This is a genomic window from Pseudomonas sp. HS6-2, assembly GCF_049325675.2.
GTDB classification, from domain to species: Bacteria; Pseudomonadota; Gammaproteobacteria; order Pseudomonadales; family Pseudomonadaceae; genus Aquipseudomonas; species Aquipseudomonas putida_N.
The window spans coordinates 1,693,512-1,751,182 of record NZ_CM143906.1 but is presented as its reverse complement, the minus strand read 5'-3'; the positions used below and the strand labels follow the sequence as shown (position 1 = coordinate 1,751,182).

Below are 57,671 nucleotides of genomic sequence, written 5' to 3'. Positions count from 1 at the left end.
TTGAAGCCAGAAACCAGTGGCATTCTTCTTGCTTCAGCCGAGTTTCGCGTCAATACAGGGTGGCTTTCAATCTCACCCCCGGGAATTCTCGAACCACCGTCTCAGCGACTGCGCTAGCAGACGCCCACCTTGGAAGCGTCACCATGCGTACTGCTAACTTAATCATCGACTGGCCTTGGGCATTCACATGAGCGACCTGATGCAGCTATCCACATCCTGCGACGACTCGGCAGCGAGCCGATGTGACTCGACACCACTGTTTTCAGTGATTATCACCACCTTCAACAGGCCCAACCTGCTAGCCGACGCGCTCAACAGCCTTTCCCGGCAGACATTTGCTGACTTCGAAGCGCTTCTGGTGAATGACAAGGGCTGCCCGGTCGAATCGTCGCTGGTCGAGCTGCCATTCCCCATCATGTATATACGCCAGGCGCATAATCGCGGGCCTGCAGCGGCTCGAAACACAGCCCATCGCCTGGCCCAAGGTCAATACATTGTTTATCTGGATGATGACGACCTGTTCCTACCAAACCATCTCGAAACGCTTGCGCAGGCCATTGAACAACATCCCGACGAGATCATTTACAGCGATGCCATCTTCATCATCGAAGAGCTTGTCGACGGCAAACGAGTCGAGCGGCATCGGGAGCAGCGCTACACGCATGGTGAGTATTCCAGAGACCGGCTGCTTACCAACAACTACATACCGGTAAATACCTTCGCATTTCCTCGTCGACTGCTGGCACTGTTCGACGGGTTTGACGAAAACCTCAAGGGCCTGGAAGACTGGGACTTCCTGATGCACCTCACTCGGCACGCCAACTTTCGCCATATCCCTCGGGAAACGGTCGAAGTTCGGATGCGAAGCGCCAAGATTGATGCCACGCGCCGATCCGAGTCAGTGAAAAACTTCTACCCCGCGCTCTATCGACAGCTTTATGACCGCCACCCGGTCCAGGACAATGACACCGTCCACCGAGGCAGAGCGGCCATGCTCCGCCATCTCGATACAACCTTCACCCCTGGCCAGCACCTGGCAGGCTGGCTGGAACGCCGCACATTTACGCCTGCACAGCGTGAACTGGCCAGTGCTCACCTGGCTGCCCACCCGCCAGCACCTAGCTTCGCGATTGCCGTGATCGACCTGGAGGGCGACCTGATCAAGCTGGCAGTGACACTGGAGTCGCTGCAACTCGCCAAGGCCCAATATCCTCACGTAATCGCTCTGGTCATGTCGACATCGAGTGCCGTAGCCGAGCGCTATCACGACATCGCCGTGCAGGTAACCCGCGAAAACTGGCTTGAGACACTCAACCAATCAATCGCCGAGGCGGATTTCGACTGGCTGGGCCTGATCCACGCTGGCGATGAGATCATCGCTAGCGGACTACTGCTCAGCGGCCTGGAATTGTTGAATGCCCCGGACTGCCGCGCACTGTACTTCGACCTCATCTATCGCCAGGCGGATGGCAGCCAGGGCCCCGGCCTCAGACCCGACTTCAACCTGGACTACCTGCTGAGCCTCCCGTCGGTAATGGGCCGCCACTGGCTCTTCAGGCGAGGCGCGCTGATAGAAACGGGTGGCTTCGATTCCCAGTGCAGTGAAAACCCTGAGTTCGAGCTGGTATTACGGTTGATTACTGCCGCAGGACTCCAGGGACTAGGCCATATCCCCGAAGTACTTCTGAAAACGGACTCGCCACCCATTCGAGAGCTGGCCGGTGAAAAACACGCCATTCTTCAGCACTTGTCCTCACGCGGGTATGAACACGCTAACGCCAGGTTCGAGCACAATGGCCAGTACCGCATAAGCTATGGCCATACCTCGCAACCGCTAGTGTCGATCCTGGTGCTTGCGGGTGACGACCTCGGCCATTTGCAACGCTGTATAGACAGCGTCCTGGAAAAGACCCGATACAGTCACTTCGAGCTTCTGCTGATCCGCGATAACCCGGAGGCAAGGGATATCAGCGCATGGCTGCGCGCACTTGAAGACCTCGCAGAAGCCAGGCTCCTGGTCATCAATCCACCGTCCACGATGACGGCGCCCGCCGCGCTCGATTACGCCGCAGGTCACGCCAACGGTAGCTACCTGTTGCTGCTTTCCCCTGAAACAGTGGTCATAAAGGAAGACTGGCTTGACGAACTGTTGAATCATGCCCAACGCCCGGAAGTCGGTGCCGTAGGCCCCAAGTTGGTATCGCCTGAAGGCGCTGTGGTGCAGGCTGGCCTGATTCTTGGTCTAAATGGTGTGGCCGGACCTGCATTCGCAGGTGAGTTCATGGACTCGCCGGGATACTTGCAACGCTTGCAGGTGGATCAAAACTATAGTGCGCTCAGCAAAGACTGCCTGATGATCGCCCGCGAAACACTCGACCAGATCAATGGCATCGACCCGGGACAATTAACTCGCTACTTTGATGTCGATCTGTGCTTGAGGATTAGGGATGCCGGCTATCTTAATGTGTGGGCCTCCAATGCATTACTGCTTTCGACGGCGAATCGGAAAGCGCCGCCTGACGCTGATGATGACATTGCCATGTACCAGAAATGGCTACCTACTCTCGCCCGCGACCCTGCCTACAATCCAAACCTATCACTCGCAAGTGCCGGGGGCTTCGGCCTGGCCGACAACGCGCTGTCCTGGCGCCCGCTATCATCATGGAAGCCTCTTCCAACCGTTCTCGCATACCCCCTGGACAACACTGAAAATCGTCATTTGCGCGTGACCGAGCCAATGCTGGCCATGACGTCAAGCGGCCTCATCGAAGGTGTTACATCCCAAGTGTTCCTGCAACCTTGCGAGCTGGAAAGGCTTCGCCCGGACAGCATTATCGTCCAATACGGTCCCGCCAATGCGTCGCTGGACGCACTGCAGCAAATCAATCATCTTTCATATTCATATAAAATCCTGGACCTTGGAGACCATCCTGCGCTCGGCCTTACTCACGCCGAAAGTGACTTGCAAACCTTCATTCGCTACGTCCACCGCGCACTACCCTTCGCCGACCGAATACTGGTAGCCACCGAAAGTTTCGCTGACGCGATAGGGAGCACCGATACCGAGCTCATCATTGTGCCCAGTCGTTTGCCTGGCGACTTATGGGGTGCATTGGCAAGCACCCGTGATGCAGGCCAACGCCCTCGTATCGGATGGGCAGGCGACGCACGCTCAGCGACCGATCTACGCATCGTGTCGGATGTGATCAAGGCGCTTGCGCAGGAAGTGGAGTGGGTCATCATGGGCGCGTGCCCTGCCGAGTTGCGCCGCTATGTACATGAGATTCACGATGAACCGAACTTGCAGCAGCGCCCCCAGAAGCTTGCGCAATTAAACCTGGATTTGGCACTTGCGCCGCGGGCGGACAATCCGGCCAACCTTTGCAGAAGTAATCTGCAAGTATTGGAATATGGTGCCTGCGGCTACCCAGTGATCCGCAGCAAGCTGGATACATTGAGCGACAACCTTCCCACAACCCCTGCCGTCAATAACAGCGAGGCATGGATCAATGCCATACGAATGCACTTGAACGACAAAGTTGCATCCGCACAGCTGGGCCAATACCTGCAAGCTATCGTTCGGAGCGAATGGCTATTGAAGGGGCACATTTTAGAAGCGTGGAAGAAGGCCTGGTTGCCTGCGTAAAAAACCTATCCCCTGCGGCACTCTCATCAAACTGCTGCAGGGGCCTTCAATTCGACCGCCCCCTGTTCGACGCGGGTCAATCCGCCAGCCAGCCCCACTCCCAGCGCTTCAGGTTTTCACCACGCAAGACATAGTCACGCATCACGGCAGCGTGCAACTCATCACCCATACGGTAGCTCGCTGCTGGATCGGCCAAGTGCGACCGAATGGCTTCGACCCATTCTTCAGTGCTATTGCTGTAAACGCGAGTGCAAGGCAGTGATCCCCGGTAAGCCTCGGTATCAGTGCAGATCACCGGGTAACCACACGCGCCATACTCCAGCAGACGCAGGTTGCTCTTGCAGTCGTTGAAAATATGGAATTCCAGCGGCGCCAAGGCTAGGTCGAGGTTCAAGCTCGCAAGCTTCGCCGGGTAGTCGGCCAAATTAACCAGCGGATGGAATTCATGTATGTACGGCCGTAACTCATCAGGGCACATGCCGAAGAACACCCAATGAACTTCATTCGCGAGCTGCCGAACAGTTTCGGCTATGATTTCCAGATCACCACTGTGGCTGGTGCCCCCCCCCCACCCTACCCTTGGTTTCGGCCCAATCGCCCTTTTGCTCTGAAGGCCGCTCCAGACCTGCGCGTTGAGCATGTTTGGCACAACCCGGAAATCACTATGCATCGATGCCAAGGCATCGGCCAGCGCCTGGGTGGTAACCACGACCCGATCGCAGAGGCCGATGGCCCGGCGCAGATGCTTCTCTATGTCCGCCGGCTTGTTGCGGGCATGCTTGTTTTTTTTCGGTGCTTTCAGCACATAGTCGTCGATTTCATAGATGCGCCGCGCATCGGAATACTTGGCTAGGCGCTCGATGTCCCGAACGCCTTCTTCGTTATGCCGCAGTTGCACCACAATGATATCGGGGTTCATGCGTTCGAGCTGGATGGTCCCTGGCACCTCATAGGAAACGCGTCCGACAACACGCCCGGCAGCCTCAAGGTTATAGAAAGGCTCAATCACTCTGTATCCGCCTACAGCCGAAGCATTGACCGGCAAGGCAAGAACCGACGGAAGCGTCCGTGCACAGAAGGGATCCCAGCTGCCTTGCGAGCTAGGGTCGAGGCTGAAGTTTATGCGCCCAAGCCCGAGGTTGGGATTGTAGGCAGGATCGCGGACAATCAGTGATCGCCAACGCTCGAAGAATTCCGACTGCTGCGCAAGCGGCGCATTGGCATGCGGCTCAGCGCCGACAGCCCCGATAGCCCGCAGGCACGCGTGCGGCGTCCAGACGACCAGATACCCTTGAGTTCTGGAGCGTAAACACAGATCAACTTCGCCCAGGCCGCTGGAGAATTGCGCAACATCCAAACCGCCCAGAGATTCGAAAACAGACTTGCGCACCATCAGGCAATCACCCGCCACCGCCGTCCAGTTCTGAACAACCTGCAGCCGTTGCAGGTAGCCACGACTCTGGCCATCGTCGCCCGCACAAACCAGCCCCACTCCACCGCTGCCACCCAATACCAATCCAGCGTGCACAACTCGCTCATGAACGTCCAATACCTTGGCACCCACGATTGCCACTTCCGGACGCTGAGCATGATTGAGCATTTCACCCAACCACTGACCCTCGCAGACTTGCAGGCCTGCCGACAGCATCAGCAGGTATTCGCCCCGCGCGACAGCGAATGCCTCGTTGACCATAGACGCGACACCAGGATCGCCGGCAAGACGTAGCACTCGAAGCATCGCCCCACCGACCTCCTCCATCGCCTGAAGCCAGCTTTCCAAGTCTGGCTCCAGATCGCCAGACGCGACCAGAAGCAACTCGTAGCGAGGATAGGCTGTGAGCTCCATCACAGACATGACGCAGCGCTGAAGCACATCCAGGCACTGATTGCAGGGCACCACAAGCGTGACCAGAGGCTGATCGGCATGCTGGTAATCGATTCGGTTGAGCAGGGCCAACTCATCGTGGCGCACCCGATGATTGATACCCAGGCGATGAAGGTGCTCGCTGGCAACGCGTTCACTCTGCGCGATGACCGCATCCTTCGATAGCCACTGAGCAAACCCGAAACTGGAGTGCACCTGAATTTCCGCAACATGCTCCACGACCTGCGGGCCCTTGTTTTCAACCAGGCGCCAAAGCAGATCATGTGGGGCAAGATCGGCGAAACGGGCGTCCAGACCACCAGCCGCGATCATTTCGGCACGATCGAAGGCCAACGTGCGCCCCGTGTAGGGATAGCTGCGCATCAGATCGATGTTGAAGTCGGGTTTGAATATCGGCTCAATCGGCTCGCCATCGACCCATGAGTCTTCATCGCTGTATATACAGGCAAGTCCTGGCAACACGGCGATACGCTCTGCCAAAAGCAACAAGTTCGAATCTACAAGCCTGTCACCTGCCTGCAGAAGATAAACCCAGTCGCAATCGTCCAACGCCAAAACGACCTGATTGAGTTGTGTGACCCAGTCAGCTGCCAGCTCATACCGAGTTACACCCGGCCATTCGGAGCACTCGGCACTGGACAGGACTACACAATGCTGCGCGCAGTAGTGCTGCACCTGAATGCTGCGCAAGGTATGGCCCAGTTCATCCACATTGCCATCGGGATCCAGCACCAGAACGCCGATCCTGGGCACGCTCGCACACGTCTCCAACGTGCGAGGAAGCAGCTGTATCTGGGCTGCACTAAGCTGACGCTCGGCGATCCATTCCCGATAGAGGTCCGCATAACTTTCACTGGCGCTTCCAATGCGACGTTCCATGGTGTTCTGCCAGTTGCCCACCACCAACACCAGATTGATTTCCTTCCACTCACTCGACCCTTCGGATACGCCAGCCAATTGCCTGTAGCGCACCCAGCCTTGTGCTGGCGCTGCCTCGCCCCCGCGTACCTTCAGCATTTGCCGCAGCCAACCCCATTCCAGACCGACCGTGGCCTGCACGGCTGGCTGCTTACTCAGGCGCTCGGCGTGCAAGCGCTCGATGAGCAATACATCACTGATCAGGACCAGATGCCCAGCCCGCATCAGACAGCAGAAAAGGGCCAGGTCCAGTATTGCCACAAATCCCAGATCACCCTGAGCCAACACGCCGAGCAAACTGAGTGCCTGGTCTCGTCGCATCAAAGCTGAAGACAAGTTGCCTAAAAAATTGGCTGGATGATCGTTGAGCACCGACAACACATCGCTGCCGTTGAATATGCAATCAGAATTGACGAAGCGCGCGTTAGCCAGACGCATGGGAAGCACATAGTTATTTTCGTCGGCAAACATGCGCTGAGCGAGCACCAAGCCGACATCCGAATGCTCTGCCAATATCTGAGCCTGACGTGCCACGCACAGCGGCATAAGTCGATCATCGTCGCAAAGGACCTTCACCCATTCGCCATCTGCTGCCTGCACGGCCTTTAGCACGTTACTAACAAAACCCAGGCAATGCGGGTTGCGAATATAGCGCACCGACCTTCCGCTCTGCTCCTGCACCGACTGAACGATCCCTTCGATCTCGTCACCTTCGCTGTCGTCGCACACGATCACTTCGAGATTCTCGTAGGTTTGCCCCACTGCACTTTGCAGCGCCATGGCGAAGAAGCGAGGATTGAAAGCAGGTATGACAATACTGACGAGAGGTTGTGCGTTCACATTTGGGCCTTGGGGGGAGGTACCACGCCAGATCGGGCGCTCTGGCGTGGTAAGGCAGAAGAAGAGGTTGAAGCAGAAGGGAAGCTCAGATGTAGTTGACCAGCGACAACCCGGCAACCTTGGCGTATGCCTGCAACGAAGCTTGCAACATGTTGGTCTGCATCTGCAGACGCAGCATCACTTCAGCCGGGTCGCTTTCACGAATCGAGCTCTGTGTCTTGGCGTTCTCGGTACTCAGCGCCTCGTTGGTCTCCGACTGAACGTCCAACGCCTGGCCGCGACCACCAATGGCACTGACCGACGACGATACCTGATTGATCGCGCTGATGATGTTCCCCCCGGCCGAATCCAGCGCAGCCAGGAAGTTCTGCCGGGCGACCGGATCGTTGTCCTGCGGCGTGCTCAACGCTGTACGAAGCTTGCTGATGGTGTCCAGCGGGTTTTGGGTCTGATGGGTATCGACCTTGACCGCAAACGAATCACCCGCACTGGGCGCCCCCGACAGCTCGAAACTAACACCGGCCGCAGTCGCGGTAGTGCCATTCGCCCCGCCGAGTGCGCCAGACGCCACAGGACGGCTATTGGCAGTGACCGGCGTTGCGTACAGCTCGAACGTGCTGGCGCTGGTGAACTTGAGCACAGCACCACCTGAAGGGAATGCCGCCTGGTAGGCCGCCTGGTCGGTGATCGTCGCGCCTGTGACCTGCTCCGACGAGGTGTTGCCAGGGCTGCGGGTGCCCGACACTTCATCCGCCCTGGAGCTCAAGGTAAACGTATGCCCGGCAATCACAGCATCTTCATTGCCCTTGTCGCCATCCTTGAAGGTGATGTCCAGACGCAGCTCGACACCCCGGAAGCTGATCGTGCTGTTGTCAGAATTGGGATCGAACTTGCCACCCTGGCTGGCCTCGAGCGTCACATCATTGCCGCTGGCATCCAGGATCTTGTACTCGGTGCTGCTGGTGAATTCGATGCTGTACGGCTCCCCGCTGCGGAAGCGGTCGTTGTAGGTCGAACTGCCCGATACCTGGCCATTGGACAGGCTGACGCGACCATCGTCGACAGGGGGTGCCGTCATACTGGTCTGACTGCGGCTGGTATTAAGCGCCTGCTCGAACGCATCGTAGCCGGTTTCATTCGCGGCCAGGCTCAGCATGTCACCCACCTGCAGGTTCAACTTGCCCTGGTCGCCCTGATAACTGTATGTGCCATCGGCGTTACGCACATAGGGCTGAGTATCGCCCTTGGAGCCCGAGAACAGGTACTTGCCGTTCTCGTCCTTGCTGTTCATCAGCGAGAACAGCTGGTCTTCGAGCGACGCCAGCTCATCGGCGTTGGCCTTGCGATCGGAGTCGGTGAATGCACCGTTGCCAGAACTCACCGCCAGCTCATTGACCCGCTGCAAAATATTGCCGATAGAGTTCAAGGTGCTTTCGGCAGTGCCCAGCGCATTACGCACATTCACAGTATTGGTGCTGTACTGCCTCAGCATGTTCTGCTGCTGCTCCAGCTGCAACAACCGCGCCGCCCCTACCGGGTCATCCTTGGCCGAGCGCACACGAATACCATCACTGGCCTCCTGCTGTGTCTGCACGGTCTTGGCAAAGTTGCTCTGATAGTTGGCGCTGTTGGTGTTATAGAACTGCGAAGTAGAGATGCGTACGCTCACGATCTACGGCTCCTTAAAGACTGTTGATCAGGGTGGCGAAGGTTTCCTGGGCCGCCTTGATGATCTGCGACGACGCGGTGTAGTACTGCTGGAACTTGATCAGGTTGCCGGTCTCTTCGTCGATCGAGACACCTGACACGCCGTTACGCGCATCCAGCGCCGAGGTGTGCAGGGCGGTGGTGGCGTCGCTGTCCATCTGCGCCTGGCCGGCCTTGCCGCCGACGTTGGACACAAGCTTGGCGTAGGCGTCGGTGAAGCTGATGCCCTTGCCGTCAGCACCCACCTCGACCGTGGACTTGGTCTGCAGGTCGATCACCGACTGGCTGTTGCGGTTGTCTGCCGAGCCCGCGCCGGTCAGCGCGACGGTGTAGCTGTCGCCATTCTTCGGCGCGCCGGAGACGCTCATCTCGAAGGTGAAACTGCTGCCCAGCGAGTTGCCGCTGCCATCAACCATCGGCACCGACAGTTGCAGCTTGTTCTCCTGGCCGGGGATGATCGTGCCACTGCCGATGTTGTTGCCCTTGGCGTCGTACATGGTGTACGCCTGCGGCGAACTGCCGTCGTCACCGAACACCAGCTTGACCGGGGTCGAGTACTTCAGGCCGGTCTGCAGCTGCGAGCGCTGGGTGGCATCGTAGATGTCCATCTCGGAGGTCAGCGTCGGCTGGGTGATCACGCCTGTGCCTTTGTTGCCCGAACCGCTGGTGGCGGTCAGCGGCGCGGCCAGCGCCAGGCGCTTGGGGTCGGTCAACACGGTGTCGATATTCGCCGCGGCATTGCGTGTCGGGGTGATCTTGAAGCTGTCACCGGCGCTCAGGGCACCGCCGTTGAGCGACAGGGTGAAACCGTCGATCACTGGCGCCGGGTCGTCGTCGAGGCTGTAGGTACCCATGTCGGTGCCATCAGGCAGCTTGCGCACGGTGTACTGCTTGTCGCTGTTGAAGGTCACCTGGTAATCGCTGGTGGTCAGCTTGCCGGAGTCCTTGATAGTCACATCGAGGTTGCCGGAGCCTGCACTGTTGCCGGTCTTGGCGACACTGCGCTGGGCGATGGCCGCGGCGCTGTTGATATCGCCGAACAGGGTGGCACCGAAGTCACCGTTCTTGTCGATACCCTGGGCCAGCTGGCTGTTGATGGCATCGGCCACCACCAGGGCCACGCGGCCAAGCTCGTTGAGCGCCGGGTCGAGGGTTTCCTTGCGGTAGCGGATCAAGCCGCCCAGTTCACCACCGGTGGTGCTGTTGGTGATGTCCATCTTGGTCGAGCCGCGATTGAGGACCAGGCTCATGCGGGTCGGGTCGGTGGCGCTCGGCTCCACGCCGATGGTCTGGGTAGTGTTGCCCAGCACCAGGGCCTGGCCGTTCTTCAGGTAGATGTCGTAGTTGCCGTTCTTCTGCTCGACCACGTCGGCACCGATCAGCGACGACAACTCGCGCACCGCGCCATCGCGCTGGTCGAGCAGGTCGTTGGGCTGGCCGTTGACAGCGGTCATCTTGGAGATCTGGCCGTTGAGGTCGGCAATCGACTTGGTCAGCGCGTTGACCTTGTCGGCAATCGACGCCATGTTGGCGTTGATATCACTGTTCTGCTGGTTGAGCTGCGCCGACAGGGTATTGAAACGCTTGGCCAGGGACTGGGCGCTGGTCAGCAGCAGCTGGCGCGAGGCGTCCTCGGTCGGCTTGGCGGCAGCATCCTGCATGGCGCTGAAGAAGCTCTGCAGCGCGGCGGTGATGCCGGTGTCGCTGCTCGACAGGGCAGTGTCCAGCGGGGTGATCTGATTCAGGTACGAGGTGGCGTCGCTGCTCAGCGAGGTGGTGGTACGCAGCTGGTTCTCGAGGAACGCGTTGTACACCCGGCGCACGTCAGCCAGGGTGGTACCGGAGCCGATGAACACCTGGCCGACCTGCTGGCCGCCCTTGGTCTTCTGCACGTTCTGCTGGCGCGAGTAGCTCTCGACATCGGCGTTGGCGATGTTGTTACCGAGGGTGTACATCCCCGACTGCGCGGCGCCAAGCCCCGACATGCCAATATTGATCAGACTCGCCATGGTTCCATACCCTTAAAGTTTCGTTGTGGTACCGAGCATTGCGTAGCTCTCGTACGACTTCATCTGTCTTGCGATCTGCGAGATCTTGCTGGCGTAGTTCGGGTCGGTGGCGTACCCGGCCTTTTGCAGTTCCCGCACGAATTGTTCTGGGTTATCGGCCGACTTCACCGCATCTTGATAGCGCGAATTGCTCTGCAGCAGGCTTACCAGGTCGTGGAAACTGTCCTGGTACGAATCGTAGGAACGGAACGCCGCCGTCTCCTTGACGAACTGGCCGTCGCGGAATTCGCTGGTGATCGCCCGCGCCGAATCGCCTTCCCAATTACTGCTGGCCTTGATGCCGAACAGGTTGTGGCTGCTGCTGCCGTCACTGTTGCGCATGACCGATTTGCCCCAGCCGGTTTCCAGGGCGGCCTGGGCCACCAGGTAACGCGGATCGACACCAATGCGCTTGGCGGCCTGCTCGGCCATCGGCAGCATGGTGGCGACGAATTCGTCGCTGTCGGCAAAGGCCTTCTTCGGCGCCAGCGGCGGCTGCGCCACCGCGCGGCCAGTGATGCGCAGGCCGTTGTCCGGGATGGCGATGGCCTTGGCCAGCTGTTGCCCGTCACGGGCCGGCACGGCGGCGGTATTGGTGGCCGCAGCCGGGCTGGTGGCCGAAGGCACGATGCCGGCCAGCAGGCGGTCAGTGAGCTTGCCCGGCAGCGCCAGGCGCCGCGAGTTGAGCGCGGCGACGTCGTTGCGCGTGGCCGTGGTTTGCGTCGCCTGCACCGGGTCGGCCACCTTGTTGCCCCACAGCGTCGGCGCGCTGCCATCGACACGCGGAAACGGGCTGGTGTTGACCGGGGTGCTCTTGTTCTTTGAGAGCTGGCGCACCAGCACGTCCTGCAGGCCGATACCGCCACCCTCGCGGGACATGCTCACGGCCAGCTGCTGGTCGTACATGTCGCGGTACTGCTTGACCGTCTCGCTGTTCATCGGGTTGTCATCGGCCAGCACGTCGCTGGCCTTGCGCGAGGCCTTGAGCATCTCGCTGATGAACAGCGACTCGAACTCCTGAGCCACCTTGCGCACGTTGGCGTCGCTGTCGCGGTCACCGTGCTTGAGCGAGCTCAGGCGGTTGAGGTCGGTATAGGCACCGCTGTCAGCGTGACTGGAGACCAGGCTTTTCGAATTCATCCGCTGCGTCCTCAGATCACGATCAGGTCGGCCTGCAAGGCGCCGGCCTGTTTCAGTGCTTCGAGGATGGCCATCAGGTCGCCGGGCGCCGCGCCCACCTGGTTCACCGCGCGGACGATCTCATCCAGCGTGGTGCCCGGGCCGAACTTGAACATCGGCTTGGCTTCCTGCTCGGCGTTGACCCGCGACCGCGGAACCACCGCCGTCTGGCCATTGGAGAACGGCCCCGGCTGGCTGACGATGGGGTCTTCGGTAATGGTCACGGTCAAGCTGCCGTGGGTCACCGCCGCTGGCGAGACCTTGACGTTCTGACCGATGACGATGGTACCGGTACGCGAGTTGATGATGACCTTGGCGACGGCCTGGCCCGGGTCGATCTCGAGGTTCTCGAGAATCGACAGGTAGTCGACCCGCTGGCTCGGGTCCATCGGCGCGGTGACCCGCACCGAGCCACCGTCCACGGCCTGGGCCACGCCAGGGCCGAGTAGATCATTGACCTTGTCGACGATGCGCTTGGCGGTGGTGAAGTCCGGGCGATTGAGGTTCAGTGTCAGGCTGTTGCCCTGGTTGAAGCCGCTCGGCACGGCACGCTCGACCGAGGCGCCGCCAGGAATACGGCCGGCCGACGGAACGTTGACGGTGATCTTCGAGCCGTCACGGCCTTCGGCATCGAAGCCGCCGACCACCAGGTTGCCCTGGGCGATGGCGTAGACGTTGCCGTCGATACCCTTGAGCGGGGTCATCAGCAGGCTGCCGCCGCGCAGGCTTTTCGAGTTGCCGATCGATGAAACGGTGATGTCCACCACCTGGCCCGGCTTGGCGAACGCCGGCAGGTCGGCATGCACCGAGACCGCGGCGACGTTCTTCAACTGCACGTTGCCGGAGCCTGGCGGCACCTTGATGCCGAACTGCGACAGCATGTTGTTGAAGGTCTGCAGGGTGAATGGCGTCTGGGTGGTCTGGTCACCCGTACCATTGAGCCCGACCACCAGGCCATAGCCGATCAACTGGTTGGAACGCACGCCGGAGATGCTGGCAATGTCCTTGAGGCGCTCGGCGTGGGCACCGAACGCGCAGGACAGGAGCAGGGTCGCGGCTATCAGCTGCCTAAGGTTGAACATGTTCATCCGTACTCAGAAGGGCCAAAGCGGGCTCATGAAGAAGCGGTCCAGCCAACCCGGCTGGCTGGCGTCGGCGAACGAGCCGGTGCCCGAATAGGTGATGCGCGCATCGGCCACGCGGGTGGACGGCACGGTGTTGTCGGTGGCGATGTCGTCAGCACGGATCAGGCCGGCGATACGCACCAGCTCTTCACCGGTGTTCAGGGTCATCCACTTTTCGCCGCGCACGGCGATGATGCCGTTGGGCAGCACTTCGGCCACGGTGACGGTGATAGAGCCGGTCAGGGTGTTGCCCTGGGTGGCCTTGCTGTCGCCCTTGGTGGTGCGGTCACCGCTGTAACCCGCTTCCAGCGACAGGTCGCCGCTGCCGAACGGGTTGTTGGTGTTGGGGGTGGAGCCGAACAGCGAGGTCAGGCCGATGTCGGCCTTGCTGTTCTTCTGGATCTGGGAACCTGCGTTCTTGCTTGCCGACGTGCGTTCGTTGAGGGTGATGGTGATGATGTCACCCACGCGGAACGCTTTGCGGTCGGTGTACAGGCCCTGCTCGAAACCAGCCTGGTAGATCGAACCGTTGTTGGCTGCCGCCGGAAGCGGGGTGCGCGGCAGAACCGGCGCGTAATACGGGTCGTTCGGCTTGGGCGTCGGCGCGACGCAACCTGCCAACACAACCGCCCCCCCCAGGGCGAACACAGACAACAGACGCTTCATGACACTTACCTCACGGTGTAACGGGAGTAGAACCTGCACTAGGGCTTTAGAGCTGTTGAGTCACGAACGACAGCATCTGGTCGGCGGTGGAGATGACCTTGGAGTTCATCTCATAGGCGCGCTGGGTGGTGATCATGTTCACCAGCTCTTCCACGGTGCTGACGTTGGAGTTTTCCAGGGTCTGCTGCAGGGTGGTGCCGAAGCCGTTCAGGCCTGGGGTACCGACCTGTGGCGCGCCACTGGCGGCGGTTTCCAGGAACAGGTTGTCACCGATCGCCTGCAGGCCGGCCGGGTTGATGAAGTCAGCGGTCTGCAGGTTGCCGATAACCTGTGCTGCCGGGTTGCCGGCGGTGGTGATCGACACGGTGCCGTCCTGGCCGACGGTGAAGGTCTGGGCGTCGTTCGGCACCACGATCGCCGGCTCCAGGGCAAAGCCTTGGGCGGTGACGATCTGGCCATCGGAGTTCAGGTGGAAGGTACCGTCACGGGTGTACGAGACCGTGCCGTCCGGCTGCAGCACCTGGAAGAAGCCACGGCCGTTAACCGCCATGTCCAGCGGGTTTTCGGTGGTCTGCAGGCTGCCGGTCTGGAAGTTCTTCTGGGTGCCGACAATACGCACACCGGTACCGACCTGCAGGCCCGACGGCAGCTCGCTGTCCTGGGTCGACTGCGCGCCTGGCTGACGCTTGATCTGGTACAGCAGATCGGCGAACTCGGCACGATCACGCTTGAAGCCGGTGGTCGAGACGTTGGCCAGGTTGTTGGAAATGACGGTCAGGTTGGTGTCCTGGGCGGACAGGCCGGTTTTAGCGACCCAAAGAGCCGGAAGCATCAGTATTCTCCTCGTGCGCCTGTTTTACGGCACCCGTTCAAAGTTGGTTAGCCGATTTGCAAAACACGCGCCATGGCTTCATCGCCTTCCTTGGCCGCGTTCATCATTTTCACGTGCAGCTCGAACTGGCGGGACAGCGCCAGCACCGAAGTCATTTCTTCCACGGCGTTGACGTTGCTGCCTTCGAGGAAGCCCGACACCACCCGCACATTGACGTCAGCGGGAGCCGGCTGGCCGTTCTGGGTGTGGATCAGCCCGTCCAGGCCCTTGGTCATACTCTTGATGTCCGGGTTGACCAGCTTGATGCGGTCGACCTCGGCCATCACTCGCGGGTCTTCACCCATCGAGCGAATGCTGATGGTGCCGTCGGCACCGACTTCGACTTTCTGCTCTGGCGGAATGGCGATCGGGCCACCGTTGCCGATCACCGGCATGCCATTGCCGGCGCGCAGCACGCCGAGGGCGTCGATGTTCAGGCTGCCGGTGCGCACGTAGGCTTCGCTGCCATCCGGCGCCTGCACGGCGATGAAGCCCTGCCCGCTCACGGCCACGTCCAGCTCACGCCCGGTCTCGACCATCGGCCCTTCGCTGAAGTCGGTGGCCGGGCGTTCGGTCATGGCAAACGCCCGTGACGGAAAGCTGTCACCAAACACCGGCATCGAGCGCGCCTGTTCCAGGTCGCGCTGGAACCCGTTGGTGGAAACGTTCGCCAGGTTGTTGGCGTGGGCCTTCTGCGCCAGCGCGTTCTGGCTGGCGCCGGTCATGGCCACGTAAAGCATCTTGTCCACAGTCATCCTCCGCTGCACTGACGATCGTTTGCCGCTCGCCGTTGCTGTGCAGGCTCTAAAGCAAGTTCCGAACCAACTTTTCGAATTCATGAAAAAGCCCGTGAATACGGGCTTTTTCGGGGTTTCGCGATTGGGATGCCGCCGGTTATCCGGCGCCGGGTTGCCGATGGCGGCAATCCTGTACCGGCCTCATCAAGGCTCGCGGCAACCGCCATTGGTGAATGGACCAGCGAATTTCTTCCAGCCCTCACCCGGAGGCCATTGCGAGCACACCAGGCGGCCATCCACCTGGCTCTCCCAGCGCCACCAGGGCGCGGTGCCGGCGTGGGCCTGGTACAGGCAGAAAGCGGCAATCAACGTGACAACCAGCCTTTTCATCACCCCTCCTGCAAATGCGACTGACCCCTTCACAGGAAAGGGGTCAGTCCACGCATGCTCAGCCAGCAACCATCAGGTCATCTGAATGATGGTCTGCATGATGGTGCTTTCGGTAGAGATGGTCTTGGCGTTCGCCTGGTAGTTGCTCTGCGCCTTGATCAGCTCGACCAGCTCTTGCGTCAGGTTGACGTTGGAGTTTTCCAGCGAGTTGGACTCGACGCTGCCCAGGGTACCGGTCTTCGGCGTATCGATACCCGGAATGCCCGAGGAGTAGGTCTCGGTCCAGCGGGTGCCACCGATCTGCTGCAGGCCTTGATCGTTGGCGAAGCTGGCCAGGGCTACCTGGCCAATGGCACGCGACTGCTGGTTGCTGAAGCTGGCGAACATCACGCCAGTGGAGTCGATGCTCAGGCTCGACAGGATGCCGGTGGCATAACCGTCCTGGGACTGCGACATGCGCGCGGTCTCAGTGTTGTACGAGGTGGTGCTGTTCATCGACAGCTTCATGCCGTCGGTGTTCTCCGCCGAACCGTTGGAGGCCCAGTTGCCTGCAGCGTCCTTGGCGGCCGGGACCCAGCCCTTGAGGGTGAAGGTATTGTTGGTCACCGCCCATTCGGCGTTGGCCGGAGCACCCGGCGGAATGCTGGCCGGGTCGGTAGCCATGGACGCCACGCTACCGTCGGTATTGAAGGTCATGGTCGCTTGCAGCGGCGCCGTGGAAGTCGGGTCCATCGGGTTGCGACCATCTACCAGGGTGTACATCGTCCACTGGTTGGTGTCGGTCTTGCGGTAGAACTGCTCCATGGTGTGCTCGTTACCCTGACTGTCGTAGACCTTGGTCGGGAACGACTTGGTATACGTGGTATCGTCTGTCGGGTCGAACACGATGTCACCGGCAACCGGCGGCGTCGACGGCAGCGGGATCGACGCGGCCGAGGAGTTCAGGTTGATGCCCTGGTCGATCAGGCTGGTGGCCTTTGGCTGCAGCGCCGAGGTGTCGATCTGCAGATCGGTCAGCACACCTTTCTTGATGTTGCCGCTGCTGTCGGCAGCATAGCCCTGCAGGCGCAGGCCATCGGAGGTGACGACATAGTTGTCCTTGCTGGTCTGGAAGGCACCGGCACGGGTGTAGACCATCGAGCCGTTGTCGGACAGCACGAAGTAACCCTGACCCTGGATCCCCATGTCCAGCACGTTGCCGGTGTTGTTCACGTCACCCTGGGTGAACTGCTGGGAAACTGCGGCCAGGCGCACACCGTTGCCGACCTGGTTCTTGCCCACGCCCAGGCGGTTGGCGCCGGCGTAGACGTCGGCGAACTCGGCGCGCGACGACTTGAAACCGGTGGTGTTGACGTTGGCAATGTTGTTGCCGGTAACGTCCAGCTGCTTGTTGGCTGCGTACAGACCGCTAAGGCCGATATTGAAAGACATGCTGTTGCTCCTTGTGCCGTTCTGGCCTTAGATACCGATGGTTTGTACGTCGGACAGGGAAACCTTGCCGACCCCGGCGAGGTTGAGCACCATCTCGCCCGTGGTGTTGAAGCTGACGCTGGTGACCTTGGCCGGCAGCAGGGTGTTCATCTGCACCGACTTGCCATCCACGGTGGTGCTGGCAGTGAAGGTGTAGGTGCCTGGGTCGACCTTGGCACCGCTCGAGTTGGTGCCATCCCAGATGAAGTCGGCATAGCCGGCTTTCTGCTCGCCCACCTCGATGGTCTTGACGGTGTTGCCGTCCTTGTCCTTGACAGTGATCTTCGCCCCGTCGATGGCCTGCGGCACGACGAACTGGCCATTGAAGCTGTCGGCGGTGTCGACCACAGCCTTGTCGTTCTGCACGATCACCGAGCGGCCGACCAGCGACGACGCCTGCAGTGCCTGGGACGAGGCCATGGCACTGGTAATGTTGGTGACCGACTCATTCAGCGAGGTGATGCCCTCAAGGCTGCTGAACTGCGCCAACTGGGCCACGAACTCGCCGTTGTCCTGCGGGTCGAGTGGGTTCTGGTGCTGCATCTGGGTAACCAGCAGCTGCAGGAACGCATCTTTGCCCAGCGAGCTGTTGCCGGTCTGGGACGCGGTATCGGTGGTGGTCTTCTTGGTAGTGCCAGTGCTGACACCGGACGCCGCGAGGACGTCGTTGAGATTGACACCGGTAGTGGAGGTATCGATGGCCATGGTCCGGCTTCCTTATCACTGACCCAGGGTCAGAACTTTCTGCATCATGTTCTTGGCGGTGTTCATCAGCTCGGCGTTGGTCTGGAACGCACGGCTGGCGGAGATCATGTCAGCCATCTCCTCGACCACGTTTACGTTCGGGTAGTAGACGTAGCCGTCCTTGTTCGCCGCCGGGTGATTCGGCTCGTAGCGCGCCTCCAGATTGCTCTGGTCTTCGACGATGCCCTTGACCTGCACGCCCTGCCCCGCCTCGCCCTGGTCCTCGAACAGCGACTGGCTGACACCGCTCTGCGCGTTCTGGAAGGTGGTGGCGAACACCGGGTGGCGCGCACGGTAGGTCTGGTCGATGCTCGACGACACGGTTTCGGCGTTGGCGATGTTCGAGGCAACGGTGTTGAGGCGGGTGTTCTGCGCGCTCATGCCGCTGCCGGCAATGTTGAAAACACTGGAAAGGGACATGAATTACTCTCCGCGCAGGGCCGAAACCAGCCCTTTGAATTTACTGTTGAGCAAGGTGAAGCTGGCCTGGAAGCCGATGGCGTTTTCCGTATAGTTCGATTGCTCGATCTGGGCGTCCACGGTGTTCTGGTCGATCGACGGCTGGGTGGGCACGCGGTACTGCAGCGAGTCGTCAGCCATCGCCAGGCCTTCGGCCTCGATGTGGCGGCTATTGGTACGGTCCATGGCGAAGCGGCCGCTTTGCTGCTTCTGGCTCTCGGCGGCGAGCACCGAAGAGAAGTCCATGTCACGCGCCTTGTAGTTGGGCGTGTCGGCGTTGGCGATGTTGTTGGCCAGCACTTCGGCGCGCTGGGCGCGGAAGCCCAGTGCCTTTTCGTGAATGCCAAGCGCCTTGTCGAAACTGATGCTCATGTCGGGAAAACCTTCGAAGGTTGGCCGGAATATCGTTGAGCAAGGTATAGCAAGGGCTGTGCCACATTCTCGAAACCCCGGAAATGCTGGGGCGTAGCACCGAAGGCTGATGGCGCGATGCCAGAAAAGCGGCAAAGTGCTTCCGCCTGGCGAAGCGAAAGCGGCAATTGCAGGGTGGCAAAAGCGGCAAAACAAAAAATTGACGTCAGTATTTTCCTGACCTGGCCCTTTCTTGCCGGGAGATTGGGTGAGGGCTGCCAGGTGCTTGTCTCGTGTTCTGAGTTGATGCACAGATCGAGCGCCGCCCGCGCGGCGCATCGCGAGCTTTGCTCGCTCCTACGTTTGTTTCGGGACAGTAATGCCTGTGACGGGCGCGCGCGACCGCCTTGTTGGTACGACGCGATATCGCGTCATGCGCCAAGGCTACGCGCGCAAATCCCACAGAAATAATTGGCCCGAAACAAACGTAGGAGCGAGCAAAGCTCGCGATGCGCCGCGCGGGCGGCGCTCGATCTCACCGACGCTAAAAAATGCTGTGGCGAGCGCTCAAAAAAAGGCCGGCAACTTTCGCTGCCGGCCCTATTCGGTCACTTGGCCTGGTAGATGATCCCCGGGCTGCACTGGACCATCTGATAGTGGTCCGGCAACCCGTTCAGCGCCTCCGAGGCACCGAGGAACAGGTAGCCCCCGGGCTTCAGGGTGCTGTGGATACGCAGCAGGATGTCCTTCTTCACCTGTGCCGAGAAGTAGATCAGCACATTGCGGCAGAACACGATGTCGAACTTGCCCAGGCTCGCATAGCTGTCGAGCAGGTTGAACGACCGGAACTCGACACGGCTGCGGATCGCCGGCTTGACCGCCCAGCGCCCCGGCGCCTTGGTGTCGAAGTAACGCTGCAGGCGCTCCTGGGACAGGCCACGGGCAATCGCCAGGCTGTCGTACTCACCGGTCTTGCAGTTGGTCAGCATCGAGCCGGACAGGTCGGTGGCAACGATCTGCGCGCCCATCTTCAACTGGCCCAGGTTGCTGCGCTCGAACTCATCGATGGCCATCGAGATCGAGTACGGCTCCTGGCCCGACGAACAGGCTGCCGACCACATGCGCAGGCGCTGCCCGGGGTTGTTCCTGATGAACTCGGGAATGACCTTGTTCTTCAGCACTTCGAACGGGTAGGTATCGCGAAACCACAGGGTCTCGTTGGTGGTCATCGCATCCACCACCTGTTCGCGCAGGCCGCCCCGCGGCTGGGTCTGGATGCGCTGCACCAGCTCGCCCAGGCTCTTGATGCCCTGCTGTTCCATCAGCTTGTTGAGACGGCTGGAAACCAGGTACTGCTTATTCTCGCCCAGCAGGATGCCACAGGCTTTTTCCAGGAAGACCCTGAACTGTTCGAACTCCAAATTACCCGTAGACACTACTGCCGCCTCTTTTCAATCACTGGTGCCGGGAGCATGCCCCCGGCTGCTTCAATGCGCTGCCTTGATCCGGTCGACCACGCGCTGGGCCAGGTCGTCCGGCTTGAACTTGGCCAGGAAGTCATCGGCCCCGACCTTCTTGACCATCGCCTGGTTGAACACTCCGGACAACGAAGTATGCAGGCAGATGTGCAATTTTTGCATACGCGGGTCGCTGCGGATCTCTGCGGTAAGCGTATAGCCGTCCATTTCCGGCATTTCAATGTCGGAAATCATCATCAGGAACTCTTCCTCCGGCTTCTTGCCCTCGTCGACCAGCTTGCGCAGGTAGTCCAGGGCCTGTCGGCCATCGTTGAGCGCCACAACGTCCACACCTACCGTCTGCAGGCAGCGGCTGACCTGCTTGCGCGCTACCGACGAATCGTCGACAGTCAGCACCCGCAGCAGCGTGGCCTTGTCCTGCACCTCGGCATCGACCACGCCGGCAGACACCGACTCGGACGACGGCGCCACTTCGGCCAGCACCTTCTCCACGTCGATGATCTCGACCATACGGTTGTCGACCCGGGTGACGGCGGTCAGGTAGTGGTCGCGACCCGTGCCCTTGGGTGGCGGATGAATCTCTTCCCAGTTCATGTTGACGATGCGCTCGACCGAGTGCACCAGAAAGCCCTGAGTCTTGGTGTTGTACTCGGTGATGATCACGAAACTGTTACGCGTTTCTTCCTGCAACCCCGGCAGCCCGGTCGCCATCGACAGGTCGAGGATCGGGATGGTCGCCCCGCGAATGTTGGCCACGCCTCGCACCACCGGGTGCGACTTGGGCAGCACGGTCAGCTCCGGGCACTGCAGCACTTCGCGAACCTTGAACACGTTGATGCCGTAAAGCTGCGCCCCGTTGAGACGGAACAGCAGCAACTCCAGGCGATTCTGCCCAACCAGCTGCGTGCGCTGGTTGACTGAATCCATTACCCCCGCCATGCCTGACTCCTTATGCGATCTGCCTTTTTGGTGCCACGTAGTCACCAAGTCGGCACGGGCTTTGCTTTTTTGAGCGCCATGTACACGAAAACGACAAATTTCCGACGACTGACGCACCTGCTGAGCGGCACGCTCGCCGTGCTGTGCCTGCTGGCACCCGGCGTTCGCACGCTGGCGGACGCGGTTACCTTGCCTGAACAGCTTATCGGTGTCACCCAAGGGTTTCTTGAATTCAGTGTCGAGGACTACCTGGCCACCACCCAGACCCCTGGGCGCTACGAAATCCAGGTCAACCCGCTCGACCCACGCCTGCGCATGCCGCTGTGCAGCCAGCAGTTGGACGCCTCGCTGGAGAGCCCGGCGCAGCCGCTGGGCCGGGTGACCGTACGGGTGCGCTGTGACGGTAGCGCACCGTGGACCATCTTCGTGCCGGCAACGGTGAAGCTGTTCCGCGACGTGGTGGTGGTGACCCGCCCGCTCAAGCGCGACAACGTCGTTGGCGAAAATGACGTGGCCCTGCGCGAGCGCGACGTCGGTACGCTGACCCAGGGCTTCCTTACCGACCTCGACCAAGCGGTGGGCATGAAGATGGTACGACCGACGGTGCTCGACCAGGTGCTCACGGCACAGCACCTGGAGCAAGCCGAGGTGGTGCGCAAGGGCGACCATGTGGTGATCACCGCACGCAGCGGCCCCTTGAGCGTGCGCATGCCGGGCGAAGCCTTGGCCAAGGGCGGCCAGGGCGAGCAGATCCGCGTGCGCAACCTCAATTCGCAGCGAGTGGTCAAGGCCCGGGTCACTGGCCCCGGTCAGGTTGAGGTCGCCATGTAGATTGCGCTGGCGGTGTGCAACTGCTTTTCCTAAACTGTGCCAGAAACGGGTTCGCGAGCTTGCTGACAGGCGGCTAAGCATTTGTGCCTAAAGTTTCTTTCGGGTTGGCCGAAAACAAGGCAAGCGTCCAAATACCCAGAGGTTTCTGATCATGGTCATCGACTTCAGTCGTTTGAATAACTCTCCGTCCATCACGGGCGGCGTTCGTGGCAACGCCACGCCCGGCAACGCCGAAAAAACCGGCGAAACCCAAGAAGTGCCAAAAAGCGCCAGCGCCAGCGGAGAAGCGGTACACCTCAGCCAAGAGGCCCAGCAGTTGCAAAAGGTCAGCGACAAGCTGCGCGACCAGCCCGTCGTCAACAGTGCCCGTGTGGCGCAGTTGAAACAGGCCATCGCAGACGGCAGCTACCAGGTCGATGCCGGCCGTGTCGCCAGCAAACTGCTCGATTTTGAAGCCCAGCGCTGACCGTTCGTCGCGCTGACTTCACGGACGCTATGTAAAGCCAAGAGTTAGCCATGCACGACATCACTTTGCTGCAACTGATCGAAGACGACATCGCCCCGACCCAGGAACTGCTCGACCTGCTCCAGCAGGAGTCAGTAGCCCTGCACGGCCGCGACATGGCGCCGCTGGAGGGTATTCTGGCCCGCAAGCAGTCGCTGATCGTCCTGCTCGAGCAGCAAGGCATGCGCCGCAACAACCTGCTCACCAGCCTTGGCCTGAGCGCCAACCGCGCCGGGGTGCAGGCATTGGCGGCTCAGTCGGACAACGGCGAGCTGATCCTGCAGCAGCTCGATGTGCTGACCCAGTTGATGGATGCCTGCCAGAAGGTCAACGAGACCAATGGCCGGATCATCCAGGTGCAGCAACACGTCACGGCCAACCAGATCAGAATCCTTCAGGGTGGCGAAGCACCGTCGCTCTACGACAGCCGTGGCGCCACTTCACCACTTGCCAAGCCCCGGGCGCTCAGCCAAGTGTGATTACTTCTATCAAGGCACAGAACATACTGGCAAAATGCCGTTACTTGCGTGTGTCGTTTTTGCCTGGAGATTGAAAACCCGTGTTCAATGAAGCCGATGCCCCGCAACCGCCGAAGGTGCTGAACACGCCCTTGGAGATCGCGGCCAACCTGCGCCAGCTACAAGAGAGCCATGATCCGCTGATCATCACCTTCCATGAGCGCAGCCAGCGGTTCCAGAGCTACGTGGTACACGTGGACCGTGACAGCAATACCCTGGCGCTGGACGAAATGATCCCGCGCGATGGCGAAAAATTCATCGAGAACGGCGAACCGTTCCGCGTCGAAGGCTTCCACGACGGCGTGCGCATCGCCTGGGAATGCAATCAGGAACTGAAGATCAGCGAAGTCGACGGCCACCGCTGCTACCGTGGCGCGATGCCGGAAGAGATGACCTACCACCAGCGTCGCAACGCCTTCCGCGCCGCGCTGAAGCTTTCGCAACTGGTCGACATCATTCTCGACGGCAGCTTCCTCAAGGGTAACGGTGCCCTGCGCGGAAAATTGCTGGACATCTCTGCCACCGGCTGCAAGCTGCGCTTCGAAGGTAACGTCGAGGACTGCCTGCAACTGGGCCAGGTGTACGAGCGCTTCAAGGCCAGCAACCCGCTGGGCCTGGTGGACACCATGGTCGAGCTGCGCCACCTGCATTATGAAGAGCGGATCAACACCACCTTCGCTGGTGTGCGCTTCCATAACCTCAATGGCCAGGCACAACGCAAGATCGAAAGTTTTGTCTACCAGCTGCAGCGTGAAGCACGGCGGTTCGACAAGGACGACTACTGAGTCGCCTGCCAATACAAGAACGCCACCCATCGGGTGGCGTTTTTGATTGCGTTTCTCCTGCCCCGGCCTCTTCGCGGGACAAGCCCGATCCTACAGAGTCCGCGATACCCTGTAAGAGCGGGCTTGTCCCGCGAAAAGGCCGGCACAGGCTCAAACCGACTTACTGACCTCATCCTCGGGCCGAGCCTCGGCAACCGGCTCAGCCTTCTGATCATCCTCGGTATCCTCAGCAGCCACCGGTGCCTGCATCACCTCCTGCACGGTCTGCTCATCAACCCGCGGGTCAAGCGCCGCCGACAGTGGCGAACCGGCCGCCGGCATGGCCACGTGACCCAGCGGCGCATCCTGCACCTGGTGCAGCCCAGTAACCGCCTTCGGCCGGATGCGCCACACCAGCACCAGGGCAAAGAACGCGAAGAACGCATACAGCATCTGCGCTCCCAGCACCTTCATCAGTACCCCTGCCGCCAGTGGCCCGATACAGGCACCCACGCCATAAGTGACCAGCAGCATGGCGGTCAGCGATACCCGCCGCTCGCTCTCGACGTGGTCATTGGAAAACGCCACAGCCAAGGGATAGAGGCAGAACTGCAGCAGCGAAATCACGAAGCCGATGCCGAACAGCACCTCCAGCGGCACGCTCGGCAGGAACGCCAGCGGTGCCGAAGCCAGTGCCAGGCCCACCGCAACGCTGCGGATCAGCACCGCACGGTCGTAGCGGTCGGACAACCAGCCCAGCGGCCACTGCACCAGCAGCCCGGCAAAAATGCAGCAGCCCATGAACAGACCGATCTGCTCGGTCGTCATGCCCTGGCTGGAGGCGTACAGCGGCGCCAAGCCGTAGAACGAACCGACGATCAAGCCTGAACCCAGCACCGTGCTGAGCGACTGCGGCACCCGCTTGATGAAGAATTTCGGCTCCATCGGCGCCGGGCGCAGGGGCGCCGGGTGGATGCGCCGGGTCATCGCCACCGGCACCAGGCAAAGGGCAAAGCACATGGCCACCAGCATCAGCAGCTCCGGGCCGAGCTGCGGGTGCACCACCAGGATCAGCTGGCCGAGCACCAGGCCAAGGTAGGACGCGATCATGTAGCCACTGAACACCGCACCGCGGTGCTTGGCCTCGGCCTGTTCGTTGAGCCAGCTCTCGATGACCATGTATTGGCACATCATGCCGAGGCCGACGATCATCCGCAGCCCGACCCACACCGGCAACCAGCTGGTCATGCCATGCCCGAGCACCGCCGCACAGACGATACCGGCGCATGTCGCATAGGCCCGAATGTGCCCGACCCGGCCGATCAGCCGGTGGCCGACCTTGCCGCCCACGGCCAGGCCGAAATAGTTGGCTGCCATCAAGGCACCGACCCACAGGCTGTCGACATGATCGGCCGCCAGGCGCAGCGCCAGATAGGTACTGAGCAGGCCTGAGCCGATCAACATCATCAAGGCGGCGAAATACAACGACTGAAAGGGCTTCCAGATGTTTCGCATACGTCCCGTCGAACTCCCTGGTCAGGTGGCGTTGGCTTGCTGGCAAGCATAAAAGCAAAATGGCCACGGCGCAGTCCCCTGCCAGACAAATAGCCAGACAAGGGCGCGTCCAGTAGCGGTTGTGTCGCGATCAGGCCTGCGCAGCCAGCACACGCCTCTCCCACGGGGTGATCTCATTGAAGAAATCCGTCAGCTCCAGGGTCTTGCTGGCGAGGTAGCCTTCAATGAACTCGTTACCAAACAGTTCCCGCGCCAGGACGCTGCGCTTGAGGCGTTCGAGGGCCGCATGCAGGGTGCACGGCAGGCTCAGGTGCTCCGGCACCTCGAACTCGCCCTGGATCGCCGGGGCGGGCTGCAGGCGTTGCTCGATGCCGTGCAGGCCGGCGGCCAGGCTGGCAGCGATGGCCAGGTAGGGGTTGGCGTCGGCACCCGGAAGGCGGTTCTCGACCCGCCGCGCCACCGGGGCACTGGCCGGAATGCGCAGGCCGGCAGCGCGGTTGTCCTCGGACCAGCAGGCATTGTTCGGCGAGGCGTAGGGGTGGCACAGCCGTTGGTAGGAGTTCACGTTGGGCGCGAACAGCGCCGTGAAGTCGGCCATGCACGCCTGCTGGCCGCCGATGAAGTGGTAGAAGGTGTCGGTCGGCTGCCCTTGTTCATCGCTGAACACGTTGCGCCCGCTGGCGGTCTCCACCACGCTCTGGTGAATGTGCATGGAGCTGCCCGGAGTGTGCGCCAACGGCTTGGCCATGCATACCACGCTCAGGCCATGCTTGAGTGCCACTTCCTTGAGCAGGTGCTTGAACAGGAAGGTCTGGTCGGCCAGCAGCAGCGGATCGCCGTGCAACAGATTGATCTCGAACTGGCTCACGCCCATTTCGTGCATGAAAGTGTCGCGTGGCAGGCCCAGGGCCGCCATGCACTGGTAGACCTCCTGGAAGAACGGGCGCAGGCCATTGTTGGAACTGACGCTGAACGCCGAATGGCCAAGCTCGCGGCGACCATCCTTGCCAACGGGTGGCAGGAAGGGTAGCTGCGGGTCGGTGTTGGGGGCGAAGACAAAGAACTCCAGCTCAGTCGCCACCACCGGCGCCAGGCCAAGGGCGGCGTAGCGGGCGATCACTGCCTTGAGCTGCCCCCGCGTGGACAGCCCGGAAGGCCGGCCATCGAGCTCGTTGGCGTCACAGATGGCCAGCGCCAGGCCCTCCTCGCTCCACGGCAGGCGGTGAATCTGCGCAGGCTCCGCCACCAGCGCCAGGTCGCCGTCGTCACTGCCGTAGAAACGCGCCGGCGGGTAGCCGCCCATGATGCATTGCAGCAGCACTCCCCGGGCCATCTGCAGGCGGCGGCCTTCGAGGAAGCCCTCGGCGGTCATCACCTTGCCGCGGGGAACGCCGTTGAGGTCGGGGGTGACGCATTCGATCTGGTCGATGCCCTGGAGGAGCTCGGCGTGCGAGCGGTGGGCGGCGGTGGTCATGACGCTTGTCCTTGTTGTTATAGGCTGACAACAACATAGGCTTGGGGTGTTTAAAATATCAAGCACCCTTGCTGGCCATCGCTATTCCCGCAAGGTCATGCCATTGGAAGGCAACGGCAGAGCCGTCTTGTAGCGCACCTGCTTGAGGGCAAAGCTCGAACGGATGTTGGCCACCCCCGGGAGCCGCGTCAAATAATCGAGAAACCGTTCCAGCGCCTGAATGCTCGGCAAGAGCACCCGCAACAGGTAGTCCGGATCACCGGTCATCAGGTAGCACTCCATCACCTCGGGCCGTTCGGCGATCTCTTCCTCAAAACGGTGCAACGCCTGCTCGACCTGCTTTTCCAGGCTGACATGGATGAATACGTTCACGTCCAGCCCCAGCACCTCTGGCGACAGCAAGGTCACCTGCTGGCGGATCACACCCAGCTCCTCCATGGCCTTGACCCGGTTGAAACAGGGCGTCGGCGACAAGTTCACCGACCGCGCCAGTTCCGCATTGGTGATGCGGGCGTTGTCCTGAAGGCTGTTGAGAATGCCGATATCGGTACGATCGAGCTTGCGCATGAGACAAATTCACCGGTTTTTTATGTTTATCCGGAATGTTTATCTCCCCAGCCAGACAAAGGCAATCAACTTGAGAGAAAAATTCTCCTGCCCTCCCACTAAGATGTAACAGACGCTGACCTACCAGTCACAAGCCGGTACTCAGCGGCGGCCGCTTCAGAGCTCACAAAAACAACATCCGAGCGAGCGTAAAAAGCATGAACGAGTACGCCCCCCTGCGTTTGCATGTGCCCGAGCCCACCGGCCGGCCAGGCTGCCAGACCGATTTCTCCTACCTGCGCCTGAACGACGCAGGGCAAGTCCGTAAACCGCCGATCGATGTCGATGCTGCCGACACCGCCGACCTGTCCAAAAGCCTGGTCCGCGTGCTCGACGAGCAAGGCAACGCCCAAGGCCCGTGGGCCGAGGACATAGACCCGCAGATCCTGCGCCAAGGCATGCGCGCGATGCTCAAGACGCGCATCTTCGACAGCCGCATGGTGGTTGCCCAGCGCCAGAAGAAGATGTCCTTCTACATGCAGAGCCTGGGCGAGGAAGCCATCGGCAGCGCCCAGGCGCTGGCGCTCAACCGCACCGACATGTGCTTCCCTACCTATCGCCAGCAGAGCATCCTCATGGCCCGCGACGTGTCGCTGGTGGAGATGATCTGCCAGTTGCTGTCCAACGAGCGCGACCCGCTCAAGGGCCGCCAGTTGCCGATCATGTATTCGGTACGCGAAGCCGGCTTCTTCACCATCAGCGGCAACTTGGCGACCCAGTTCGTGCAGGCAGTCGGCTGGGCCATGGCCTCGGCGATCAAGGGCGATACCAAGATCGCCTCGGCCTGGATCGGTGACGGTGCCACCGCCGAGTCGGACTTCCACACCGCCCTCACCTTCGCCCACGTCTATCGCGCCCCGGTGATCCTCAACGTGGTCAACAACCAGTGGGCGATCTCCACCTTCCAGGCCATCGCCGGTGGCGAGCAGACCACCTTCGCCGGCCGTGGCGTGGGTTGCGGCATCGCCTCGCTGCGGGTCGACGGCAACGACTTCGTCGCCGTCTACGCCGCCTCGCGCTGGGCTGCCGAACGTGCCCGCCGCGGCCTGGGCCCCTCGCTGATCGAGTGGGTCACCTACCGCGCCGGCCCGCACTCGACCTCGGATGACCCGTCCAAGTACCGCCCGGCCGATGACTGGAGCCACTTCCCGCTGGGCGACCCGATCGCTCGCCTGAAGCAGCACCTGATCAAGATCGGCCATTGGTCCGAGGAAGAACACCAGGCCACCACCGCCGAGTTCGAAGCCGCGGTCATCGCCGCGCAGAAGGAAGCAGAACAGTACGGCACCCTGGCCAACGGCCACATCCCGAGCGCGGCCTCGATGTTCGAGGATGTGTACAAGGAAATGCCTGACCACCTGCGCCGTCAGCGCCAGGAACTGGGGGTCTGAGATGAACGATCACAACAACAGCATCAACCCGGAAACCGCCATGGCCACCAGCACACTGACCATGATCCAGGCCCTGCGCTCGGCCATGGATGTCATGCTCGAGCGCGACGACAATGTGGTGATCTACGGCCAGGACGTCGGGTACTTCGGCGGCGTGTTCCGTTGCACCGAGGGCCTGCAGGCCAAGTACGGCAAGTCGCGGGTGTTCGACGCCCCGATCTCGGAAAGCGGCATCGTCGGCACTGCCGTGGGCATGGGTGCCTACGGCCTGCGCCCGGTGGTGGAAATCCAGTTCGCCGACTATTTCTACCCGGCGTCCGACCAGATCGTCTCGGAAATGGCCCGCCTGCGCTACCGCTCGGCCGGCGAGTTCATCGCCCCGCTGACCCTGCGCATGCCCTGCGGCGGCGGCATCTACGGCGGCCAGACCCACAGCCAGAGCCCGGAGGCGATGTTCACCCAGGTCTGCGGCCTGCGCACGGTGATGCCGTCCAACCCGTATGACGCCAAAGGCCTGCTGATCGCCTCGATCGAATGCGACGACCCGGTGATTTTCCTTGAGCCCAAGCGCCTGTACAACGGCCCGTTCGACGGCCACCACGACCGCCCTGTCACCCCGTGGTCGAAGCACCCGCAAAGCGCCGTACCAGATGGCTACTACACCGTGCCGCTGGACAAGGCGGCGATCACCCGCCCGGGTAACGATGTCACCGTGCTGACCTACGGCACCACGGTCTACGTGGCCCAGGTGGCCGCCGAAGAGAGTGGTGTAGACGCGGAGGTGATCGACCTGCGCAGCCTCTGGCCGCTGGACCTGGAGACCATCGTCGAGTCGGTGAAGAAGACCGGCCGCTGCGTGGTCGTGCATGAAGCGACCCGCACCTGCGGCTTCGGCGCCGAACTGGTGTCGCTGGTGCAGGAGCATTGCTTCCACCACCTCGAGGCACCGATCGAGCGCGTCACCGGCTGGGACACCCCCTACCCCCACGCACAGGAATGGGCTTACTTCCCAGGCCCTTCGCGGGTAGGCGCGGCATTGAAACGGGTCATGGAGGTCTGAATGGGCACGCACGTCATCAAGATGCCGGACATTGGCGAAGGCATCGCGCAGGTCGAGTTGGTGGAATGGTTCGTCAAGGTCGGCGACGTGATCGCCGAGGACCAGGTGGTGGCCGATGTCATGACCGACAAGGCTACCGTGGAAATCCCGTCGCCGGTCAGCGGCAAGGTGCTGGCCCTGGGCGGCAAGCCCGGTGAAGTGATGGCGGTCGGCAGCGAGCTGATCCGCATCGAAGTGGAAGGCAGCGGCAACCATGTGGATGTGCCGCAGGCCAATCCTGTGGAAGCCCACAGCGCGGCCGAACCCCAGGCGCCAGCGCCGGCGAAAGCGCCGCAGCCGGCAGCCTTGCAGGCACCCGAGCATCACGTCGAAGCAGCGATCGTGCCGCGCCAGCCGGGGGACAAGCCGCTGGCTTCGCCGGCGGTGCGCAAGCGCGCCCTGGATGCCGGCATCGAGCTGCGCTACGTGCATGGCAGCGGCCCGGCCGGGCGCATCCTGCACGAAGACCTCGACGCCTTCATGAGCAAGCCGCACAGCGCTGCCGGCCAGGCGCCGAGTGGCTATGCCAAGCGCACCGACAGCGAGCAGGTGCAGGTGATCGGCCTGCGCCGCAAGATCGCCCAGCGCATGCAGGACGCCAAGCGCCGTGTCGCGCACTTCAGCTACGTGGAAGAGATCGACGTCACCGCCGTAGAGGCCCTGCGCCAGCAGCTCAATGCCAAGCACGGCAACACGCGTGGCAAGCTGACCCTGCTGCCCTTCCTGGTCCGTGCCCTGGTCGTGGCCTTGCGCGACTTCCCGCAGATCAACGCCACCTACGACGACGAAGCACAGGTCATCACCCGCCACGGCGCGGTGCATGTGGGCATCGCCACCCAGGGTGACAACGGCCTGATGGTGCCGGTGCTGCGCCATGCCGAAGCCGCCAGCCTGTGGGCCAATGCCAGCGAGATTTCGCGCCTGGCCAACGCCGCCCGCAGCAACAAGGCCAGCCGTGAAGAACTGAGCGGCTCGACCATTACCCTGACCAGCCTCGGAGCCCTAGGCGGCATCGTCAGCACCCCGGTGGTCAACACCCCGGAAGTGGCGATCGTCGGCGTCAACCGCATCGTCGAGCGCCCGGTGGTGATCGACGGCCAGATCGTCGTACGCAAGATGATGAACCTGTCCAGCTCGTTCGACCACCGGGTGGTCGATGGCATGGATGCCGCGCAGTTCATCCAGGCCGTGCGCGGCCTGCTCGAACAACCTGCCTGTTTGTTCCTGGAGTGAGCATGTCCCAGATCATCGACACCACCCTGCTGATCATCGGCGGCGGCCCCGGCGGCTACGTGGCCGCCATCCGCGCCGGGCAACTGGGCATCCCTACCGTGCTGGTCGAAGGCCAGGCCTTGGGCGGCACCTGCCTGAACATCGGCTGCATCCCATCCAAGGCGCTGATCCATGTGGCCGAGCAGTTCCACCAGACCGCTCGCTTCGCCGGGCAGTCGCCATTGGGCATCAGCGTCGACAGCCCTCGCCTGGACATCAACCAGAGCGTGGCCTGGAAGGACGGCATCGTCGACCGCCTGACCACCGGCGTAGCCGCCTTGCTGAAAAAGCATGGGGTCAAGGTGATTCACGGCTGGGCAAAGGTCCTCGACGGCAAGCAGGTCGAGGTCGACGGCCAGCGCATCCGCTGCGAGCACCTGCTGCTGGCCACCGGTTCGCACAGCGTCGAACTGCCGATGCTGCCACTCGGCGGGCCGATCATTTCCTCTACCGAAGCCCTGGCGCCCAAGGCCCTGCCCAAACACCTGGTGGTGGTGGGCGGCGGATACATCGGCCTGGAGCTGGGCATTGCCTATCGCAAGCTGGGTGCGCAGGTCAGCGTGGTGGAAGCACGCGAGCGCATTCTGCCAACCTACGACAGCGAACTGACCGCGCCCGTGGCCGAATCGCTGAAGAAGCTGGGCATCGCCCTGCACCTGGGCCACAGCGTCGAAGGCTACGAGAACGGCTGCCTGCTGGCCAGCGATGGCCAGGGCGGGCAACTGCGCCTGGAGGCCGACCGGGTGCTGGTGGCCGTGGGCCGCCGGCCGCGGACCAAAGGCTTCGACCTTGAATGCCTGGACCTGAAGATGAACGGCGCCGCCATTGCCATAGACGAACGCTGCCAGACCAGCATGCGCAACGTCTGGGCCATCGGTGACGTAGCCGGCGAACCGATGCTCGCCCACCGCGCCATGGCGCAGGGCGAGATGGTTGCCGAAATCATAGCCGGCAAGACCCGACGTTTCGAACCCGCAGCAATTGCTGCGGTGTGTTTCACCGACCCGGAGGTCGTGGTGGCGGGCAAGACGCCGGAGCAAGCCAGCCAGCAAGGGTTGGACTGCATCGTCGCGCAGTTCCCGTTCGCCGCCAATGGCCGGGCCATGAGCCTGGAATCGAAAAGCGGTTTCGTGCGCGTGGTGGCGCGGCGTGACAACCACCTGATCGTGGGCTGGCAGGCGGTTGGCGTGGCAGTATCGGAACTGTCCACGGCGTTTGCCCAGTCGCTGGAGATGGGCGCCCGGCTGGAAGATGTGGCCGGCACCATCCATGCTCACCCGACGCTGGGAGAAGCGGTACAGGAAGCGGCACTGCGCGCGCTGGGCCACGCGCTGCATATCTGACACTGAAGCGGCCCAGGCCGATTTGGCCCGCTGCGCCCCAGGCGTCGCGGGTCTTTTTTCATCCTCTATCGGCTCACTCGGAAATCGTGTTCTTGCCCGCTTCCTTGGCCCGATACAAGGCCTTGTCAGCCCGGGCCAGCAGCGCTTCCTGGCCTTCCCCTTCCTGCCATTGCACCACGCCATAACTCATGGTCAGCCGGTAATCACCCACCGGTTCAAGCCGCTCCATCACCCGGCGCAACTGCCCCGCCAGCTCCAGTGCCTCGCCCAGCGTGGTCTGCGGCAGCACCATGACGAACTCGTCGCCGCCCCACCGCGCCAGCAGGTCCAGTTCACGCAGGCTGGTGCTCAGGTTTTCGACCACCCGGATCAACGCCGCATCGCCACGGGCGTGGCCATAGCAGTCATTGATCGGCTTGAAATCATCCAGGTCCATGGCAACCAGCGCCAGCGGCTGGCGGAAGCGCTTGGCTCGTTCGCACTCCTGCTGCAAGGTCTTCTCCAACCGGTAGCGATTGGCTATCCGCGTCAGCGCGTCGCGCTCGGCCAGGATGCGGTTCTCGTCGAGCTGGCGCTGCAACTGCTGGTTGACCCACGACAGCTCGCGGGTGCGCTCGGCCACCTGAGCTTCCAGCGAGTGATTCTTCTGCTCCAGCTGCGCCACCAGGCGCTTGCCCGCATCGATATTGCGGTGTGCGCCGAGCATGCGCGCCACCGAGCCATCTTCGTTGCGGTTGATGATATGGCCGCTGTCCTCGACCCACAGGTAACTGCCATCGTGGCAGCGGCAGCGGTACTCGATGAGATAGCGCTCGTTGCGCTGGTTGATATAGGCCTCGAAATGTGCCATCACCCGTGGGTAGTCCTCGGGGTGGATCACGCTTTCCCAGGTCAGTACGGTGTTGGCCATGGAATGGCTTTCGTAGCCGAGCATGGCGTACCAGCCGGGGTTGCGGTAGACGTAGCCGGTATTGGCATTCCAGTCCCAGATCCCATCGCTGATCAACGCGAACAGCGTGGCCAACTGCTGTTCACTGAAGCCGGCAAGTGCCGGCATTGTTTCCTGACTCATGGACGCTCTCCCTGGTGTCCAGCAACTGCGCCCCGATTCAGGTGCTGCCGACAGTGCTTGTGTTTGCCGCAGGCGGCAACTTGCTTCCTCTGACAGGCAAGCATATGCCTGGCGGCCGACGACGGAAATAGCCCGGACGTCCTATTTTCGCTGCTTGCATGGCTGCCATGGGACTGGGTGTGGCCAGCGCAAAGTTGGCCACACCTCAAGCCAGCCGTTTCAAGGCCTCTTCCACTGCTGCCACGCGTGGGTTGCCCGTGGCACCCGGCAAGCGCCATGCCGCGATGGTCAACCCCAACGGCACCGAGCGGGCCAGGGGCGCGACCAGTTCGCCGCTGTCGAGGTATGGCTGAATCAGGCTCCTGCGCCCGATCAGTACACCGGCGCCCAGCAAGGCTTGCTGCACCGCGATCGAATAAAGGGAAAAACCGGGGCCTCGGGCCACGAAGTGCTGTTCAGGCATGATCGCCGCCGACCAGACATCCCAGTCCTGCCAACCGACATCCTTGATGCAGCGCGCACTGGCCAGGTCTGCCGGCGCGGTAATCTTTGCGGCCAGCGCGGGGCTGCACACCGGCAGGATGTCTTCATCGGCCAGCTTGCGCTGGCCGCGCACGACCTGCTCGACGTAGAACAGGCAAAGGTCGAACGGGCTGCGCTTGAGGTTGGGCGGTTCATCGACCGCCGTCACGGAGACCTCGATGGGAGCGAGCATTTCGGTCAGGCGCGGCAGCCGCGGCCCGATCCACAACTGGGCCAATGCCGGCGAGGTGACGATATGCACCCGCTGCGGCGCGGCCAGCCGGCGCAAGGTTCGGGCAGCCTCCTCCACCGCATCGAAGGCCTCGGTGAACTGTGTCTTCACGCTTTCGCCCAGCGGGGTCAAGCGCACGCCCTTGGCATGGCGCTCGAACAGGGCGGCGCCGTACTGGGTTTCCAGGGTCTTGATCAGCGCAGCAATTGCCCCTGGAGTGACCTTAAGTTCGTGGGCAGCCCGGGCAAAACCACCGAGCCGCGCCGACGCCTCGAACGCGCGCAGGGCATTGAGCTGCAGGGTGTGCCGGGTAGGTGAATCGAGTGGCATGGTTCAAGGCCTATTTTTTTTAGGCCTAATATTCCAGAAATCTGCGTTGTTACCAAGTCGGGCGGGTTTTACCTTGAGCGAGCCTGATGAATGTTCAAGGAACCCACATGCACTACAAAAGCGCGATGCACGCATTCACCGAGGGTGTCCGCGCGGTTCTGCCACTGATGACCGGCATGGTTCCCTTCGGCCTGATCACCGGGGTGACGGCCATCGGTATTGGCATGTCGCCGCTCGACGCCATGGGCATGACCCTGCTGTTCTATTCCGGCTCCGCGCAGATGGTGGTGCTGCAACTGATGCAGAGCGGCGCGCTGCCACTGACCATGGTGGTCACCGCGCTGGTGATCAACCTGCGCTTCCTGATGTACAGCGCCGCGCTGGCCCCGCACCTGAGCGATCTGCCACGCCGCAAGCGCTGGTCGTTGTCCTACCTGCTGTCCGACCAGTCGTTCGCCCTGTGCAGCCTGAAATTCGGCACCGACGGCCTCGGTCGATTTGCCTTCCCCTACTACCTGGGCACCGCCTTGCCGATGTGGTTCGGCTGGAACCTGGCGGTGCTGGCCGGCGTGTACCTGGGTACCGGCATTCCGGAGTCCTGGTCGCTGGGCTTTGCCATTCCACTGTCGTTCCTGGCACTGCTGGTGCCGGGCATCCGTAACCCGGCGCTGCTGGGCGCAGCGGTGGTGGGCGGCGCGCTGGCGGTGTTGGTACACGACCTGCCCTACAACCTCGGCTTGCTGGTCGCCTCGCTGGGTGGTGTGATCAGCGGGCTGGGCATCGAACAACTGCGCAAGGGCGCACCCGTGGCAGCGGAGGCGCCATGAACGACATGACCCCATGGATCACCTTCGCCCTGATCGGGCTGGGCACCTTTGCGATACGCCTGTCGTTCATCGAGTTCTACGGCGCGTTGCGCATTCCGCCGATGTTGCGCCGCGCCCTGGTGTATGTGCCGGCCAGTGTGTTGGCTGCGCTGGTGCTGCCGGCCGTGGTGTTCAAGGCAGGGCAGCCGGGTATCGACTGGAGCAACCCACAGATACCGGCAGCTGTGGTGGCGGGGCTGGTTGCCTGGCGCACGCGCAGTACGCTGCTGACCCTGGCGGTGGGTATGGGGGTGTTGTGGGGGTTGCGGTATTTGGGGGGCGTGATTGGCTGAGGATGGCGTTGAGGCGGACGGGTGTTCGCCACAACACATTCAGCGCCTGTGAAATCGAGCGCCGTGCGGGCGGCGCTCAATCTCACAGGCGCTGCAACTGTTGTGGCAGGCAGATGGAGACCCTGATGCCATATCCTGGCGATCCCCCTCAATCCCCCACCAGACTATACCTGTTCCGCCCCCCTCGCTTGGCTTCATACATCGCCTTGTCCGCCAACGCCAAAGCCTCCTCGGCACTCTGCGGGTCATGCCCGGACAAGTTCAGATAAACCCCGATACTAGCCCCCACAGCAACTTCAACCCCCTCCACCGCAACCGGCGCCGACAGCACATCGCACAGCTTGCGCGCGATATCCCGGGCTGATGCCTGGTTGGCCACGGCCTGGGCGATGACCACGAACTCATCACCGGCCAGCCTGGCCACCGTGTCGTCCGCACGCATGATCGCTAGCATGCGCCCCGCAGCAGCCTGCAACACGGCATCACCCGCCTCGTGGCCATGCTGGTCGTTGACTTGCTTGAAGCCATCCAGGTCGATGAAGAACAAGGCAAACGCCCCCCGCTGCTGCAGGGCGAAATCCAGCTCCTCATGCAACGCCGCGCGGTTGGGCAACCCGGTCAGCGGGTCGAGCGTGGCCTGGTCGAGCAGGCTTTTTTCCTTGCGCTTGCGTTCGGTCACGTCCAACGACATGACGAAAAAGCCCTCCACCTTGCCGTTGCGAATATCGGGCACATAAGACGCGTGCCAGATCCGCGTGTCGTCAGGGCTGTAACGCACATTGTCAGCCTCCACCCGCTCGCCGGCCAATGCCTTGTGGAAGCAAGGCAGCAGCTGCTGGTACACGTCCGCCGGCAGCACATCCTGCACCTTGCGGCCTTTGAGCTGGGTCGGCTCGACGCCGAAGACCTGCCGGTACACGGCATTGTTGAAGCGGTATTCGAGGTTGGTGCCGATCTGCGCGATCAGCACCGGGATATTGTCAGCGATGGCCTGCAGGGTTTCCTGGCTGCGTGCCAGCTCTTCGGTGCGCTGCGCCACCTGCTGCTCCAGGGTCGCCTGGTAGCGCTGCAGTTGCTGCTGGCGGCGCTTGCGTTCGCTGACGTCACGCACGAACACCACCAACTGCTCGGTAACGCCGCGCGCATCGCGCAGCGCCGATACGCTCAGCTCGCTCCACAGTGCACCACTGCCGGCGGTGACCAGCCGCATCTCGATGACCAGCGAATCTTGCTCGCCAGCAACGATCTGCTGCCAAGGCTCGTCCAGCTTGGCCAGGTCCTGTGGGTCGATCAGTTCGCCCAACTTAGTCAGCACCAGCCACTCCTTGGCCCTGCCCAGCAACTGGCAGAACTCCCGGTTGGGCTCGAGGATGCGCCCGTCAAGATCGACCAGGGCCTTGCTCGTCGGGCTGTTGTCGAACACCCGGTGAAAACGCGCCCCGGAAGACATCAGTGCCCCCTGCTCCGCCTGCTGCACCGCACTGCCCGAGTCGATGGCCAGGCTGCGGTGGAGCATCTCGCGTTCGATGATCCGCGCCAGGTCGCGCAGGTGCGCCAACTCGGTTTCTGACACCTGGCGGGGCCGGGTGTCCAGCACACACAGCGTGCCCACAGTCAGCTCACCGGCAAAACGCAGCGGCACGCCGGCATAGAAACGGATGCGCGGCCCACCGGTTACCAGCGGGTTGTCCTCGAAACGCGGATCGGCGCAGGCATCCGGGATCACCAGGATGTCTTCAACATGCAGGGCATGGGCACAGAACGCCACATCGCGCGTGGTCTCGGCAATGTCCACACCCTGGCGCGACTTGAACCATTGGCGATTCATGTCGACCAGCGACACCAATGCCATGGGTACTTCGAGCAGCACACTGGCCAACCGGGTGATGCGGTCAAAGGTTTCCTCGGCCGGCGTATCGAGGATGTTCAGGCTCTCGAGGAAACACAGGCGGGCTGCCTCGTTGAGAGGCGATGGGGCGATTTGCATGACGATTCGCTCGACAAGATCCTGACCCGCAAACGATAGCGGCGCAGCGCTCAAGCGCAAGCCTTTGCTCTCTTCTTTCAACGCGCTCAAGCCGTATAATCGCGTTTTTTTGTAAGCCTAAGACGTATTTCATGAAGAAACTGCTTTGCGCCGTCGCCCTCGCCTTCGCCGCCATCCCCGCTGCCTTTGCCACCCCACCCGCTACCTTCACCGAAGCCAAAGTGGTCGCCAAACAGAAGATCTACCTCGACCAGGGCAACAGCGCCATGGGCGAGTTGTACTGTGGCTGCAAGTGGACCTGGGTCGGCAAGTCCGGTGGCCGGGTCGACCCGAAATCCTGTGGTTATGAAACCCGCAAGCTGCAGACCCGCGCCGAGCGTACCGAGTGGGAGCACATCGTCCCGGCCTGGACCTTCGGCCACCAGCGCCAGTGCTGGCAGAACGGCGGGCGCGAACAGTGCGTCGACAGCGACCCGACCTTCCGTGCCATGGAGGCCGACCTGTTCAACCTCTACCCGTCCGTGGGCGAAGTGAACGGTGACCGCAGCAACTTCAACTACGGCATGGTCTCTGGCGTTGCGCCGCAGTACGGCCAGTGCACCACCAAGATCGACTTCCAGCAGAAAACCGCCGAGCCACGCGACGAGGTGAAGGGGCTGGTGGCGCGCACCACGTTCTACATGTTCGATCGCTACAAGCTGAGCATGTCGCGCCAGCAGCAACAGGTGCTGATGGCCTGGGACAAGCAGCACCCGGTGACGGCCTGGGAGAAGCAGCGTGATCAGCGCATTGCCGCGATCATGGGGCACAACAACCCGTTCGTGACCGGTGAGCGCAAGTGGGCGCTGGGGTATACGCCGCAGGGTGCGGCTGTGGTGCCGACCACGGCAGTGAAAGAGGCGGCCAAGCCGACGCTGGCCAGCACCGCGGCAAGTGGTGCGGTGGTCGGTAACCGCAATAGCCATGTGTATCACCTGGCCAGCGGCTGCCCGGGGTATAGCCAGGTTTCGCAGAAGAACCAGGTGGCGTTTGGCAGTGAGGCCGAGGCGTTGGCGGCGGGGTATCGTAAGGCGGGGAATTGTAAGTAACGGGTCAGGCTGATAGGTGTTCGCCACGACAGTTGCATCGACTGGCAGACCGAGCGCCGCCCGCGCGGCGCATCGCGAGCTTTGCTCGCTCCTACGTTTGTTTCGGGCCAATTATTCCTGTGGGATTTGCGCGAGAACTCCTTGGCGTATGGCGCGATTTTGCGTCGTACCAACAAGGCGGTCGCGCGCGTCTGCCCCAGGCGTTACTGGCCCGAAACAAACGTAGGAGCGAGCAAAGCTCGCGATCCGCCGCGCGGGCGGCGCTCGATCCCACAGGCGCTGAACCTGTCTTGGCGAGCACCTGCAAGCCGTTACACAACCCTCCCGCCCAAAATCACGCCCCCTCCCGCAACTTCATATGCCGCGCATACCAAGGCCTGCGCGGCGTACGCCGCAGCAGGTCGCCAACATCGCGCTCGCCACTGAAGGCAATGCGCAACGCCAGCTTCATCGCCTCCACCTCCATCTCCCCGGCCCCGGCATCGGAAATCCACCCACACCCATGGGTCATCGGCCCGAGCCAAGGGTCGCCAACCTGTACCCAACGCCCCGGCGCAAACCACGACACACCATTGACCTCACGCCGCTGCACTTCCCCCGGGTGGGCACGCTCATGGGCCCGGAACCAGTCCTCGATGCGGTCGTCGATCCAACCATGGAAACGCCAGAACACCGGATTGACGTGTGACGAGAACGGGTCGCCGAGGAAGTCGTTTTCCTCCCTGAACCAACGCGCCGCGTAGTCCGTCTGGTTGCGATCACCCATCACCGGCGCGCCGTTGGACGGGTCGCGAGTGACGGTCGCCCAGCGCATGTGCAGCCAGTCGTGGATGTTCAGTTCCACTTCCGAACCGAACTGCCCCAGGGTCAGGCGGCTGAGGTAGTCCGGGTCCTGGTACTGCGACTCCCAGACCTGGAAATTGCTGAAGAAGGTTTCCGCCGCCTTGATGCCATGCAGCCATTGGCTCAGCTCTTCATCATTGGCCGCGACCCAGGCCGGCGGCACCGAGTTGCCGTCATGGTTTTCCTGATAGCGGATGAATCCCTGTCGGTCGTACTCAAGCTGCGGTGACGGCAGTGGCAGTTGCGCCCAGTTCGGCAAGTCGGGCTGCAGGCCGCGAGCATGCCCCAGCATGTGCCGGTGCATGAAGAAGAAGTCCTCGCCAGACCCATTGAGGTGCTTGCGCCGCCCACGCGCGCCACGCTCGGCGTCACGCGGGCCGGGTTGCCAGCCGGCACCGCGCAGGGCATCGCGCTTGTCGTCGTCCAGGCGGTGCCACTTGTCCCGGGTGGCATGCCACACCTGGTGGAACAGGCGGTGCTCGGGGGAATTCAGCCAGGCCATCAGCGCTGGCGCCAGCGGCGTGACCTGGCGTGCCTCGGGGAAGAGGCGCTTGCTGGCGACGAAATGGTTGTCCGGCTCAGGGCTCAGCAGGGGCCGGTCAATGCGGCGGATGCGCCCGGTCAGGGTGCCGGCGCCAGCATTGCCCCAGCCAGCCCAAACCTCATCGAGGGTCGCCTCCAGCTCATGGCTCGGCGCTGATGCCCCGGCCGGTACAAGGCGCCAGCGGACCTTGCCGGCGTCGGCGGCGACCAGCTCGCCGAGCACCCGATAGCGCGGCTGATCATTGCCGCGCAGGCGTTCAGCCACGTCGATGAAGCCGCGCAGCGAGCGGCCAGTCGGGCCGACATCGAGCAGCATCTGCACGCCCTGCAGCGGCAGGCCGTCCAGGCCGGCCTCGGCGCCCGTGAAGCGCATGTCCCAGATGCCGCGCAGCTTGTCGGCGATGCGCACGCCAGTCCCTGCGGCAGCCTCTACCGTGGCATCGCCGGGGGTCTGCACTTCATCTTTGCCGAGCTTCTCGTCGTAGTCGCGCGGCAGGCGCGCATACCACGCTGCCGAACCCGCTGCGCCGGCGACCGCCAGCCCCACCATGAACCCTCGCCTGGAAAACCTCATCGCCACATCCGTATCCGTGTCAGCCACGCCTATCGAGCTAGAACGAGATGCCGCGCGGCAAATTTACCGGCAGCACGCGGCTAAATTTCCCGCTGTCGCGCTCGTCCCTCGGTGACAGGCAAGCCCCGTGATCGCGGCTGCCGCAACCGCATCGACCCTGCAATCAACGGGATGGCAATGAACACGACACACTTGCGCAAAGCCCCCTACCTCGCTGCCCTGGCGCTGATCATCGCGCTCGCGGGCGCCGCGGCCTGGTACTTCTTCATCTACCTGCCGGCCGGTTACCCGCGTGAGGTAATGAAACATGCAGAGGAACTTCAGGAGCGCATCATCTCCTTCGACAGCCACATCACCGTGCCGCTGAACTTCGGCACCGAAGGCAAGGAGGCCGACAAGGATGGCAGTGGCCAGTTCGACCTGGTCAAGGCCGGCCGCGGCCGGCTCTCCGGTGCGGCGCTGACGATCTTCGGCTGGCCGGAAATCTGGAACGGCGACAACGCGCCCCATCGCCCGACCGCCGCCTTCGTCGACGAAGCGCGCCAGCAGCAGGAGATGCGTTACAAGATCCTCACTGGCATGGTGCGCGACTACCCCAACCAGGTCGCCATCGCCTACACCCCAGCAGATTTTCGCCGCCTGCACGGCGAAGGCAAGTTCGCGATCTTCCTCAGCATGCTCAATGCCTACCCGCTGGGCCACGACCTCAATGCCCTGGACACCTGGGCCGCCCGCGGCATGCGCATGTTCGGCTTCAGCTACGTGGGCAACAACGCCTGGGCCGACTCCTCGCGCCCGCTGCCGTTCCTCAACGACACCCCCGACGCCTTCGGTGGCCTGTCGCCGCTGGGTGAGCAGGCTGTGGGCCGGCTCAACGACCTTGGCGTGATCATCGACGTGTCGCAGATGTCCACCCTGGCCCTGGAAGACGTTGCCCGCCTGAGCCGCGCGCCGATGGTCGCCTCCCACTCCGCACCGCGTGCGCTGGTGGACATCCCGCGCAACCTCAGCGACCACGAGCTGCAAGCAATCAAGCACAGCGGCGGCGTGGTGCAGGTGGTGGGCTTCCCGGCTTACCTCAAGCCCCTGAGCCATGGCACCCTGGACAAGCTCAATGCCCTGCGCAAGCGCTTCGACCTGCAGCCGCTGAACGGCCTGGCCAACGCCTTGATGCCGGGTGACGCGATCATCTCCATCTGGCCCGAGAAGAAGTTCGGCGAGTACGCCAGCGCGCTCTACGCCATCCTCGATGAAGAGCCCCGCGCCACGGTCAAGGACATGGTCGACGCCATCGACTACACGGTGCGCAAGATCGGCATCGACCATGTTGGCATCGCCTCCGACTTCAACGACGGTGGCGGCGTCACCGGCTGGATGAATGTCGGCGAGTCACGCAATGTCACCGCCGAACTGATCCAGCGCGGCTACTCCGACGCCGACATCGCCAAGCTATGGGGTGGCAACTTCCTGCGTGTGTGGGAAGAGGTGCAGCGCCTGGCCAAGCCGGCTACTAACACTCAAGCGGAGCGTGGTTGATGAACGACCGTCGCCGCTTTCTCAAGCAGGCCGGCCTGCTCGCTGCCGCCCTGCCCCTGACTGGCAGCTTCGCCCAGACCGCACTGGCAGCCACGCCTGCGGCAAAAACCGGCCAGGGCAAATGGCAGGCCCTGCGCCAGCAGTTCGACCTGGACCCGGCCTACCTGCACTTCTGCAACTTCCTGCTGGCGTCCCACCCCCGCGTGGTCAGCGAGGCCATCGCCCGCTTCCGTGCGCGGCTGGACCAGAACCCGGGCGAGATGGTCGACTGGGACCGCGAAGAGCTCTGGGGCTATGAAAATGACGTGCGCGCCTGGGCCGGTCGCTACTTCGGCGTGCAACCAGGTCAAGTGGCCCTGACCGGCAGCACCACCGAAGGTTTGTCGATGATCTACGGCGGCCTGCAGGTGGCGCCGGGCAAAGAGATCCTGGTCAGCGCCCACGAGCACTATTCCACCAACACCCGCCTGGCCTACCGCGAGCAGCTGATGGGCACCCAGGTACGCCGCGTGACGCTGTTCAAGGAGCCACAGCTGGCTTCGGTGGACGAAATGCTCGGCAATATTCGCCAAGCCATCCGCCCGGAAACCCGCGTGCTGGGCATGACCTGGGTGCAGTCCGGCAGCGGCGTCAAGCTGCCGATCCGCGAAGTCGGCGAACTGGTGAAAACCTTCAACCAAAGCCGCGACGAGCAGGACCGGATCATCTACGTGGTCGACGGCGTGCACGGCTTCGGCATCGAAGACGTAACCTTCGCCGACTTCAACTGCGACTACTTCATCGCCGGCACCCACAAGTGGCTGTTCGGTCCACGCGGCACCGGCGTGATCATCGCCCGCGAAGAAAAGCCGCAACCGTACCTGGTGCCCAGCCTGCCGACCTTCACCAAGGGCGAGAACTTCGGCACCTTGATGACCCCCGGTGGCTACCACGCCTTCGACCATCGCCTGGCCCTGGGCAAGGCGTTCGAACTGCACCTGCAACTGGGCAAGGCCGATGTCCAGGCGCGCGTGCACCAGCTCAACGACTACCTCAAGCAGCGCCTCGCCGAGCACCCCAAGGTGCAGTTGGTGACGCCGCGCAGCAGCCAGCTGTCCGCAGGCTTCACCTTCTTGCGCGTCGAGGGCCGCGAGTGTGACGCCGTCGCCCGCCACCTGATGGCCAACAAGGTGATCAGCGACGCCGTGGACCGTGACGTCGGCCCGGTGGTGCGTCTGGCCCCGAGCCTGCTCAACGACGAAGCCGAGATCGACCGGGTGATGGCCATCCTCGCCCCACAACTCGCCTGACCTTTTGCCTTTCAAGAGAACCGCCATGCACATGTTCCAGCCCCTGGCCCTGGTGGCCGCCCTGCTCGCCAGCGCCCCAGCCTTCGCCGCCGACGCGCACGCACCTGGCAAGACGTTCAAGGACTGCAAGGATTGCCCCAAGATGGTCGTGCTGCCGGCCGGCAGTTTCACCATGGGCGTACCCGACGACGAAGTCGGCCGCCAGCCGGACGAAGGCCCGATGCACACCGTGACCTTCGCCAAGCCCTTCGCCATCAGCCAGTTCCAGGTGCAGGCCAAACAGATGCAGGCCTGGCAGCACGAGGCCAAGGTCACCCTCCCCGACGGCGACGACCGCCCCGGCCGCCGTTGCACCAACGGCAAGCCCAGCTACCCGCAAGGCCCCGACCAGCCGGCGGTGTGCATCAGCTATGACGAGGTGAAGGCCTACGTCGCCTGGCTGTCGAAGAAGACTGGCAAGCACTACCGCATGCTCAGCGAAGCCGAGCGCGAATACGGTGCTCGGGCAGGTACCAGCGGCCCGTTCCCGTTCCCCTTCGATGAAGGCAAGGAATACAGCATCGCCAAACATGCCAACACCTATGGCGCCGCCGACGGCTACAACTACACCTCGCCCGCCGGCAGCTTCCCGGCCAACTCCTTCGGCCTGTACGACATGCACGGCAACGTCTACGAATGGGTCGCCGACTGTCGGCACGACAACTATGTCGGTGCCCCGGTCGATGGCAGTGCCTGGATGGAGGCGAGCTGCGAGTACAACCACATACGCGGCAACGACTACAGCGAAGCGCCGGTGTTCTCCCGCTCTGGCAACCGCAACTATCGCGAACCCTATGTGCGCGGCGACTGGCTGGGTTTCCGGGTAGCGCGCGAACTCTGAGCGAAACCCTGCTGCTCAGTACCTGACTGGCCCGGGCGCACGGCCCGGGCCGGCTAAATAACAGCCCCCCTCACACGTCTTCTCACTGGGCAACCCGCCCACACGGTGCTCGCCGCGCGCAGCGCCAAAACCGCATCCGCGTACCCACCAGGAATTCACCATGAACCGATCGACCCCTGGCGCACTCCGCGAACTCCTCGGCCTGCTCAAGCCTTACCGACTGATCGTCGCCCTGGCCGTCGTGCTGGGGATCGTCGGCGGCCTGTGCATCACCTTGCTGCTCGCCAACATCAACAACCTGCTGCATGCCCCCGGCGCCATCACCTGGGGCGTGGTGCTGGCGTTCGCCGGCATCTGCCTGCTCGCCCTGTGCGCCTCGATCGCCTCGGACATCGGCACCAACTATGTCGGCCAGCATGTGATCGCCCGGCTGCGCCGCGACCTTGGCGAAAAGGTGCTCAGCGCCCCCATCGAGCAGATCGAGCGCTACCGTAGCCACCGCCTGATTCCGGTGCTGACCCACGACGTCGACACCATCAGCGACTTCGCCTTTGCCTTTGCGCCGCTGGCCATTTCCCTGTCGGTGACCCTGGGGTGCCTGGGCTACCTGGCCCAGTTGTCCTGGCCGATGTTCCTGATCACTGCCTGCGCCATCCTGATCGGCACCGCCGTGCAATACATCGCCCGCGTGCGCGGCATCCGCGGCTTCCACGCCGCCCGCGAGGCAGAAGACGAAATGCAGCGGCACTATAGCGGCGTCGCCTCTGGGGCCAAGGAGCTGCGCATCAGCCGCCCGCGTCGTCAGCGCATGTTCGACGGGCGCATCAGCCGCACCGCCAACTTCATTCGCGATACCCATATCCGCTCGATCAACATCTTCGTGGTTGCCAAGAGCCTCGGCTCGATGCTGTTCTTCGTGGTCATCGGCCTGGTGCTGGCCCTGCAACAGGCCGAACTGATCACCGACCCCAAGGTCACCAGCGGGTTCGTGCTGGTGCTGCTGTTCATGAAAGGGCCACTGGAGCACCTGGTCTCGACCCTGCCCATCGTCAGCCGCGCACAAATCGCCTTCCGCCGCATTGCCGAGCTGTCGACCCAGTTCTCGTCGCCCGAGCCGCACCTGTTGCTCGACGCCCCTGAAGTCCCTGACCGGCAGATTCGCACCCTCGAACTGCGCAATGTGCGCTTCGCCTTCCCGCCGGTGAACGGCGCCGCGCCGTTTGCCCTGGGGCCGATCAACCTGCGGGTCGAACAGGGTGACATCCTGTTCATCGTCGGCGAGAACGGTTGCGGCAAGACCACGCTGATCAAGTTGCTGCTGGGCCTGTACGCCCCCCATGAAGGCGAGATCGTGCTCGACGGCGAACCTGTCACCGCCAGCAACCGCGACGACTACCGCCAGCTGTTCACCACGGTGTTCGCCGATTACTACCTGTTCGATGACCTGCTGCAGGACGGCCAGGCCCTGCCCGAGGACGCCGGCAAGTACCTGCAACGCCTGGAGATCGCCCACAAGGTGCAGATCCGCGATGGCGCCTTCACCACCACCGACCTGTCCACCGGCCAGCGCAAGCGCCTGGCGCTGGTCAACGCCTGGCTGGAGAAGCGCCCGGTACTGGTGTTCGACGAATGGGCCGCCGACCAGGACCCGACCTTCCGGCGCATTTTCTACACCGAACTGCTGCCGGAACTGAAGCGCCTGGGCAAGACCATCATCGTCATCAGCCACGACGACCGCTATTTCGACGTGGCCGACCACCTGCTGCGTCTGCGCGACGGCAAACGGGTGGAAGAACAAATCACTGAATTTTCACATTGATTTTTCCGGTTATGGGGAGCCGGCACGTTACATAAATGCAAATAAAACTCATAAGTAATCTATCTGCTAACACTGAGTATCCGCATGACCATTACCACGCTTTCGCCGCTCGCCCGGGCGGTTCGCAGGAAAACCCTGGCCATTCTCCCACCGTCGCTGCTGGCCTGCGCGCTGGTAGCGTCCATGGCAGCGCAAGCCGAGCCGGTCGCGCTGGATATCCCTTCGCAAGGGCTGGTGGGGGCACTCAACACCCTGGCCAAGCAGGCCAATCTGCAGCTGCTGTATAGCCCGGACGCGGTGCACAACACCCCGGCGCCTGCGGTCAAGGGCAACATGGAGCCCGAACAGGCCCTGCGCCTGCTGCTGCGCGACAGCGGCCTGACCTACCAGCTCGATGGCCACACCATCACCCTGAGCGGGCCGGCTGACGCTTCCGCCCTGAACCTGGACCCGGTGAACATCTCCGGGCGTCAGTTCGATGCCACCACCGAGGACTCGGGGAGCTACACGTCCAACGCGGTGACCATCGGCAAGGGCACCCACCGCCTCAAGGACATCCCGCAGTCGGTCAGCGTGGTCACCCGCAAGGCGATGGACGACCAGCGCCTCGACACCCTCGACCAGGTGCTGGAAAAGACCACCGGCATCACCACTTACCAGAGCCCGTCCGGCGGCAAGTACATCTACTCGCGCGGCTTCGAGGTGGAGACCATCCAGTACGACGGCGTGCCGCTGGACCGCCGCTACTACGGCATCGGCAGCAGCTTCACCTCCGACACCCTGCTGTACGACCGCGTCGAGATCCTGCGCGGTGCCAACGGCCTGCTGCAAGGCAGCGGCAACCCTGGCGCCGCCATCAACCTGGTGCGCAAACGCCCCAAGGCCGTACCCTCGCTGTCGGTCACGGCCAGTGCCGGCTCCTGGGATACTTATCGCCAGACCATCGACGCCAGCGGCCCGCTGACATCCGACGGCAGGCTGCGCGGGCGCCTGGTCGCCGGTCATGAGGACCGCGACTACTTCTACGACACGGCAGAAAGCCGCAAGAACGTGTTGTACGGGATTCTCGAATACGACCTCACCGATTCCACCACGATCGCCGCCGGCGCCAGCGTCGAAGACCTGCACTCCACGCCCTACTTCGGCGGCCTGCCGCGCAACAAGGACGGCAGCGCGGTGAACGTCGGCCGCTCCACCTTCACCGGTGCCGACTGGAACAAGTGGAACAACAAGCAGACCACCTACTTCGCCGACATCACCCACGACTTCAACGAAGACTGGCGCCTGAAGGCCTCCGGCAGCTACATCCGCGAAACCAACGACATTTTCTACAGCTTCGGCCGTGGCGCCGTCGACCCGGCAACCGGCAACGGCATGCAGTCGCGCGCCTACCTGTACGACTTCGAGAACATCAACCAGGGCGCCGACATCAACCTCACCGGCAAGTGGCGCGCCTTCGGCCTGGAGCACGAGGTGGTGGTGGGTGCCAACGCCAGCGACCTGCGCACCGACGACCTGCAAGGCGGCCTGCTCAACCTCGGCCCGATGAACATCTACGACCCGGTCTCGCCTCGCGAACCCACTCTGGATGAAATGCTCAGCACCACCTATGCCGGTGTTTCCAAGGCCAAGATTCGCCAGAACGGCGTGTACGGCGTGATGCGCTACAAGCTGATCGACCCGCTGACCCTGGTGCTCGGCGCACGGGTCAGCAACTACAAGTACGACTATGAACTGACGCGCTTCACCACCACATCGCCAGACCCTTCGCACGCCAAGGAAACCGGTGAAGTCACCCCGTACGGTGGCTTCATCTACGCGTTGAACGATCAGTGGTCGGCCTACGTCAGCTACGCCGACATCTTCAAGCCGCAGACCGAACTGACCTCAGACCTCGCCCCTCTCAAGCCGATCGAAGGCTCCAACTATGAGCTCGGCCTGAAGGGCGAACTGCTGGATGGCCGGGTCAACACCAGCTTCGCGGTGTTCCGCGTCGACCAGGAAAACCGCGCCCAGTACGATTACGCCTCGCAGTGCGGACAGGACGGTGAAACCAACTGCTACGTAGCCGGCGGCAAGGTGCGCGCCGAGGGCTTCGATGCGGAAATCAGCGGCGAAGTGCTGGCCGGCCTGCAGCTGTTTGCCGGTTATACCTACACCTCGACCAAGTTTCTCAACGACCCGGGTGATGGCAGCACGGCTTCCGGCGCAACCTTCAACAGCTACACCCCGCGCCACCTGCTGCGCTTCTGGGGCGACTACAACCTGCCTGGCGAGCTGAACCAGTGGACCGTCGGTGCCGGCGCCAGCATCCAGAGCAAGAACCACAACACCAACCAGGGTGGCACCAACGGCATCGACAAGATCGAGCAGGCCGGGTATGCCATCTGGAACGCCCGCGTGGCGTACCAGATCAACCAGAACTTCAGCGTCGCCCTCAACGGCAACAACCTGTTCGACAAGAAGTACTACTCCTCCATCGGCTGGCTGAACGCGAGCAACGTGTATGGCGAACCTCGCAACTACACCGTGACGCTCAAAGCCGATTTCTGAAGCTGACGGTATGAAAAAGCCCCCTGGCGTGATGCGCCAGGGGGCTTTTTTTCGTGCTGGGCGTTGAATGTCAAACCTCGAATGCCGCCTCCTGGCGCTCGACCTCGATACCCTGCAGTTGCCCGGCCACCGCCTCGATCAGTTGCCCATCCTGCGGCAGGTCGAAATGGCCACGGTCGCTATTCAGATGCCGCAGTGCAGTGCCGTAGTGAGCATCGAGGCTCGACCGCGCCGCCTCTTCGCGCCCTGCCGCCCACCAGCAGGTAGGTTTCACCCGAGTGCCTGGCAGATCCTTCATGGCCATCGCCACGCGGTCCAGCTGCAGCGTGGTACGCACGAAGGCCACCCGTTCGCCGATGGCGAGGGTGGCCAGCACCGGCGCCGACAGGTTGCCCAGTACGCTTTCCATTGGCTCACCGAGCAGCAGTTGCTGGTCCTTTTCGGGCCCCTGCCAACCACTGCACAGCGCCCGGCTGGCGCTCTCATCAGCGCCCAGCGCCAGCAGCAGGTTCAGCAAGCGCTCATCCCACGGCTGTTGCTGATCGGCCTGGGGCAAATAGCTGTCCAGCAGCCCGACGAAGGCCACAACCTGCCCCTGCGCCTCCAGCTCACGCGCCACCTGGAGCGCCAGGGCACCGCCCAGCGACCAGCCAAGCAGGCAGTACGGCCCCAGCGGCTGCACAGCGCGGATGTAATCGCAGTAGTCGACCGCCATGGACTCGACATCCGCGTCGACCCAGTCTGCATTGAACAGCATCCGGCACTGGATGCCGTGCACCGCCCACTGCGGCTGCAGGCCCCTGGCCAACGGCAGGTAGTCGAATACCGAGCCATGCACGCCATGCAGGCAGAACAGCGGTGTGGCGCCTGGCACCGGGGTGTTCAGCAATAACATCGGGGTCTGGCTGGCAGTGCTTTGCAGGCGCCCGACCAACTCGCCGATACGCGGCGTGGTCATCAGGTCGCGCAGGCTCATGCTGAAGCCGTCCAGCGCTGCCACCCGCACCCGGCGCACCAGTTCCATGGCCAGCAGGGAGTTGCCGCCCAGCTCGAAGAAGCTGTCATCGAGCCCGACCTCTTCCACCTCCAGCAGCTCGCCCCAGAGCTTCGCCAGGCTCACCTCCAACGGGGTGACCGGCGCCCGATAATGCTCGGAGCGGTCCAGCGCGGGGGCTGGCAAGGCATGGCGGTCGAGCTTGCCGTTGGGGTTCAGTGGCATGGCCGGCAACACCAGCAGGTGGGCAGGCACCATGTACTCCGGCAAGGCTTGGCGAAGTCGAGCGAGCACCTGGCCGCGCAACGCGGCATCCCACTGCAACCCCGGCGCCAGCACCAGGTAGGCCACCAGGCGCGAACCACGCCCTTCGCCCGCCACGGCGACCACCGCTTCGCGCACTTGCTCCATGCCCATCAGGCACGATTCCACCTCGCCCAGCTCGATGCGGAAACCACGCACCTTGACCTGATGATCCACCCGACCAAGGTACTCGACCACGCCGTCCTGGCGTAGACGCACCAGGTCGCCTGTCCGGTAAAGGCGGCCGCCTGGCGGGCCGAACGGGTCGGCGACGAAGCGCTCGGCGGTCAGGCCAGGGCGCTGGTGATAACCGCGCGCCAACCCTTCCCCGCCGATATACAGTTCGCCAGGCACGCCTGCAGGCAGCAGCTGCAGGTCGCTGCCCAACACATAGGCTGAACGCGCGCCGACGGGCGTGCCCACCGGCATGTACTGCGCATCGAATCCGCTGCCCAGGTGGACCGCCCACAGCAACGGTGTGATCACAGTCTCTGTCGGGCCATAGCCATTGATGATGCGCGGTGTGCGCAGCACCTGCTGGATCTGCTCGAAGGTGGCGCGACTGGTACCTTCGCCGCCCACGGTGTAGGAGCGGATGGGCAGGTCTGCCCTCGCCTCGCCCAGGTGCTCGGCCAATTGCTGCAGGTAGCTTGGTGTGAAGCAGGTGATGGTGATGCCATGCTCGGCAATCTCACGTGCGCTGCGCTCGACATCCCAGGCTTCGTTGTCGCGCAGCATCAGCATCGAACCGGAAACCAGCGGCACCAGCCAGCGCTCGTGGGCGCCGTCGAAGTTGATCGAGGCAAACTGCAGCTCGCGATCCTCTGGGGTCATGCCGTAGCGTTCGGCAATGGCCAGGCAGTGCATGGCCAGCGGGCCATGGGTGACCGCCACGCCCTTCGGCCGGCCGGTAGAGCCGGAGGTGTAGATCAGATAGGCCAGGTTGTCCGCCGCCACCGGATAATCGACATCGTGCGCCGAGTAACCTTGCAGCTCGGCGCCATCAGCGCTGACCGGCAACACCTCGACGCTAGCCGGTAGCGGTAGTTCGGCCAGCAGATGCGGCTGGGCCAGCACCAGGGCAACGCCGCTGTCCTCGATCATGTAGCGCAACCGCTCACGCGGGTGGGTCGGGTCCAGCGGCACATAGGCACCGCCAGCCTTGAGCACGGCCAGCAATGCGACCAGCATTTCGACCGAGCGTTCCAGTGCGATCCCCACGCGTACCTCAGGGCCTACGCCCGCCTCGTGCAGGCGCGCAGCCAGCCGGTTGGCCCACTGGTTGAGTTGCTGGTAATCGAGCTGCCTGCCCGCCACGACCAGGGCCGGGGCAGTCGGGCGCAGCTGGGCCTGTTGCTGGATCAGGCCATGCACGGTGCGTATTTCGGCCGGCTGGCCGAGGCCGGGGTTCAAATCCACAAGCTGCCAGTTGCGCTCGTCTTCGCTGAGCATGCACAACTCGGCGATCGGTTTGCCAGGCTCGGCGGTCATGCGCCGCAAGAGGTTCTGCCAGTGCGCGAACATCTTCGCGGCGGTAGCCGTATCGAACAGGTCAGTGGCGTAAGTCAGGCTGGCACTGAGCTGGCCGCCATGCTCCTGCGTGTCCAGCGCCAGGTCGAACTTGGCTCGCGATGTCGGCGCTGGCAACAGGCTCAGCGACAAGCCGGCAAGCGCCGTGGTGCCCAGGCCATCGCCCAGCACCTGGTGGTTGAACATGACCTGGAACAGCGGGTTGTGGCTGAGGTCGCGGTGCGCCACCAGGCTATCGACCAGCGCTTCGAAAGGCAGGTCCTGGTTGGCCTGGGCGGCGAGCAGGGTGGCGCGTGTGTGGTGCAGCAGCTGCGCGGTGCTCAGGCCATCTTCAAGCCGGCCGCGCAACACCAGGGTGTTGACGAAGAAGCCCGTCAGTGGCTCCACTTCCTGCCGGTTGCGCCCCGCCGACGGCATGCCCACGCAAACATCGCTCTGGCCGCTGTAGCGACGCAGCAGCAGCTGGAACGACGCCAGCAGCACCATCGACAACGTGCAGCCGTGCGCCTGTGCCAGGGCAACCAGGCGTTGGCGTAACGGCTCGTCCAGCGTGCCGGTCACTGCCTGGCCACGATGGCTGGGGACGGCCGGGCGTGGCCGGTCGGTGGGCAGTTCCAGCACCGCAGGGGCATTGCTCAATTGCTCGGTCCAGTAGGCCAGCTGCCGCGGCCCCGCGCCCGCTTCGAGCAGCTGACGCTGCCAGGCAGCGAAGTCGGCGTACTGGATGGCCAACGCCGGGAGCTTGGCCTCGCGACCTTCACAGGTAGCCTGATAGAGCTGGATCAACTCGGCGATCATGACCTGCATCGACCAGCCATCGGAGACGATGTGGTGCTGGGTCATGACCAGCACCCGGTCCGCCGCGCCGATTTCCAGCAGCAGCACCCGCAGCAACGGGCCACGCTGCAAGTCGAAGGGGCGCCCCCCTTCACGGCTCACCGCTTCGGCAATGGCCTGGTCGTCGGCACCCGGCAAGGCCACGCGTTCGATCGCCACCGGTCCTGCAGCGTGGATACGCTGCAGTGGCTCACCCTCGCTTGCCTCGAAGGTAGTGCGCAGTGGCGTGTGCCGCGCCACCAGCGCATCGAAGCTGCTCTGCAGGGCGGCAAGGTCCAGCGTGCCTTCAAGGCGCAGCGCTGCCGGCATGTTGTACGCGGCACTCTGTGGGTCCAGCTGCCAGAGGAACCACTGGCGTTGCTGGGCATGGGAAAGGCGTGGCACGTCGCCTTCAGCCAACGCCACGATAGGCAGCCGGCCCGGGTCGATGCCTTTCTCCAGCAGGCGCTTGAACAGGGCCACACGCTTGTCGTGGCCCAGCCCGCTGATCCGCTGGACCAGCTCATTGCCCTGTTGGGTCCCTTGCTTAAGCATCAAATGCCTCCAATTTGTCCAAGGCGTCAAAAATGGCGTCGTAATCTTGTTCTGCCGGGCCCGCGCTACCTGTCACCAGGACGGCCAAGGCGCCGAGGTCGTCGGCGAGGTAGGCGTCCTGGATCGGCAATTCGACGGAGAACTCGGTCTTGATTCGGGAAACCAGGCGCACCATCAGCAACGAATGTCCGCCCAGTTCGAAGAAGTTGTCATTGAGGCCGACCCGCTCGACTTTGAGCACCTCCTGCCAGATGCCGGCCAGGCGCTGCTCCAGTTCGCTCTGCGGCGCCAGGTACTCGCGCCGGGACTGGCCCAGCTCCGGTTTCGGCAGTGCCTTGCGGTCCAGCTTGCCGTTGGGCGACAGCGGCATCTGTTCGAGCAGCACCCACTGCGCGGGCACCATGTAGTCCGGCAGCACGGCCGCCAGGTGCGCCTTGACTGCCGCCAGGCTGTCGGCTTGTTCGGCCACCAGATACGCCACCAGTTGCCCTTCGGCAGCCACCACCACCGCTTCACGCACTGCGTCCTGCTCTTGCAAGCGTGCTTCGATCTCGCCCAGTTCGATGCGCAGGCCGCGGATCTTCACCTGGTGGTCGATACGCCCGACGTACTCGATCACGCCGTCCTCGCGCTGGCGCGCCAGGTCGCCGGTGCGGTACAGCCGCTGCCTAGTGCCGTACGGGCTGGTGACGAAGCGCTCGGCGGTCAGCGATGGGCGACGGTGATAACCCCGGGCCAGGCCGACGCCGCCCAGGTACAACTCGCCTGTCACGCCCGGGCTGACCGGATTCAGTTCGCCGTCCAGCACGTAGGTTTGCAGGTTGGCGATCGGCTGGCCGATCGGCACCGCATCCTTGCCCTCGTCGACGCAGGCCCAGTGGGTGACGTCGATGGCCGCTTCGGTCGGGCCGTACAGGTTGTACAGCCCGCTCTGCGGCAGCAGCGCCAGGGCCTGGCGTTGCAGTTCCACGGGCAGTGCTTCGCCGGAGCAGATGATGCGTTGCAGCGAGGTGCAGCGGGCGGCGTTTTCGTCGCCGACGAAGGCTTGCAGCATCGACGGCACGAAGTGCAGCGTGCTGATCTGTTCGCGGGTGATCAGCTCGGCCAGGCGTGCCGGATCGCGGTGATCACCCGGCAGCGCCATGACCAGGCGTGCGCCTTCCATCAGCGGCCAGAAGAACTCCCACACCGACACGTCGAAGCTGAATGGCGTTTTCTGCAGCACGCTGTCATTGGTAGTGAGCTGATACGCCTCCTGCATCCAGGCCAGGCGGTTATGCAAGGCGACATGGCGGTTGCCTGCGCCCTTCGGCTTGCCGGTGGAGCCGGAGGTGTAGATGACATAGGCGAGGTTTTCCGGGTGCAGTTCTACGGCCGGGTTGTGCGCCTCCAGGGTATTCCAGGCCTCGGCCCGATCCAGATCGAGCACCGCCAGCCCGCCCGGGATCGGCAGGCTGTCGCGCAGGTGCGACTGGGTCAGCAGCAAGGCTATGCCGCTGTCTTCGAACATGTAGGCCAGGCGGTCTTGCGGGTATTCCGGGTCCAGCGGCACATAGGCGCCACCGGCCTTGAGGATCGCCAGCAAGCCGACGACCATTTCCACCGAGCGCTCGGCGGCGATGCCCACCAGCACGTCCGGGCCGACGCCCATGCCGCGCAGATACTGAGCCAGGCGGTTGGCCTCGGCATTCAGGTCGGCGTAGCTCAAGGTGTGGTCGGCGAAGGTCAGTGCCGGCGCCTGCGGCTGGCGGGCGGCTTGCTGTTCGAACAGCTGGTGCACGTACGGCGAACCTGGGTAGTCCCGTGCCGTGGCATTCCAACCCTTCACAATTCGCGAATGAGCCTCTGCGTCGATCAGCTCGAAACTGCCCAGCAAGGCGTACGGCGCACTGGCGAAACCTTGCAGTAGATGGCGCAGCTCGGCCGCCATTTGCTGTACCTGTGCATGGCCGAAAACCTGGCGCTGGTAGGCGAAGGTCAGTTGCATCCGATCCCGCGCTTCAGCAATCAGGGTCAGCGGGTAGCCGCTGTATTCCTGATAGTCCAGGCCAGACAGACGCAACCCGGCACTGCTGTCCGACAGGCTCTGGGCCAGTGGATAGTTCTCGAACACCAGCAGGCTGTCGAACAACGCCTCGCCATGGCGCCCGGCCGCCGCCTGGATGGCATACAGCGGCAGGTACTCGTACTCGCGCAGGCGCAGGTTGAGTGCCTGCACCTCACGCACCCAGTCGGCGACCGGCATCGGCCCTTGCGGCTCGGCGGCCACCGGCAGGGTATTGATGAACAGGCCAAGTTGCTGCTCTATCCCCGGCAACTCCGCCGGGCGCCCGGACACGGTGGCGCCGAAGCAGGGCCGACGCTGGCCGGTACGGCGCTGCAACAGTAGCGCCCAGGCGGCCTGCAGCACGCTGTTGAGGGTGACTTGCTGGGCCTGCGCAAAGTGCTTCAGGGCCTGGCTCAATGGCTCGCCCAGCTCCAGCACTACGGCGCCCTGCCCGGCTTCATTGGCATCACGTGTGCCGCCGAGCAGTGTCGGGCCGTCCAGGTCGAGCAGTTGGGCCTTCCAGAAGGCCTCGGCAGCGGCGCGGTCCTGCTGCTGCAACCAGCCGAGGTAGTCGCTGCGGGTGGCCTGCGCCAGCGCGGCAGGCTGCCCCGAATAGGCCTGCATCACGGCGGCAAAGAGCAACGAATTGCTCCAGCCGTCCATCAGGATGTGGTGGCTGGTGTAAATCAGGTGATGGCGCTGCGGCCCGGTGCGCACCAGTACCAGGCGCAGCAGCGGCGCCTGGCCAAGCTCGAAGACACGTGCCTGCTCGGCCTGCGCCAGCGCTTCGAGGCGTGCGTCGATATCGGCCTCGCCAGCCCAGTCGAAGCGTTCGACCGGCAGCTGAACGTGGCGCAGTACCACTTGGCGTGGCGCTTCCAGGCCCTGCTCCCAGGCAAACCCGGCACGCAGCGATTCGTGCTGGTCCAGCGCCTGCTGCCAGGCCTGGATGAAGCGCTCGGGGTCGAGGTCGTCGAGATCCAGGCGCAGGCGGTTGACGTAGCTGCTGGCCTGGCCGTCGTACAGGCTGTGGAACAGCATGCCTTCCTGCATCGGAGCCAGCGGGTAGATGTTCTCGACCTGGCGCAGGTCGACCGGCAGCGCATCCAGCTGCGCCTGGGTCAGGCCGGCCAGCGGGAAGTCAGCCGGGGTGGCGCCGCCGGCCTGGCTGTCGAGACAGTGGGCGACCAGCGCGGCCAGCTCACGGGCATAGTCGTCGGCCAGGCCAGCGATCATCGGCTCGTCGAACATCGCCTGGCTGAAGGTAAAGCCGAGCTCTAGTTCACCGCCCAGTACCTGGCCGTTGACGCTCAGCCAGTTGCCCAGTGGCGCATCGGCCGCCTGGGTGGCGCCAACACTTTCCAGGGCAGGTGCGAACAGCCGGTCTTCGCCGAAGCCCTGGTCGAACTGGCCAAGGTAGTTGAAGGTCACCCGCGCTGGCGGCAGCGCTTGCAACGCCGCCTGCTGCGCCGGGCTGCCGAGGTAACGCAGCACACCATGGCCGATGCCGCGCCCTGGCACGCCACGCAACTGCTCCTTGATGGCCTTGAGCGAGCCGGCCAGGTCGTCGGCGGGGGTCAGCGCCACCGGGAACAGGCTGGTGAACCAGCCCACGGTTCGGCTCAGGTCCACGCCGTCGAACAGGTCCTCACGGCCGTGGCCTTCCAGCTGGACCAGCGCACTGCCCTGCCCGGTCCAGCGGCACAGCACCCGCGCCAGGGCGGTCAGCAGCAGGTCGTTGACTTGCGTGCGGTAGGCCGCTGGCGCCTGTTGCAGCAGGCTTTGCGTGGTGTCGGCATCCAGCCGGCAGCGCACGGTGCGGGCGTGGCGCACCTGCAGCCCGGCGTCGCGGCGTGCCGCCGGCAGGTCGCCGGTCTGCCCCGCGAGGGTCGCTTGCCAGTAGGCCAGCTCTGCATCACGGGCAGGCGCCTGGGCCCAGCCTACCAGGCGCTCGGCCCAAGCCTTGAATGCCGTGCCCTTCTCCGCCAACGCGGGTGTGCGCCCGGCCAACAGGGCGACGCAGGCCTGCTCCAGGTCTTCCAGCAGCACCCGCCAGGACACACCGTCGACCACCAGGTGATGAATCACCAGCAGCAGGCGCTGCCCACCGTCGGCGAGGTCGCACAGCACGGCGCGCAGCAGCGGCCCTTGCGCGAGATCGAGGCTGCCCTGTGCTTCTTCGGCGATGGCCTGCAGTTGCGCGGCATCGGCCGCCTGGCGATGCCAGAG

General features: G+C 63.2%; 41 protein-coding genes (1 of these 41 only partly in view). 17 read left to right on the top strand and 24 right to left on the bottom strand.

The features are described from left to right. Positions 1-187: 187 nt before the first annotated feature. Positions 188-3,646: a glycosyltransferase gene (locus ACOKS3_RS08205; protein ID WP_422763233.1), complete on the top strand. Its 3,459-nt coding sequence runs from the start codon at positions 188-190 to the stop codon at positions 3,644-3,646. 76 nt (positions 3,647-3,722) lie between these two features. On the opposite strand, the gene ACOKS3_RS08200 is transcribed toward ACOKS3_RS08205, so the two are convergent. The 15 genes from ACOKS3_RS08200 to ACOKS3_RS08130 all read right to left on the bottom strand — a co-directional run bounded on the left by ACOKS3_RS08200 (position 3,723) and on the right by ACOKS3_RS08130 (position 21,452). Next, positions 3,723-7,289, bottom strand: coding sequence for a glycosyltransferase (locus ACOKS3_RS08200; protein ID WP_422763232.1), 3,567 nt, complete (start codon positions 7,287-7,289; stop codon positions 3,723-3,725). An 85-nt stretch (positions 7,290-7,374) separates the two neighbouring features. After that, complete coding sequence (locus ACOKS3_RS08195) at positions 7,375-8,958, bottom strand: flagellar hook-associated protein 3 (protein WP_103446472.1); 1,584 nt, start codon at positions 8,956-8,958, stop codon at positions 7,375-7,377. A gap of 13 nt (positions 8,959-8,971) precedes the next feature. After that, positions 8,972-11,005 carry a flagellar hook-associated protein FlgK gene (gene flgK / locus ACOKS3_RS08190; protein ID WP_422763231.1) on the bottom strand — a complete coding sequence of 678 codons (2,034 nt, stop codon included), beginning with the start codon at positions 11,003-11,005 and terminating at the stop codon, positions 8,972-8,974. Between the two features lie 12 nt (positions 11,006-11,017). Then, complete coding sequence (gene flgJ, locus ACOKS3_RS08185; protein WP_103446470.1) at positions 11,018-12,184, bottom strand: flagellar assembly peptidoglycan hydrolase FlgJ; 1,167 nt, start codon at positions 12,182-12,184, stop codon at positions 11,018-11,020. An 11-nt stretch (positions 12,185-12,195) separates the two neighbouring features. Beyond that, complete coding sequence (locus ACOKS3_RS08180) at positions 12,196-13,305, bottom strand: flagellar basal body P-ring protein FlgI (RefSeq protein WP_103448217.1); 1,110 nt, start codon at positions 13,303-13,305, stop codon at positions 12,196-12,198. Positions 13,306-13,317: 12 nt separating this feature from the next. Then, on the bottom strand, positions 13,318-14,013 hold the full coding sequence (gene flgH, locus ACOKS3_RS08175) for a flagellar basal body L-ring protein FlgH (RefSeq protein ID WP_103446469.1): 696 nt from the start codon (positions 14,011-14,013) through the stop codon (positions 13,318-13,320). Between the two features lie 46 nt (positions 14,014-14,059). Beyond that, on the bottom strand, positions 14,060-14,845 hold the full coding sequence (flgG, locus tag ACOKS3_RS08170; RefSeq protein ID WP_027921148.1) for a flagellar basal-body rod protein FlgG: 786 nt from the start codon (positions 14,843-14,845) through the stop codon (positions 14,060-14,062). A 47-nt stretch (positions 14,846-14,892) separates the two neighbouring features. Continuing rightward, the gene (gene flgF, locus ACOKS3_RS08165) at positions 14,893-15,633 is read right to left on the bottom strand and encodes a flagellar basal-body rod protein FlgF (protein WP_103448216.1); all 741 of its coding nucleotides are present in this window, start codon (positions 15,631-15,633) and stop codon (positions 14,893-14,895) included. Positions 15,634-15,825: 192 nt separating this feature from the next. Beyond that, positions 15,826-16,011 (bottom strand): hypothetical protein, encoded by a 186-nt coding sequence (locus tag ACOKS3_RS08160; RefSeq protein WP_103446468.1) that lies wholly within the window; start codon positions 16,009-16,011, stop codon positions 15,826-15,828. A gap of 72 nt (positions 16,012-16,083) precedes the next feature. Beyond that, the gene (gene flgE, locus ACOKS3_RS08155; protein ID WP_103446467.1) at positions 16,084-17,442 is read right to left on the bottom strand and encodes a flagellar hook protein FlgE; all 1,359 of its coding nucleotides are present in this window, start codon (positions 17,440-17,442) and stop codon (positions 16,084-16,086) included. 27 nt (positions 17,443-17,469) lie between these two features. Further along, a complete protein-coding gene (flgD, locus tag ACOKS3_RS08150; RefSeq protein ID WP_422763230.1) occupies positions 17,470-18,186 on the bottom strand; it encodes a flagellar hook assembly protein FlgD in 717 nt (238 codons plus the stop codon). A 15-nt stretch (positions 18,187-18,201) separates the two neighbouring features. Continuing rightward, positions 18,202-18,645 carry a flagellar basal body rod protein FlgC gene (gene flgC, locus ACOKS3_RS08145; protein WP_027921143.1) on the bottom strand — a complete coding sequence of 148 codons (444 nt, stop codon included), beginning with the start codon at positions 18,643-18,645 and terminating at the stop codon, positions 18,202-18,204. Between the two features lie 3 nt (positions 18,646-18,648). Then, positions 18,649-19,056: a flagellar basal body rod protein FlgB gene (gene flgB / locus ACOKS3_RS08140; protein WP_103446465.1), complete on the bottom strand. Its 408-nt coding sequence runs from the start codon at positions 19,054-19,056 to the stop codon at positions 18,649-18,651. A gap of 587 nt (positions 19,057-19,643) precedes the next feature. Next, positions 19,644-20,471, bottom strand: coding sequence for a protein-glutamate O-methyltransferase CheR (gene cheR / locus ACOKS3_RS08135; protein ID WP_103446464.1), 828 nt, complete (start codon positions 20,469-20,471; stop codon positions 19,644-19,646). Between the two features lie 51 nt (positions 20,472-20,522). Then, positions 20,523-21,452 (bottom strand): chemotaxis protein CheV, encoded by a 930-nt coding sequence (locus ACOKS3_RS08130; RefSeq protein ID WP_103446463.1) that lies wholly within the window; start codon positions 21,450-21,452, stop codon positions 20,523-20,525. 78 nt (positions 21,453-21,530) lie between these two features. Here ACOKS3_RS08130 and flgA point away from each other — a divergent pair, with 78 nt between their 5' ends. From flgA to ACOKS3_RS08110, 4 genes are all read left to right on the top strand, one after another. Then, a complete protein-coding gene (flgA, locus tag ACOKS3_RS08125) occupies positions 21,531-22,283 on the top strand; it encodes a flagellar basal body P-ring formation chaperone FlgA (RefSeq protein ID WP_422763229.1) in 753 nt (250 codons plus the stop codon). Positions 22,284-22,434: 151 nt separating this feature from the next. Next, complete coding sequence (gene flgM / locus ACOKS3_RS08120) at positions 22,435-22,749, top strand: flagellar biosynthesis anti-sigma factor FlgM (protein WP_422763228.1); 315 nt, start codon at positions 22,435-22,437, stop codon at positions 22,747-22,749. A gap of 50 nt (positions 22,750-22,799) precedes the next feature. Next, on the top strand, positions 22,800-23,267 hold the full coding sequence (locus ACOKS3_RS08115) for a flagella synthesis protein FlgN (RefSeq protein WP_060508334.1): 468 nt from the start codon (positions 22,800-22,802) through the stop codon (positions 23,265-23,267). 80 nt (positions 23,268-23,347) lie between these two features. After that, positions 23,348-24,091 (top strand): flagellar brake protein, encoded by a 744-nt coding sequence (locus ACOKS3_RS08110; protein WP_103446460.1) that lies wholly within the window; start codon positions 23,348-23,350, stop codon positions 24,089-24,091. Positions 24,092-24,241: 150 nt separating this feature from the next. Here ACOKS3_RS08110 and ACOKS3_RS08105 read toward each other — a convergent pair whose 3' ends face one another. The 3 genes from ACOKS3_RS08105 to bkdR form a co-directional block, all read right to left on the bottom strand. Continuing rightward, entirely contained in the window at positions 24,242-25,585 is a 1,344-nt protein-coding gene (locus ACOKS3_RS08105; RefSeq protein ID WP_103446459.1) for an MFS transporter, read from the bottom strand. A 130-nt stretch (positions 25,586-25,715) separates the two neighbouring features. Next, positions 25,716-26,957, bottom strand: a complete 1,242-nt coding sequence (locus tag ACOKS3_RS08100; protein WP_422763290.1) for a glutamine synthetase family protein — start codon at positions 26,955-26,957, stop codon at positions 25,716-25,718. 183 nt (positions 26,958-27,140) lie between these two features. Further along, positions 27,141-27,626 carry a Bkd operon transcriptional regulator BkdR gene (bkdR, locus tag ACOKS3_RS08095; RefSeq protein ID WP_012315571.1) on the bottom strand — a complete coding sequence of 162 codons (486 nt, stop codon included), beginning with the start codon at positions 27,624-27,626 and terminating at the stop codon, positions 27,141-27,143. 197 nt (positions 27,627-27,823) lie between these two features. Between bkdR and ACOKS3_RS08090 the strand changes: the two genes are divergently transcribed. From ACOKS3_RS08090 to lpdA, 4 genes are read left to right on the top strand one after another with little or no spacing between them, the layout of a single operon-like run. Then, on the top strand, positions 27,824-29,056 hold the full coding sequence (locus ACOKS3_RS08090; RefSeq protein ID WP_103446457.1) for a 3-methyl-2-oxobutanoate dehydrogenase (2-methylpropanoyl-transferring) subunit alpha: 1,233 nt from the start codon (positions 27,824-27,826) through the stop codon (positions 29,054-29,056). Position 29,057: 1 nt separating this feature from the next. After that, positions 29,058-30,116, top strand: coding sequence for an alpha-ketoacid dehydrogenase subunit beta (locus ACOKS3_RS08085; protein WP_103446456.1), 1,059 nt, complete (start codon positions 29,058-29,060; stop codon positions 30,114-30,116). After that, a complete protein-coding gene (locus ACOKS3_RS08080; protein ID WP_103446455.1) occupies positions 30,117-31,388 on the top strand; it encodes a dihydrolipoamide acetyltransferase family protein in 1,272 nt (423 codons plus the stop codon). 2 nt (positions 31,389-31,390) lie between these two features. Then, positions 31,391-32,770 carry a dihydrolipoyl dehydrogenase gene (gene lpdA, locus ACOKS3_RS08075; protein WP_103446454.1) on the top strand — a complete coding sequence of 460 codons (1,380 nt, stop codon included), beginning with the start codon at positions 31,391-31,393 and terminating at the stop codon, positions 32,768-32,770. Between the two features lie 73 nt (positions 32,771-32,843). On the opposite strand, the gene ACOKS3_RS08070 is transcribed toward lpdA, so the two are convergent. Then, positions 32,844-33,842, bottom strand: coding sequence for a sensor domain-containing diguanylate cyclase (locus ACOKS3_RS08070; protein WP_103446453.1), 999 nt, complete (start codon positions 33,840-33,842; stop codon positions 32,844-32,846). 205 nt (positions 33,843-34,047) lie between these two features. Further along, a complete protein-coding gene (locus tag ACOKS3_RS08065; RefSeq protein ID WP_103446452.1) occupies positions 34,048-34,926 on the bottom strand; it encodes a LysR family transcriptional regulator in 879 nt (292 codons plus the stop codon). Between the two features lie 107 nt (positions 34,927-35,033). Between ACOKS3_RS08065 and ACOKS3_RS08060 the strand changes: the two genes are divergently transcribed. After that, the gene (locus ACOKS3_RS08060; RefSeq protein ID WP_422763227.1) at positions 35,034-35,753 is read left to right on the top strand and encodes an AzlC family ABC transporter permease; all 720 of its coding nucleotides are present in this window, start codon (positions 35,034-35,036) and stop codon (positions 35,751-35,753) included. After that, positions 35,750-36,085, top strand: a complete 336-nt coding sequence (locus tag ACOKS3_RS08055) for an AzlD domain-containing protein (protein WP_103446450.1) — start codon at positions 35,750-35,752, stop codon at positions 36,083-36,085. The genes ACOKS3_RS08060 and ACOKS3_RS08055 overlap by 4 nt, the downstream gene beginning before the upstream one ends. A gap of 148 nt (positions 36,086-36,233) precedes the next feature. Here ACOKS3_RS08055 and ACOKS3_RS08050 read toward each other — a convergent pair whose 3' ends face one another. Then, complete coding sequence (locus ACOKS3_RS08050; protein ID WP_422763226.1) at positions 36,234-38,072, bottom strand: bifunctional diguanylate cyclase/phosphodiesterase; 1,839 nt, start codon at positions 38,070-38,072, stop codon at positions 36,234-36,236. A 131-nt stretch (positions 38,073-38,203) separates the two neighbouring features. On the opposite strand from ACOKS3_RS08050, the gene ACOKS3_RS08045 reads away from it, so the two are divergent. Next, entirely contained in the window at positions 38,204-39,160 is a 957-nt protein-coding gene (locus ACOKS3_RS08045) for an endonuclease (RefSeq protein WP_422763225.1), read from the top strand. Positions 39,161-39,494: 334 nt separating this feature from the next. Here ACOKS3_RS08045 and pvdP read toward each other — a convergent pair whose 3' ends face one another. Next, positions 39,495-41,120, bottom strand: a complete 1,626-nt coding sequence (gene pvdP, locus ACOKS3_RS08040; protein WP_422763224.1) for a pyoverdine maturation tyrosinase PvdP — start codon at positions 41,118-41,120, stop codon at positions 39,495-39,497. 177 nt (positions 41,121-41,297) lie between these two features. Between pvdP and pvdM the strand changes: the two genes are divergently transcribed. The 5 genes from pvdM to ACOKS3_RS08015 all read left to right on the top strand — a co-directional run bounded on the left by pvdM (position 41,298) and on the right by ACOKS3_RS08015 (position 49,197). After that, positions 41,298-42,656: a pyoverdine-tailoring dipeptidase-like protein PvdM gene (pvdM, locus tag ACOKS3_RS08035; protein ID WP_422763223.1), complete on the top strand. Its 1,359-nt coding sequence runs from the start codon at positions 41,298-41,300 to the stop codon at positions 42,654-42,656. After that, on the top strand, positions 42,656-43,945 hold the full coding sequence (gene pvdN / locus ACOKS3_RS08030) for a pyoverdine-tailoring periplasmic protein PvdN (protein WP_103446445.1): 1,290 nt from the start codon (positions 42,656-42,658) through the stop codon (positions 43,943-43,945). Before pvdM ends, pvdN begins: the two co-directional genes overlap by 1 nt. 25 nt (positions 43,946-43,970) lie before the next feature. Further along, a complete protein-coding gene (gene pvdO / locus ACOKS3_RS08025) occupies positions 43,971-44,825 on the top strand; it encodes a dihydropyoverdine dehydrogenase (protein WP_103446444.1) in 855 nt (284 codons plus the stop codon). Between the two features lie 160 nt (positions 44,826-44,985). Then, positions 44,986-46,644: a cyclic peptide export ABC transporter gene (locus ACOKS3_RS08020; protein WP_422763222.1), complete on the top strand. Its 1,659-nt coding sequence runs from the start codon at positions 44,986-44,988 to the stop codon at positions 46,642-46,644. Between the two features lie 84 nt (positions 46,645-46,728). Further along, a complete protein-coding gene (locus ACOKS3_RS08015; RefSeq protein WP_103446442.1) occupies positions 46,729-49,197 on the top strand; it encodes a TonB-dependent siderophore receptor in 2,469 nt (822 codons plus the stop codon). A gap of 70 nt (positions 49,198-49,267) precedes the next feature. On the opposite strand, the gene ACOKS3_RS08010 is transcribed toward ACOKS3_RS08015, so the two are convergent. Together ACOKS3_RS08010 and ACOKS3_RS08005 are read right to left on the bottom strand one after the other, a co-directional pair. Further along, positions 49,268-53,395: an amino acid adenylation domain-containing protein gene (locus ACOKS3_RS08010; protein ID WP_422763221.1), complete on the bottom strand. Its 4,128-nt coding sequence runs from the start codon at positions 53,393-53,395 to the stop codon at positions 49,268-49,270. Then, positions 53,388-57,671: the 3' portion of an amino acid adenylation domain-containing protein gene (locus ACOKS3_RS08005; protein ID WP_422763220.1), read on the bottom strand. The gene runs 3,483 nt beyond the window's last position; only the last 4,284 of its 7,767 coding nucleotides appear in the window; its start codon lies beyond the right edge, outside the window; the stop codon is at positions 53,388-53,390. The genes ACOKS3_RS08010 and ACOKS3_RS08005 overlap by 8 nt, the downstream gene beginning before the upstream one ends.

What these genes read in the sequence shown, in the direction of transcription:
- ACOKS3_RS08205 (WP_422763233.1), top strand. Translation starts at nt 188, where the DNA reads ATGAGCGACCTGATGCAGCTATCCACATCCTGCGACGACTCGGCAGCG.
- flgK (WP_422763231.1), bottom strand. Translation starts at nt 11,005, where the DNA reads ATGGCGAGTCTGATCAATATTGGCATGTCGGGGCTTGGCGCCGCGCAG.
- flgJ (WP_103446470.1), bottom strand. Translation starts at nt 12,184, where the DNA reads ATGAATTCGAAAAGCCTGGTCTCCAGTCACGCTGACAGCGGTGCCTAT.
- ACOKS3_RS08180 (WP_103448217.1), bottom strand. Translation starts at nt 13,305, where the DNA reads ATGTTCAACCTTAGGCAGCTGATAGCCGCGACCCTGCTCCTGTCCTGC.
- flgH (WP_103446469.1), bottom strand. Translation starts at nt 14,013, where the DNA reads ATGAAGCGTCTGTTGTCTGTGTTCGCCCTGGGGGGGGCGGTTGTGTTG.
- flgG (WP_027921148.1), bottom strand. Translation starts at nt 14,845, where the DNA reads ATGCTTCCGGCTCTTTGGGTCGCTAAAACCGGCCTGTCCGCCCAGGAC.
- ACOKS3_RS08160 (WP_103446468.1), bottom strand. Translation starts at nt 16,011, where the DNA reads ATGAAAAGGCTGGTTGTCACGTTGATTGCCGCTTTCTGCCTGTACCAG.
- flgE (WP_103446467.1), bottom strand. Translation starts at nt 17,442, where the DNA reads ATGTCTTTCAATATCGGCCTTAGCGGTCTGTACGCAGCCAACAAGCAG.
- flgD (WP_422763230.1), bottom strand. Translation starts at nt 18,186, where the DNA reads ATGGCCATCGATACCTCCACTACCGGTGTCAATCTCAACGACGTCCTC.
- flgC (WP_027921143.1), bottom strand. Translation starts at nt 18,645, where the DNA reads ATGTCCCTTTCCAGTGTTTTCAACATTGCCGGCAGCGGCATGAGCGCG.
- flgB (WP_103446465.1), bottom strand. Translation starts at nt 19,056, where the DNA reads ATGAGCATCAGTTTCGACAAGGCGCTTGGCATTCACGAAAAGGCACTG.
- ACOKS3_RS08130 (WP_103446463.1), bottom strand. Translation starts at nt 21,452, where the DNA reads ATGGCGGGGGTAATGGATTCAGTCAACCAGCGCACGCAGCTGGTTGGG.
- flgA (WP_422763229.1), top strand. Translation starts at nt 21,531, where the DNA reads ATGTACACGAAAACGACAAATTTCCGACGACTGACGCACCTGCTGAGC.
- flgM (WP_422763228.1), top strand. Translation starts at nt 22,435, where the DNA reads ATGGTCATCGACTTCAGTCGTTTGAATAACTCTCCGTCCATCACGGGC.
- ACOKS3_RS08115 (WP_060508334.1), top strand. Translation starts at nt 22,800, where the DNA reads ATGCACGACATCACTTTGCTGCAACTGATCGAAGACGACATCGCCCCG.
- ACOKS3_RS08105 (WP_103446459.1), bottom strand. Translation starts at nt 25,585, where the DNA reads ATGCGAAACATCTGGAAGCCCTTTCAGTCGTTGTATTTCGCCGCCTTG.
- ACOKS3_RS08100 (WP_422763290.1), bottom strand. Translation starts at nt 26,957, where the DNA reads ATGACCGCCGAGGGCTTCCTCGAAGGCCGCCGCCTGCAGATGGCCCGG.
- bkdR (WP_012315571.1), bottom strand. Translation starts at nt 27,626, where the DNA reads ATGCGCAAGCTCGATCGTACCGATATCGGCATTCTCAACAGCCTTCAG.
- ACOKS3_RS08090 (WP_103446457.1), top strand. Translation starts at nt 27,824, where the DNA reads ATGAACGAGTACGCCCCCCTGCGTTTGCATGTGCCCGAGCCCACCGGC.
- ACOKS3_RS08085 (WP_103446456.1), top strand. Translation starts at nt 29,058, where the DNA reads ATGAACGATCACAACAACAGCATCAACCCGGAAACCGCCATGGCCACC.
- ACOKS3_RS08080 (WP_103446455.1), top strand. Translation starts at nt 30,117, where the DNA reads ATGGGCACGCACGTCATCAAGATGCCGGACATTGGCGAAGGCATCGCG.
- lpdA (WP_103446454.1), top strand. Translation starts at nt 31,391, where the DNA reads ATGTCCCAGATCATCGACACCACCCTGCTGATCATCGGCGGCGGCCCC.
- ACOKS3_RS08070 (WP_103446453.1), bottom strand. Translation starts at nt 33,842, where the DNA reads ATGAGTCAGGAAACAATGCCGGCACTTGCCGGCTTCAGTGAACAGCAG.
- ACOKS3_RS08065 (WP_103446452.1), bottom strand. Translation starts at nt 34,926, where the DNA reads ATGCCACTCGATTCACCTACCCGGCACACCCTGCAGCTCAATGCCCTG.
- ACOKS3_RS08060 (WP_422763227.1), top strand. Translation starts at nt 35,034, where the DNA reads ATGCACTACAAAAGCGCGATGCACGCATTCACCGAGGGTGTCCGCGCG.
- ACOKS3_RS08055 (WP_103446450.1), top strand. Translation starts at nt 35,750, where the DNA reads ATGAACGACATGACCCCATGGATCACCTTCGCCCTGATCGGGCTGGGC.
- ACOKS3_RS08050 (WP_422763226.1), bottom strand. Translation starts at nt 38,072, where the DNA reads ATGCAAATCGCCCCATCGCCTCTCAACGAGGCAGCCCGCCTGTGTTTC.
- ACOKS3_RS08045 (WP_422763225.1), top strand. Translation starts at nt 38,204, where the DNA reads ATGAAGAAACTGCTTTGCGCCGTCGCCCTCGCCTTCGCCGCCATCCCC.
- pvdP (WP_422763224.1), bottom strand. Translation starts at nt 41,120, where the DNA reads ATGAGGTTTTCCAGGCGAGGGTTCATGGTGGGGCTGGCGGTCGCCGGC.
- pvdM (WP_422763223.1), top strand. Translation starts at nt 41,298, where the DNA reads ATGAACACGACACACTTGCGCAAAGCCCCCTACCTCGCTGCCCTGGCG.
- pvdN (WP_103446445.1), top strand. Translation starts at nt 42,656, where the DNA reads ATGAACGACCGTCGCCGCTTTCTCAAGCAGGCCGGCCTGCTCGCTGCC.
- pvdO (WP_103446444.1), top strand. Translation starts at nt 43,971, where the DNA reads ATGCACATGTTCCAGCCCCTGGCCCTGGTGGCCGCCCTGCTCGCCAGC.
- ACOKS3_RS08020 (WP_422763222.1), top strand. Translation starts at nt 44,986, where the DNA reads ATGAACCGATCGACCCCTGGCGCACTCCGCGAACTCCTCGGCCTGCTC.
- ACOKS3_RS08015 (WP_103446442.1), top strand. Translation starts at nt 46,729, where the DNA reads ATGACCATTACCACGCTTTCGCCGCTCGCCCGGGCGGTTCGCAGGAAA.
- ACOKS3_RS08010 (WP_422763221.1), bottom strand. Translation starts at nt 53,395, where the DNA reads ATGCTTAAGCAAGGGACCCAACAGGGCAATGAGCTGGTCCAGCGGATC.